Annotated in this window: 41 protein-coding genes, 1 rRNA gene, 2 pseudogenes and 1 other annotated feature; of the genes and pseudogenes, 6 read left to right on the top strand and 38 right to left on the bottom strand. The window is 43.5% G+C overall.

All coding sequences use genetic code 11. The features are described from left to right. Window positions 1–127 precede the first annotated feature (127 nt). The 10 genes from AB5Z12_RS13780 to AB5Z12_RS13735 all read right to left on the bottom strand — a co-directional run bounded on the left by AB5Z12_RS13780 (window position 128) and on the right by AB5Z12_RS13735 (window position 11,053). A complete protein-coding gene (locus tag AB5Z12_RS13780; RefSeq protein WP_226837877.1) occupies window positions 128–874 on the bottom strand; it encodes a copper homeostasis protein CutC in 747 nt (248 codons plus the stop codon). A gap of 138 nt (window positions 875–1,012) precedes the next feature. Then, window positions 1,013–1,774 carry a DeoR/GlpR family DNA-binding transcription regulator gene (locus AB5Z12_RS13775; protein ID WP_226837876.1) on the bottom strand — a complete coding sequence of 254 codons (762 nt, stop codon included), beginning with the start codon at window positions 1,772–1,774 and terminating at the stop codon, window positions 1,013–1,015. A gap of 159 nt (window positions 1,775–1,933) precedes the next feature. Further along, on the bottom strand, window positions 1,934–2,911 hold the full coding sequence (locus AB5Z12_RS13770) for an ABC transporter ATP-binding protein (RefSeq protein ID WP_148463621.1): 978 nt from the start codon (window positions 2,909–2,911) through the stop codon (window positions 1,934–1,936). Further along, entirely contained in the window at window positions 2,901–3,899 is a 999-nt protein-coding gene (locus AB5Z12_RS13765) for an ABC transporter ATP-binding protein (protein ID WP_148463622.1), read from the bottom strand. The genes AB5Z12_RS13770 and AB5Z12_RS13765 overlap by 11 nt, the downstream gene beginning before the upstream one ends. Before the next feature lie 8 nt (window positions 3,900–3,907). Continuing rightward, a complete protein-coding gene (locus AB5Z12_RS13760) occupies window positions 3,908–4,831 on the bottom strand; it encodes an ABC transporter permease (protein WP_226815283.1) in 924 nt (307 codons plus the stop codon). 2 nt (window positions 4,832–4,833) lie between these two features. After that, window positions 4,834–5,799 (bottom strand): ABC transporter permease, encoded by a 966-nt coding sequence (locus tag AB5Z12_RS13755; RefSeq protein ID WP_226820525.1) that lies wholly within the window; start codon window positions 5,797–5,799, stop codon window positions 4,834–4,836. 175 nt (window positions 5,800–5,974) lie between these two features. After that, on the bottom strand, window positions 5,975–7,567 hold the full coding sequence (locus AB5Z12_RS13750; protein WP_226837875.1) for a peptide ABC transporter substrate-binding protein: 1,593 nt from the start codon (window positions 7,565–7,567) through the stop codon (window positions 5,975–5,977). Window positions 7,568–8,608: 1,041 nt separating this feature from the next. After that, the gene (locus tag AB5Z12_RS13745; protein ID WP_173736101.1) at window positions 8,609–9,706 is read right to left on the bottom strand and encodes a DUF6783 domain-containing protein; all 1,098 of its coding nucleotides are present in this window, start codon (window positions 9,704–9,706) and stop codon (window positions 8,609–8,611) included. After that, the gene (locus tag AB5Z12_RS13740) at window positions 9,696–9,926 is read right to left on the bottom strand and encodes a helix-turn-helix transcriptional regulator (RefSeq protein ID WP_118583284.1); all 231 of its coding nucleotides are present in this window, start codon (window positions 9,924–9,926) and stop codon (window positions 9,696–9,698) included. The genes AB5Z12_RS13745 and AB5Z12_RS13740 overlap by 11 nt, the downstream gene beginning before the upstream one ends. Before the next feature lie 149 nt (window positions 9,927–10,075). Then, entirely contained in the window at window positions 10,076–11,053 is a 978-nt protein-coding gene (locus AB5Z12_RS13735) for a hypothetical protein (RefSeq protein ID WP_148463624.1), read from the bottom strand. 210 nt (window positions 11,054–11,263) lie between these two features. Between AB5Z12_RS13735 and AB5Z12_RS13730 the strand changes: the two are divergent. Further along, a pseudogene (locus AB5Z12_RS13730) lies at window positions 11,264–11,407 on the top strand (DUF6783 domain-containing protein); the annotation flags it as partial. Here the strand turns inward: AB5Z12_RS13730 and AB5Z12_RS13725 are convergent. From AB5Z12_RS13725 to AB5Z12_RS13685, 9 genes and pseudogenes are all read right to left on the bottom strand, one after another. After that, a pseudogene (locus tag AB5Z12_RS13725) lies at window positions 11,381–11,443 on the bottom strand (DUF6783 domain-containing protein); the annotation flags it as partial. The pseudogenes AB5Z12_RS13730 and AB5Z12_RS13725 overlap by 27 nt on opposite strands. Window positions 11,444–11,487: 44 nt before the next feature. Next, a complete protein-coding gene (locus AB5Z12_RS13720; protein ID WP_368368677.1) occupies window positions 11,488–11,922 on the bottom strand; it encodes an SseB family protein in 435 nt (144 codons plus the stop codon). Window positions 11,923–11,984: 62 nt separating this feature from the next. Next, window positions 11,985–12,530, bottom strand: a complete 546-nt coding sequence (locus tag AB5Z12_RS13715) for a hypothetical protein (protein WP_118583330.1) — start codon at window positions 12,528–12,530, stop codon at window positions 11,985–11,987. Between the two features lie 415 nt (window positions 12,531–12,945). Continuing rightward, on the bottom strand, window positions 12,946–13,956 hold the full coding sequence (locus tag AB5Z12_RS13710) for a helix-turn-helix domain-containing protein (RefSeq protein WP_015541488.1): 1,011 nt from the start codon (window positions 13,954–13,956) through the stop codon (window positions 12,946–12,948). A 149-nt stretch (window positions 13,957–14,105) separates the two neighbouring features. Continuing rightward, window positions 14,106–14,294 carry a hypothetical protein gene (locus AB5Z12_RS13705; RefSeq protein WP_118583292.1) on the bottom strand — a complete coding sequence of 63 codons (189 nt, stop codon included), beginning with the start codon at window positions 14,292–14,294 and terminating at the stop codon, window positions 14,106–14,108. Window positions 14,295–14,952: 658 nt separating this feature from the next. Next, window positions 14,953–16,065: a cell wall metabolism sensor histidine kinase WalK gene (locus tag AB5Z12_RS13700; protein ID WP_173716711.1), complete on the bottom strand. Its 1,113-nt coding sequence runs from the start codon at window positions 16,063–16,065 to the stop codon at window positions 14,953–14,955. 40 nt (window positions 16,066–16,105) lie between these two features. Continuing rightward, complete coding sequence (locus AB5Z12_RS13695) at window positions 16,106–16,795, bottom strand: response regulator transcription factor (protein ID WP_019163079.1); 690 nt, start codon at window positions 16,793–16,795, stop codon at window positions 16,106–16,108. Between the two features lie 69 nt (window positions 16,796–16,864). Then, complete coding sequence (locus AB5Z12_RS13690) at window positions 16,865–17,680, bottom strand: hypothetical protein (protein WP_173719246.1); 816 nt, start codon at window positions 17,678–17,680, stop codon at window positions 16,865–16,867. 361 nt (window positions 17,681–18,041) lie between these two features. Continuing rightward, window positions 18,042–18,236 carry a hypothetical protein gene (locus AB5Z12_RS13685; RefSeq protein ID WP_055053915.1) on the bottom strand — a complete coding sequence of 65 codons (195 nt, stop codon included), beginning with the start codon at window positions 18,234–18,236 and terminating at the stop codon, window positions 18,042–18,044. Window positions 18,237–18,395: 159 nt separating this feature from the next. Between AB5Z12_RS13685 and AB5Z12_RS13680 the strand changes: the two genes are divergently transcribed. Further along, the gene (locus AB5Z12_RS13680) at window positions 18,396–19,010 is read left to right on the top strand and encodes a helix-turn-helix domain-containing protein (protein WP_070100139.1); all 615 of its coding nucleotides are present in this window, start codon (window positions 18,396–18,398) and stop codon (window positions 19,008–19,010) included. A gap of 201 nt (window positions 19,011–19,211) precedes the next feature. Here the strand turns inward: AB5Z12_RS13680 and tuf are convergent, their stop codons facing one another. From tuf to rpsL, 4 genes are all read right to left on the bottom strand, one after another. Continuing rightward, complete coding sequence (tuf, locus tag AB5Z12_RS13675) at window positions 19,212–20,405, bottom strand: elongation factor Tu (RefSeq protein WP_195380199.1); 1,194 nt, start codon at window positions 20,403–20,405, stop codon at window positions 19,212–19,214. A gap of 155 nt (window positions 20,406–20,560) precedes the next feature. Further along, entirely contained in the window at window positions 20,561–22,684 is a 2,124-nt protein-coding gene (fusA, locus tag AB5Z12_RS13670; protein ID WP_226815287.1) for an elongation factor G, read from the bottom strand. A 17-nt stretch (window positions 22,685–22,701) separates the two neighbouring features. Next, window positions 22,702–23,172, bottom strand: coding sequence for a 30S ribosomal protein S7 (rpsG, locus tag AB5Z12_RS13665; RefSeq protein ID WP_207664929.1), 471 nt, complete (start codon window positions 23,170–23,172; stop codon window positions 22,702–22,704). 158 nt (window positions 23,173–23,330) lie between these two features. Beyond that, entirely contained in the window at window positions 23,331–23,750 is a 420-nt protein-coding gene (gene rpsL, locus AB5Z12_RS13660) for a 30S ribosomal protein S12 (RefSeq protein WP_117854826.1), read from the bottom strand. Between the two features lie 270 nt (window positions 23,751–24,020). Here rpsL and AB5Z12_RS13655 point away from each other — a divergent pair, with 270 nt between their 5' ends. The 3 genes from AB5Z12_RS13655 to AB5Z12_RS13645 all read left to right on the top strand — a co-directional run bounded on the left by AB5Z12_RS13655 (window position 24,021) and on the right by AB5Z12_RS13645 (window position 26,458). After that, complete coding sequence (locus AB5Z12_RS13655; RefSeq protein ID WP_308768448.1) at window positions 24,021–24,167, top strand: DUF6783 domain-containing protein; 147 nt, start codon at window positions 24,021–24,023, stop codon at window positions 24,165–24,167. Between the two features lie 135 nt (window positions 24,168–24,302). Then, window positions 24,303–25,088, top strand: a complete 786-nt coding sequence (locus AB5Z12_RS13650) for an N-acetylmuramoyl-L-alanine amidase (protein ID WP_243880126.1) — start codon at window positions 24,303–24,305, stop codon at window positions 25,086–25,088. A gap of 65 nt (window positions 25,089–25,153) precedes the next feature. Continuing rightward, window positions 25,154–26,458, top strand: coding sequence for a serine hydrolase (locus tag AB5Z12_RS13645; protein ID WP_243880128.1), 1,305 nt, complete (start codon window positions 25,154–25,156; stop codon window positions 26,456–26,458). A gap of 68 nt (window positions 26,459–26,526) precedes the next feature. On the opposite strand, the gene AB5Z12_RS13640 is transcribed toward AB5Z12_RS13645, so the two are convergent. From AB5Z12_RS13640 to AB5Z12_RS13595, 10 genes are all read right to left on the bottom strand, one after another. Next, on the bottom strand, window positions 26,527–27,759 hold the full coding sequence (locus tag AB5Z12_RS13640; protein WP_330602697.1) for a hypothetical protein: 1,233 nt from the start codon (window positions 27,757–27,759) through the stop codon (window positions 26,527–26,529). Between the two features lie 60 nt (window positions 27,760–27,819). Next, window positions 27,820–28,623: a PP2C family serine/threonine-protein phosphatase gene (locus AB5Z12_RS13635; protein ID WP_173770108.1), complete on the bottom strand. Its 804-nt coding sequence runs from the start codon at window positions 28,621–28,623 to the stop codon at window positions 27,820–27,822. A 68-nt stretch (window positions 28,624–28,691) separates the two neighbouring features. Beyond that, complete coding sequence (locus AB5Z12_RS13630; RefSeq protein ID WP_173770109.1) at window positions 28,692–30,431, bottom strand: serine/threonine-protein kinase; 1,740 nt, start codon at window positions 30,429–30,431, stop codon at window positions 28,692–28,694. A gap of 415 nt (window positions 30,432–30,846) precedes the next feature. Further along, window positions 30,847–34,578 (bottom strand): DNA-directed RNA polymerase subunit beta', encoded by a 3,732-nt coding sequence (rpoC, locus tag AB5Z12_RS13625; protein ID WP_368357291.1) that lies wholly within the window; start codon window positions 34,576–34,578, stop codon window positions 30,847–30,849. Between the two features lie 17 nt (window positions 34,579–34,595). Continuing rightward, the gene (locus tag AB5Z12_RS13620) at window positions 34,596–38,450 is read right to left on the bottom strand and encodes a DNA-directed RNA polymerase subunit beta (protein ID WP_118583310.1); all 3,855 of its coding nucleotides are present in this window, start codon (window positions 38,448–38,450) and stop codon (window positions 34,596–34,598) included. 185 nt (window positions 38,451–38,635) lie between these two features. Continuing rightward, window positions 38,636–40,891: a right-handed parallel beta-helix repeat-containing protein gene (locus AB5Z12_RS13615; RefSeq protein ID WP_256144556.1), complete on the bottom strand. Its 2,256-nt coding sequence runs from the start codon at window positions 40,889–40,891 to the stop codon at window positions 38,636–38,638. A 135-nt stretch (window positions 40,892–41,026) separates the two neighbouring features. Further along, entirely contained in the window at window positions 41,027–41,398 is a 372-nt protein-coding gene (rplL, locus tag AB5Z12_RS13610) for a 50S ribosomal protein L7/L12 (RefSeq protein WP_118583314.1), read from the bottom strand. Window positions 41,399–41,465: 67 nt separating this feature from the next. Then, window positions 41,466–41,978, bottom strand: coding sequence for a 50S ribosomal protein L10 (gene rplJ / locus AB5Z12_RS13605; protein ID WP_195392174.1), 513 nt, complete (start codon window positions 41,976–41,978; stop codon window positions 41,466–41,468). Between the two features lie 30 nt (window positions 41,979–42,008). Then, window positions 42,009–42,145, bottom strand: a sequence feature (ribosomal protein L10 leader region). A 42-nt stretch (window positions 42,146–42,187) separates the two neighbouring features. After that, window positions 42,188–42,376 carry a DUF6472 family protein gene (locus AB5Z12_RS13600; protein WP_118583318.1) on the bottom strand — a complete coding sequence of 63 codons (189 nt, stop codon included), beginning with the start codon at window positions 42,374–42,376 and terminating at the stop codon, window positions 42,188–42,190. A gap of 29 nt (window positions 42,377–42,405) precedes the next feature. Then, complete coding sequence (locus AB5Z12_RS13595; RefSeq protein ID WP_308768486.1) at window positions 42,406–42,501, bottom strand: DUF6783 domain-containing protein; 96 nt, start codon at window positions 42,499–42,501, stop codon at window positions 42,406–42,408. Here AB5Z12_RS13595 and AB5Z12_RS13590 point away from each other — a divergent pair. Next, entirely contained in the window at window positions 42,466–42,654 is a 189-nt protein-coding gene (locus AB5Z12_RS13590; RefSeq protein ID WP_308768485.1) for a DUF6783 domain-containing protein, read from the top strand. The two genes, AB5Z12_RS13595 and AB5Z12_RS13590, sit on opposite strands and share 36 nt — an antisense overlap. Here the strand turns inward: AB5Z12_RS13590 and AB5Z12_RS13585 are convergent. The 5 genes from AB5Z12_RS13585 to AB5Z12_RS13565 all read right to left on the bottom strand — a co-directional run. Then, entirely contained in the window at window positions 42,596–43,468 is an 873-nt protein-coding gene (locus AB5Z12_RS13585) for an aldose 1-epimerase family protein (protein WP_237925899.1), read from the bottom strand. The genes AB5Z12_RS13590 and AB5Z12_RS13585 overlap by 59 nt on opposite strands. 8 nt (window positions 43,469–43,476) lie before the next feature. After that, entirely contained in the window at window positions 43,477–43,731 is a 255-nt protein-coding gene (locus AB5Z12_RS13580; protein WP_195392172.1) for a kinase, read from the bottom strand. A gap of 41 nt (window positions 43,732–43,772) precedes the next feature. Then, a complete protein-coding gene (locus AB5Z12_RS13575) occupies window positions 43,773–45,341 on the bottom strand; it encodes a diguanylate cyclase (protein ID WP_368368676.1) in 1,569 nt (522 codons plus the stop codon). 78 nt (window positions 45,342–45,419) lie between these two features. Then, a complete protein-coding gene (locus tag AB5Z12_RS13570; RefSeq protein WP_226855250.1) occupies window positions 45,420–46,853 on the bottom strand; it encodes an MATE family efflux transporter in 1,434 nt (477 codons plus the stop codon). Between the two features lie 412 nt (window positions 46,854–47,265). Continuing rightward, window positions 47,266–47,388: ribosomal RNA gene (locus AB5Z12_RS13565) — 23S ribosomal RNA — on the bottom strand; the annotation flags it as partial.

Below are 47,388 nucleotides of genomic sequence, written 5' to 3'. Positions count from 1 at the left end.
CGTTGCGCCGGCGAGTGAGTAATACACATTGTCCAAATGCGTCCGCATTGAAGAACTTTTAATCAACTAAATAGCAAAACGCCCTTTCACGAAAACAATCCCATTTTGTGAAAGAGCGCCTAAGGCTCTAAAGCCTTGCTAAAACTTCCCGGGCCTTTTTCACCTCAGCCTCACTGGTGCGGAAAATCTCATACTCACTCAAAGAAGGCAGTCCCATACTCACGCCCTCTTTGCGGTACTTCATCTCACTGTCCAGCAAAACCTTGCCCGTCATATGATAATCTGTGATTCCGGTTTTCTCATAGATTGGAGCGATCACGTCTGCATTCACTCCTGCACCAGCCATAATGTGAATACGACCGGCACTCTTTTCCACCAGCTCTGCAAGCAGCGGCGATCCATCCACACAGTTATTCTTCTGTCCAGATGTGAGAATGGTATTAAAACCAAGAGAAATGACCTGCTCCAATGCCTCCATTGGATCCCTGCACACGTCAAAAGCCCTGTGCAAAGTTACAGACATCCCCTTCGCTTCCTCCATAAGCTGTGCCAGATGCTCCACATCCAGGGAGCCATCCGGTCTTAGCATACCGATTACAACTCCCTGGGCACCCAGCTCCCAGAATTTTCTCACTTCTGAACGAATAATATCAAATTCGTATTCAGTATAACAAAAATCACCAAATCTTGGACGGATCAGTGCATGGATCTTAATATCACTATACCTGCGGATCTCGCGGAAAAGACTCTCTGATGGAGTTGTTCCTCCAATCACCACATTTCCGCAAAGCTCGATCCTGTCTGCTCCGCCTTTCTCAGCGGCAAGTACAGATTCCACAGAATCTGCACAAACCTCCAAAGTAAATTTGCCCATATCCTCTTTTTCCTTTCACCCAGCCTGATACTATCACATTGCAGCTATTGCAATACTTTGCATTCTGATAATTTCACAAATTATTCCCATGCCCGCCGGTCTTGTCACTTTGTTGCTGTATTCCCGAGCTGCCGTTTCTTAATAGAGCGTTACACCAAGGGAATCCAGCATATCCTGCACCGACTGATCCGGGAATTCATCTGTGATGATCCCGTCCAGTTCATCAAGCTGTGTAAATTTATAAGATTCATTAAAATAAAATTTCTCCCGCTCCATCACGGCATATTTATGACGGCTGCTTTCAATTGCAGCCTTTTTGGTCAGTCCGTCCTCCACTCCAAGAGTCGTGACGGTGTGATCCATCATATCAATTCCGCAGCTTCCCATAAATGCCCGGTCAAAGCTATACTGCCGGATCACCTGGATTGCTGCGGAACCAAGGAATCCATTTACTGTAGGATACATGATTCCACCGGTTCCAATGGCTGTGATCTTGGGATTTTGCGCAAGCAGCTGTAAAATATCGATCATGTTGCTCACTACGGTAAGCTGCATTTTCGATTTCGCAAGAAGCTTGGCAAGCTCAATATTGGTTGTGGATATATCAAGAAAAATCGCTTCCCGCTCTTTGATCAGCGTCATAGCCTTGACCGCGATCACCATCTTCTTGTCCAGATGATAATTTCTTCTGTCGATAACATCTCTTTCCAGCGGGTAATCCTGGGAAAGAATCGCACCACCGTAAGTTCTTTTTAATTTGCCGGCATTCTCAAGAGTTTTCAGATCTTTACGGATGCAGTCCTCTGTGACCTGGAACATTTCGCTCAGCTCCCTGGTCCGGACTTTTCCCTGTTCCCGAAGGACTTTCTCGATGGCTATCTGCCGTTCCTCAATGAACATCCTTCTTCCTCCTGTTTTCTGCTGCCTTATTTATCAAAAGCCCATCTCCCGCTCTTTCAAGTGGTCAACATAACTTATATAGTACTATACATTTCATATAACAGACAGGCTTTTAGCTTTCCATTCTTTTGAATGGATACCAAATCTGCCTGTAAAATATTACTCTGCGCATTGACTGCAGGCAACAAAATGTCCCGGTTTTACCTCAACAAGCTTCGGCTGGCTCTTATGGCAGCTATCCTTGCAAACAGGACAACGGCTGCAGAACTTACACTCCTCGCCAAGATCAATGGGGTTCGGAAGTGTACCCTCCAGCATGATTCTCTGACGGTTCTTCTCAATATCCGGATCCGGGATCGGGATTGCAGAAAGAAGAGCCTTGGTATAAGGATGCATTGGGTTCTCGAAAAGCTCCTCACTGTCAGCAAGCTCAACAAGAGATCCCAGGTACATAACACCAATACGGTCACTGATATGCTTCACCATGGAAAGGTCGTGTGCAATAAACAGGTAAGTCAGCCCACGCTCTCTCTGAAGCTGCTCCAGAAGGTTGATAACCTGTGCCTGGATGGAAACGTCCAAAGCAGAAATGGGCTCATCGCATACGATAAAATCCGGATTTACTGCAAGTGCACGTGCAATACCAACACGCTGGCGCTGTCCACCGGAAAACTCATGAGGGAAACGATCTGCATGCTCTGCCTGAAGACCAACGGTTTCCAGAAGCTCAATTACCTTGGCATCACGTTCTTTTTTATTGGCAGCAAGACCGTGAGCATCAATTCCCTCTGCTACAATATCCAGAATTTTTCTTCGCGGGTTCAGGGATGCATATGGATCCTGGAAAATCATCTGCATTCTTCTGCAAAGTTCATGTCTCTGCTTTGTATCCAGATTCTTGTCAATTTTCGTTCCATCGAAGGTTACCGTACCATCTGTAGGATCATACAGATGGATAACAGTTCTTCCGAAGGTAGATTTACCACATCCAGACTCTCCAACCAGACCAAGAGTCTCTCCCTTATAAATCTGAAGGGAAATGTCATCAACTGCTTTCAGAATCTTTTTATTTCCAACATTAAAGTATTTCTTCAGGTTCTTAACATCAAGAAGTACCTGCTTTTCATCATTTTTCATCAGAGTTTACCTCCTGTGCCATCTCGTCAAGCATCCAGCATGCTGACTTATGATTCTTGCCGCAATCGGTATAATCCGGCATGTATTTCTGGCAGACGATCATTGTCTCCTTACATCTTGCCGCAAAAGGACATCCAACCGGAGGCTCCATAAGATCCGGAGGAGTTCCCGGGATTGCCTGAAGCTCACCGCCTTTTTCGTGTGCTTTTGGAATAGAACGAAGAAGGCCTTTTGTATATTCGTGACATGGATTGTGGAAAATATCTTCCACATCTCCTGTCTCAACTAATTTTCCACCGTACATAACAGCAACACGATCTGCAATATTTGCCACAACACCAAGGTTATGGGTAATGATGATAATGGATGTTTTGATCTTTTTCTGAAGATCGCGCATCAAATCCAGGATCTGTGCCTGGATCGTTACATCAAGGGCTGTGGTCGGCTCATCTGCGATCAGCACCTTGGGATCACATGCCAGTGCAATGGCGATGACAACTCGCTGTCTCATACCACCGGACAGCTGGTGTGGATACTGGTCGTAACGTGCCTCCGGATTGGAGATTCCAACCAGGGAAAGAAGCTCGATGGCTCTTGCCTTACGGTCGGCTTTACTCATCTCCTTGCGGTGCTCTTTCAGCATTTCCTCGATCTGTTTTCCAACCTTCATGGTCGGGTTTAGGGAAGTCATGGGATCCTGGAAGATCATGGCAATCTCGCTTCCGCGCACCTGCTGCATCTGACGCTCTGAATATTTGGTCAGATCATTTCCCTGAAACATTACGCTTCCTTCTACTACTTTTCCATTCTTTGGGAGGATTCCCATAACACCTTTCATGGTAATGGATTTTCCGGAACCGGACTCTCCTACTACCGCAAGTGTCTCCTGCTCATTCAGGTAAAAATCCACGCCGCGCACAGCCTGGACAACGCCCTTGTGCGTCTTGATGTGGACTGTAAGATTCTTAACTTCTAATATTTTTCCCATAGCTGTACCTACTTTCTCATCTGCGGATCAAGGGCATCACGAAGTCCGTCGCCCAGAATACTGAAGCATACCATAATCAGTACGATAACAATTGCCGGGAAAATCAGTACATGTGGATACATTCGCAGTACCTGATAACCACCGTTGATCAATACACCAAGGGAAGCCTGCGGCTCTGCCAGACCAATACCAATGAAGCTTAAGAATGCCTCGGTAAAGATAGCGCTTGGGATTGTGAACATCACGTTGATTACGATAACGCTGACTGTGTTCGGGATCAGATCCTTCATAATAATGTTGAATTTGCTGGTTCCAAGAACCTGAGAAGCAAGTACGAATTCCTGATTCTTCAGTTTCAGGATCTCGGCACGAACCAGTCTGGCCATGTTTACCCATCCGGTAATGGAAAGTGCAGCGATAATAGTTCCTACACCAGCCGGGAATGCCATCAGGAAAAGGATTACAATGATAAGGCTTGGGATTCCAACCAGTACCTCAATAATACGCTGCATAACAGCGTCTACCTTTCCCCCGAAAAGAGCGGAAACAGCACCGTAAAGAACACCTACAACCAGATCCAGGATTGCAGCTACCAGTGCGATCATAAGGGAAATTCGGGTTCCCATCCAGGTACGTACCCACAGGTCACGTCCAAACTGGTCAGCACCAAAAATGTGTGCTGCGCTTGGAAGTCCATATACATTGTTATAATCAGTGTCTCTAAATGAATATTTACTGAAGATCGGTGCAAAAATGGCAAGCAGGATAATTCCGATCAAAATAAATAATGCTACAACTGCTGCCTTGTTTTTTTTCAGACGGATCCATGCGTCAGCCAGCATAGTGGAAGCAGGAGCTGCGATGTGCTCTTTTTCAGAGGCTTCTACTTTCGCTTTCTGATACATGCTGCGGTCAATTTTTGATTTGTCCACGATCAGCTCTCCTTTCCTTTGGCAAGACGAATTCTCGGATCAATAAGAGAATAAGCCAGGTCAACAAGCAGTACAATCAGCATATAGAATGCGGCATAGAAAATAGTAATACCCATGATCACCGGATAGTCATTTGCCTTGATACAGTCTACGAAAAGGCTTCCGATACCAGGAATACTGAAGATGTTCTCTACAGCAAGAGATCCTGTCATAAGGTTTACTACGATTGGTCCTAAAATAGTTACAACCGGAAGGATGGAGTTGCGGACTGCATGACGCATAAGGACTTTCATCTGGCTCAGCCCCTTGGCTCTTGCAGTTACGATGTAATCCTGATCCAGTACATCCAGCATTTCGGTACGCATAAAACGGGCAACCATAGCTGTTGCACTGAACGAAAGCGCAATGGACGGCAATACGGAACAATTCCAGCCAGTCCAGAATCCAACCGGGAGAGCGCCCCATTTCAGACCTATGTAATACTGAAGAAGGGCTGCGGCGACAAAGTTCGGCACCGAGACTCCAAGCACTGCCAATATCATAGTAAAGTAATCAATTCCGCTATTGTGCTTCCAGGCAGCCAGGATTCCTAAAATTAATCCGATTGCAAGTCCGATCAGTACTGCCTGGATACCAATCAGCGCAGATGGTCCGAGACGACCTGTGATAACCTTGGAAACATCCTGGTTTACATAAGTAAAGGAAGTACCCAGGTCTCCTTTCAGCATGTTCTTAATATATTTCACATACTGCATTGGAAGAGAATCATTTAATCCATACATTTCCAGCACACGTTCCTGCTGCTGAGGTGTCATAATACTAAAACGCTCAGCATCAAAAGGTGTACCTGGAAGATTTTTCATCATGAAAAAGGTACAGGTTACAATTACCCACAAGGTAACCAGAATGTACCCCAATCGCTTTAATACATATTTCAGCATGACATCACCTTTTCTGTTACTGTGCACGTAGTGAACAGTACTCCTTTTCTTTCTGTGAAAAACAGACCGTATACCGGCTGTGTAAGCCACTGCTGTATACGGTCCGTTACTTGTTCCTTAAGGAATATTACTTGAATTTGAAGCAAACCTCTGAGATCTGTTTCGCTGCCAGTTTATATCCAACAATCACCTGAATAAGAGATTATTCGAAAGAAGCGTACTTGAACTCAAGCGGAACACCGATTGGATGGCTGATCAGGTTCTTGACATTGGATTTTGTCAGAACAGCGGAACCTCTGTGGTATACAGGAGCAACAACTGCGTCTTCCTCAACCAGCTTCTTCTCAGCTTTCAGCATGTCATCAAGACGAGCTGCATCGTCTGTCTGAGTCTTAGCATCAGAAATCAGTGCATTGTAATCTGCATCGTTGTAGTTTCCACGGTATGGAGTTCCGTTTGTCCACAGATCAAGGTATGTCATAGCGTCATCATAGTCAGCACCCCATGCTGTTACAGCAAACTGATAGTTGTTGGCATCCATCAGCTCTCCACGTCCCTGTACAGTCTTGGTATCGATTACTACGTTCAGACCAAGTGTTGTAACAAGCTCGCTCTGGATAAATGTTGCAACGGATTTGGATACAGAGTCATCAGCTACAAGAAGAGTAACCTCTGAAGGTGCGCTTCCAAGCTCCTCAACTGCTTTGTCATAGTACTCTTTTGCTTGCTCCGGATCATATGGGGAAACATCTCCGTTCAGCTCACGGAATGTCTTCTCTCCATCACCGCTCATGCCGTCTGCTACAAGACCAAATCCTGGTGCAGAACCATCAGCAAGAATGTTATCTGTAAGAGCGCTTCTGTTCATAGCAAGAGAAATAGCTTTTCTCATGTTTACATTGCTCATTACGTCATCTGTAAGGTTGAACTGTACATAGCTTGTACGGAAGTCGATCTCCTGGGAGAATTCCGGATCATCCTTGTATGCTACTACGTTTGCAGAATCAAGTTTAACCTGGGAAAGCTCGCCAGCCTGATATGCGCTTAATGCAGCTGCAGCATCTTTGATTACACGAACCTGTGCATCTTCGATTGCTACGTTGTCTTTATCCCAGTAATTGTCGTTCTTAGCGAAAGTAACGCCTACAGCCGGATCATAATCTGTGATCACGTACGGTCCGCAGTAGAGCATGCTGTCTGGGGAAAGAGCGAAGTTTGTGCCCTGCTCTTCACAGAATGCTTCGTTAACTGGGAAGAACATATCCATTGTAGTAAGGTTCAGGAAGTATGGTGTTGGACTCTTCAGCTGAACTTCCAGTGTCTGATCGTCAACAGCCTTAACGCCTACCTCAGAAGCCTCAACGCTTCCCTCATTATACTCCTGACCGTTTACGATGTAGTCTGTCATAATGAAGCTGTAGCCGTTTGTTGCATCTGCGCTCATCTGTTTCAGCCATGCGTATACGAAATCTGCTGCTGTTACAGGCTCACCATTGCTCCACTGGATTCCATCTCTTAAGTGGAAGGTGTATGTAAGCTTGTCATCGGATACCTCATAAGTATCGCAAAGAGCCGGCTGAGGCTGGTTGTTCTCGTCCATACGGAACAGTCCCTCTTCTGCCTGGTTCAGTACCAGGAATGCATTCTCCTCGGATGCAGCCCACGGTACCAGAGTCTTGATCTCGAAATCAGTAGCAACGCTGAGTGTCTCTCCCTCTGCGAATACTGCTGATGCACCTGTAACAGTCATGGTGAGTGCCATTCCAAGTGCTACTGCTGCTTTCATCATTTTCATAGTTTTTTCTCCTTTCTTATCCGTCCTTTATGCAGGTACGGTAGTAAGCCTTTGCCGTTCAGAGTTTAAATGGAGCTTTATAGTAAAAAAACATTTTCTATTTTGCAACTTAGTCACGATGTAGTTTCATGCGCCTTTGCATAAATAAAAAATGTTCTCTTTGCTCGCCTCTTTTTGGTAATTTTAGTATAGCAAAGTGTTGTAGTGTTGTCAATTGTTTTTTATTATTCTTTATTGCTTTTTATTGTTTAGAATTGGTTTTGTACGAATTATGTATTTATTTTGTACAAATTCTGCTTTTTCAAGGAAAAATGAGTAAAAAATATCGGATGCAGCTGGGTGCTTCAACTGTATCCGACTTCCTGTTTTCCTCTTTAATGTGTTGAATGTGTTGAAAAGTTCTTCAGGAGGGACGCATTTGGACAATATGTATTACTCACTCGCCGGCGCAACGCTCCAGCGAACTAATCGCTAACTGCGACTAATGCGTTCGGGAGAGCCCTCACGCATAAGTCTTCGTAAGCGCTGGATTTCGCTTACGCTAAGAGCGCGCCTGAAATGGCTCGCTGGAGTAATACACATTACCCAAATGCTGTGTACTGGCTGGGACTTGATGGTTAGTAAGAACTTTTAACGAGGGGGAGGGGAGTGATTGATTTCCCTATACTTTCTTGACAACAATAGATTAGAAAAAACAATATAGTTGCGGGATATCAACTACTTCACCCCACCCCCGTTGTTGTCGTTACTGTTTCTTTCTTCCCTTTCCAGTAACCAGCGATTTTGCAATGTATATTCGCAAGCCGCGCATTTCAGGAGCGGTTTTAGTGGAGGCGAGATCCATGACTTACGGAGACTTAGGCGCGAAGGCTTTCCTGAGCGTCTTAGTCGTAGTTAGTCATTAGCTTGCTGGAACGTTGCGACGCGCGGCGGTGAATATACATTGTAAAATCGCGTCCGGAATAACGACCAACACATTAAATAGCAATGAAATTTCCTATTGCGCCAAAAATGCCAGGTTAATTTTCCTGGCATTTTTATTCAATATTCAATCTCTACATCTTTTTTGCTGATCAGCCCATTATCCAGGGGATACCAAGTCTCCAGGTACTGCGTTTCCTCATCCTCTGACGAATTCAAATTCAAGATTGTCCTGGTTGTCACCATTTTGCCTGAAGTATCTTCCTTTCTGATTTCCGCCAGAATATAGGCAGTGTCTCCTTCTACCCTCAAGCTATCCGGCACCTCAGATGGTTTATAGGCAGTCTGTTTCAATACCTGATTCGCCTCATTCATCTGGTAAATGATGGTCCGCACTGGCTTGTACATAGTGGCAAACTGAACCGTCACTTTACATCCTTCTGTCTTAGTCTTTCCATTTTCCACTGTAGTAGTTTCACCGGAAAGCGTAGCTGCCATAGTGTTTCCTTCTGAGCCTCCCACACCGTTGGAATAGCCATTTCCAGCCATGGCATAAATTTCCCCGTTTTCTTTCTGGAAAACCGGATTTACATACTGTGTGTGTTCTGACTTGCCAGAGACCTGGTAAACAGTGGCGCTGATTTCCTGTGTTTCTCCATCATCGGTAACGTTGTAGTTCAAATACGGATCTCCTACTCCGTCGGAGCAAAGATTTCCTACAGATGTATTTCCATCCTCATCTTCGGTCACTGGCATTAAAATGTATTCTCCTTTTATGTCTCCAAAGGAAATTTTCCACTCAGAAGAAGACTGGGCACCTTCTTTATCCACAGTTGCCACAAGTTTCCCCTCATAACGGCTGTCATTTCCTATGGTGATACTGCTGTTGTTCATAAGGGAGGCGGCATGGTCGTTCAGATAGCCTTCCATATCATATAGGTCCAGATATTCGGAGGTGATAAAAGCGCCGATCAGGCGGTCACCGTTTCCATCTGTGCCGGCATCTGGGACTGCAAGAGTACAGCCGCTGGCTGTGAAGGTCATGAAAATAACCGATAATTTGAACAAACTTTTTAACAGATGATTGTTCTCCCGTCCCTTCAAAAATCTTTCTGCAAGATGTGCGTCACAATTTGTAGGAAATTTTCTCCAGATGAGAGCACCGCAATGGGCCACCTTAACCGATTTTTGGTGATATTTTGATTTCCTAATCTTCATTTTCGTCCTCCTCCAGATTTCCATCGAATTTTAAGATATCGCCAACATCGCATTGCAGGAAATAACAGATCCGGTTAATGGTGTGGAACCGCACGCCCTTGGCCTTTCCGCTTCTGAGGACGGACAGGTTGGCTTCTGTAATGTTCACCAGGCTGCACAATTCCTTGGACGTCATTCCCCGCTCTTTCAATACGTCTTCAAGGCATACTTTTATTGCCATAAATCATTTCCTTTCCTTATTGCAAATTGCTCCATATTAAATAGTCAATGATATTAAATTAAGAGTCGTTACCTAAATATCCTTGCTTCTTCCTATATAACGAATCAAGACACTTGCAGTCCGGCTATCATTTATATATCTCCATACGCTTATATGAACAGGTCATTATCCGCTTTCAATCTCTGCATTTCCCTTATATACTTTGCAAACAACAGCACTGCCAGCACAAAGGCCAGGGAAAATACCGGGACCGCCACCACATACTCAAGCTGATAAAGGCTGCTCTGGAAAAACAATTGTAGTAGGTTAAATACCGCCCCCAGCCCAATAGTGGATGCTAAGGTCCACACGCAAAAGTGGGAAAGTTTTTCCGCCAGTTTTACACTCTCTTCCTGATACAGGTTTTCCTTTATTGCAGCCAGAAGCCTTCTCGCCAGGAAAACAACTATAATATCCAGTACATAAGGCAGAATACGGACTGCAAAGTGGAGGAACAGGAAAACATAGGTGGGAGTAAGGTTAGAAAAAGTAAAAAATCCATCGCTTAGCTCTATGCCTGTATTTCCCTTCTGTACCGTTTCCAGATTCTGAAGCAGCCCTCTCAGCTCCTGTCCAAAGATGCCGTACACCAATACCACGCTTACAGTGCCAAGAAGGAACCAAAGTCCCTTTTGCAGTTTCTCCGTCCCTGCATTCTTATAATGAAGCAAAATGCGGATAAGCAGGTAACCCAGAAGGACGGAATAGAAGGTACTTCCCAGGGACCATTTCCCGGTGCCTGGTACTCCGGTGAACAAAAGTCCCGGATTGATCATGTAGTATAGGGTTACAAAAAGAAGAGCGCTGATAACCAGAAGCATGAAATCCAGGGGTTCTGATTTCTTGCGCCAGTGCAGGAATCCCCAAATTCCAGCAGGAATAAGTCCCAACAGCATGTATAAGAGGATCGCGACCACATTTCCTACAGCCCCAGACAGCGACAGAACCCGCAGGCCAGCTCCGATCTGCTCAAAAGGGAATGCGATCAAGGTGGAAAACAGACCGGATAAGCTGCGCTGTAAAATACAGAACAGGACGCAGGCGGCCGCTTCTACAGATAAGAGGGTAAATAAATGTCTTTCTTTCATGGGGAACCTCCTTTTTGCCGATATCGAGAAAATCCGCTAACGTGCGGGATTAAACCATCTAATCCTTTACTCTGGATTTCTTTAACTGTTTTGTAAAAATTATTGAAAAACGATAATTTATAATTTAATTATAACTTATAATTATCGTTTGTCAATAATTTTATCAATAAAAAAATTGCCAGGCAGAATTTTCACGCTCTGCTTTATCCAATGGACAGAAGAAACGTTTTTATTTTCTTACCTGGCATTTTTCACACAAACCTATTTTGTGCACACTCTAAAGCGTGTTTGAAAAAGGCTTTCTGCAAGATGTGCGTCACAATTTGTGGGAGATTTCGCCCGGATGAGGACGCCGTAGCGGGCTACGGTAACCGAATTCGGGTGAAATATACCGCAAAGTGGGGCGTGCAGTTCCTCTTCTCTTTTTCAGTAACTTACTGTGTCACATCTCCAAGCACGATCCGAATCAATGTCTTGTCCAGCATCAATGTCCTGTTCCAGGGATTGATGATCACGCCGCTGATTTCTTCCTCGGACAGCGCTGCCTCAAGTAATTTTCCAATGTCTGTCATAAAGGTTGACATAACACTTTTGCCGCCTTTCAATTCTTCGTCGAAGCTGGTAAAAACCGCCCACCAGTTCTTACCGTCGGAGGTTTTTACTGCCTGTAATTTCATCTGACCAGCTGCCCCGTTTGGCTCTACGGCGATGATTACCTGACCGTTTTCACGCATGCGTCTTCGTACCACGGTCAGTGCATGAGCCAGCAATTCTTGCGTTGGCTGCTGCTGAAGTGCTGCGATTACATCCTCGATTTTCTCATTTCCAAGTAAACCTTCATCTGTTTTATCCATATCATTACTCTCCATTGAGCTAATTTCTGTATTAGAGCGTGTTTGAAAAAGGCTTTCTGTAATCTGCCGCTCTTTGATTATACCCTTTTATAAATGATTGGTTCATCATATCCAAAAGTTCTCTTCCCGTTAACTTCCATACTTTCAGATACTTCCAGACAACGATCGGAAAACTTTTCCCAAAGTTTAAATATCATTACCGGCGAAAACTGGCTTATGCTGCCGCCTTCCCAGATTCCGTCCTTTTCATGGTAAAGTGCGGGAGTAAATTTTTCGGATTTTTTCAGTTCCGCGTAATCAACCTTCTTCATGGATGCGTATGAAAATACCTTCTTATCTTCTCCTTCTGGAATTTCATAAGAGGAAAGTAAAATTCCCTGTTCTGTTTCTGTAATAAGAAAAAGATGTGGTGATGCATGACGTTTTCCATTCGTTTCATAGTAGCTTTCTTCAACAACAAATCTGCCATTGAAATCCTCCGGAAGATTTTTTATTTTGTCATTGCAGATTGTATTTACATGCTCGGCATATGGATATGTTTTCCCTTCCGCCTGCATCTTATCAAACTGCTCCTTGTTATCAAAATGTCCTGTCATCATTTCTGTAAATTCATCAAGTTTCATCTTGGTATTTACCTCCATAATCAATTTTTTAATGTTAGGAGCAAAAATTCCCAACTATAATATCCACGGAGCATTCCAGGCAATACATTCCCGCACTCCATATCATATGGTAACCGCCTGAATTTCCTGAAATAGCATTACTGCTTCAGCTTAACCTGCTTTGGTCTTGGATATACCTTTGGCAAGGATAATAATAAGCCACAAAAATAGCCGCCCCGGTCTGGTAAACTAGGCGGCAATTTTTGTCACATCATATATCGGACTAACCGTCTATCGGTAGCACTCTTTTTCTATAATCATATTATCACGCAGCTGTGTAAATGTCAAAAAGTTCTTTTTCTATTAGAAATAACCACCAACGCGAACTGGAATTTCTGGATGAGTATAATATGCGGAAAATAAACTTAATTCCATTTTAAATATAGTGCTGAGTTTCACTGCCATTCTTTAACACCATTTTCACCACACCAAGCAATGCTGCAAATAAAACACCTGCAACCGGCCATACAATCCATGTAATATCCCAGCTCATCGTCCAGAAGCTCCATGCAAGGTAAATCGCTGTAGTCAAGCACCAATATACACCAGAAAACGTGTCAGTCTTTTTCTTAAACAGTTTTTCTTCTTTTGTATATTCGCCTTCCTGAAGAAGGGTATCGTAACTGCTTTTTACCATCCCAACACGAACCAACAGATTCACTCCTATTGCAAGTATGAATAGCAGTAATCCAACGGAAAGACCACAGTAATAGTCGGACGCTTCCATAGATTCGGCAATAATTGTCGGAATCACTGCCAGTATACAAAGCACTACCCCAACAGCTGTTCCTCTGATAAAAATTGGTTCATAGGAATCTTTTTTTTCTCGTACCATTCCAGATACACCATACTCTGTTTCAAAGCATTCTTTTTCAAAATGTTCCATATGTGATTCACTCATTCCATATGTAATAAACAAAAAGACGGCTGCCGCAACCATTCCAAGCAAAAAAACACATCCAAATACTGTTGCCAGAGATTCCGAAACATGAAATACGCTATCTTCTGCCATTGTCACAAGAACAATCAATAATATTGGACTTAAGATACACATACTTGTTGCATTTGCCACTACTTTGGATCCATTTCTTTTCATGTCAAGAAATTCATTTGCATTCTCCATAGTTACTTTTTTCAACGGTTCTGCATAGCTTTCAGTACTTTCGTGATAGGTGATATTTTCTGCTTTCATTTCATCTTTTAATAGGTAATCTGTACTGACACCAAAAAGCTCCGACATCTGTAAAATTCTTTGCAAATCTGGAACAGCTCCTGCACTTTCCCACTTAGATACTGCCTGTCTGGATACGCCCAACTGATTGGCTAGTTCTTCCTGTGACCATCCATTCTTTTTTCTTTCCTCTGTAATCTTATCAGCTAAAATCATTTTTTTCTCCTTTTGCAGATTTTATGAGCTAAATATAACAGTTTTGCTGTTTGCATTCTACCATTTCAGGCTGTAAATCTGTCAACCAGCAGTTGCAAATCACAAAAGGACTCGATGAATCCCGATTTTCCAGCAATACAAGCATGAAATTATTTATCATCTGTATTGTTTTCCTTTTTCTTATGCGTCGAACCTAGACAAAGAAATGAGGAACCAAGACATAACCATACTATAGCCATAGAATTTTCATTTCCACTCGTAAAGCCAATAGCTGACGCTATGAAAAACAGAACTGATGCAATATAAAATAAGATTGGTTTGTTTATTCCTTTTTTCATAAATAAGAAACTCCTCCAAATACCGATTGTTTTCTTGGCACCGTTTTGGCATCGGAAGCCTTAGTCGAAAAGATTTTTTTCCACGGCTAACAAATGCTGCTCTACCAACTTTATATTGCACCGGTAGTTTTTAATTGTTATAATCGAAACATGGGTGCTACCATAACGGTAGGCGGTTAGTCCTTCAACAGAGGGACTGTGACCCTCTGATTACATAGAAACCTGAAAGGGAATCCACTGGAAAGGAGGGCTAAGCCAATGAGTATTGTGGACTTCATAGCAGTAGTGAGCTTCGGCTTAACCTGCTTTAGTATCGGATATACATTAGGCAAAGATAATCATAAACCACAAAAATAACCGCCCTGTCTGCAAACTAAGCGGTTATCTTTGATAGATATTCTAAATAGTAAAACGGACTAACCGTCTATCGGTAGCACTCTTTTTCTATAATCATATTAGCACGCATGTGCAGAAATGTCAAAAAATTTTTATTCTACTTTTTGAAGTTTTGACATATCCAATCCATGCCGGATCATCATCAGAATATCCCATTTTTAATTCTATGTACATTAAATTGTTAATCATTCTTATTCTCTCTTGATTCCAAATTTTGCAACATCTCAACAAACTGGAAGCTGTAAACCTGATTGTTCCTAAATTAACTGTGGCATACCATTGATAAACATATGCCATGCCTGTCATTTTTCGCACTAAGTTTCCATCCGTGCATTTCAACGATTTCTTTTGAGAGGGCAAGCCCTATTCCGCTGTTTCCGTTTTGTCCCGTATGAAAACGTTCAAACATATGGGAAAAATCCTCTGTGCTAAGTTCTCCTCCATCGTTCCAGATGGAAAGGACTTGATTTTTCCACGATATTTCGATTTGACTACACGCATATTTTACGGAATTAGTTATCAGGTTAGCAACAGCGTGTTCCAGCTTCTCCGGGTCTCCGTTGACATATCCTTCGTCCAGTTCTAACGATACTGAAAGGTTTCGCCTGTTCACAATTCCTTCAAGCGGCATCAAAATATCTTGAACCAGTGATGCCATTTCTATTGGTTCACACTTTAATGGTTCCGTACCGCTTTCCATTTTTGATAAATACAGGATATCCTCAATAAGTTTACTCATACGCTCCGTCTGAGACACTATCATTCTGCCCGCTTGAGAATAATCGGTAATGACTCCCATTTCAATCTCCTCCGCATATCCGCAAATTGCCATAAGCGGGGTTTTTAATTCGTGAGATGTATTTTCAAAAAAGGTCTTCTGAGCTTTGTCATTTTGTTCAAGTTTTTTCCCGAGAAAATATCCAATGGCAGCACCGAGAGCGGCAATGACAAAAGCATCCAGCAAAACACCAAAACTGATTTCTTTTACGAGTTCTGGTTCGCCGGTAACATCCACATAAGCAAGTAATCTCTCATTGCCGTCTTCGTAATACTCTGTTCTGGCTTTCATATAATAAGTTGCTTCGTTAATTTTTGCCCTTTGCATTTCATCAGACGGGTGTGTTTCATACCAGTCAATAAGTTTCTTCTCTTTGGGTGTCAAAATCTGATATATGTCATCCCTGTTTTCTGAATCTGCCCCCATATATACAAGTGAGGCATAATATAAAGAGCCCGTATCATTTTCAGATTCGTAATTCAAATATTCGTCTGAATCCAAAGTAAAAACGTTTTTAATTGCATTCTCAGCTCTCAGCTCTATTTTTTTATTAAAAACTATGTTCAGAATCAGCAGGCTCAAAAGCATGGCTGCCATAACGGCGGAACCTGTAAGTGTGGCAATTTTATAACGTGTCTTATTCATTACAATCCTCCAGTTTATAGCCATAGCCCCAGACAGCACTAATGCGAACTTTGCTGCCTGCGGTCTTCATTTTCTGCCTGACTCTTCTTACTGTCTCATCGACAACTCTGGTTTCTATCTCCGTAGAATCTATTCCCCATACTTTGTCGAGAATTTCATTCCGGGGGATTGCCGTTCCACCATGTTCCATAAGACATCCCAGAAGCGAAAATTCTGTCATAGTCAGACCAATATCATGCTCTTTCACAATGGCATTATGCTTCTCCCATGAAAAACACACATCACCAAAGGAAATATCTGCCTTTACCGGTATATTCATTTCAACTCTTCGGAACAACGCATTTACCCGGACAACAAGAAGTGACGGCGAAAATGGCTTAATCAGATAGTCATCCCCTCCATACATAAATCCCTTCATATGGTCAGACTCTGAATCCTTTGCCGTCAAAATAATAATAGGAACTGATGATATTGTCCTTAGCTTTTTACATATGGAAAGACCGTCTGAACCCGGCATCATAATATCAAGAATAACAAGATCACAGGGCTTCTCCTGAAAAGCAGAAAAGAGTGTATCACCATTCTTGTATGCTGTTACCTCATATCCGGCATTGGATAAAAATTCTGTGAGTATTTCTCGTATATCCTGTTCATCATCTGCCAAATAGATTTTTTTTGCCATATCTTTAATCCCACATGAGGGGAGTCCCTCAGAAATTCTGTGAGATTCCCCATATTATATCTTTCAAAATCAGTATGTCTGTATTTTAGTTCCACCTGCTTTCGCTTCAAGAGCGATTGCCTGTGCCTCCAAAGCATCAATCTCATCTGAATACTTCGCATAGCGAGAAGCAAATTCCTCGTCAGAGAGGTTATCAGAGCCGTTATAAATATTGTCATAGATTGCATCAATTTTATTGTAAATACTGTTAAGCTGATTGACTTCATCTTCGCTCAAATTTCCATAGTATCCCTCATACCAACCCGCTTTCTTTTCAAGCGTTTCAATCTGTGCGTTCAGTGATGTAATCTCGTCATCATACTTTGCATAGCGGGCTTCGATCTCATCGTCTGAAAGATCATCGTCCGTCCACACTTCCGCATCAATTTCTTCGATTCTTTCATATGCTTTCTGAAGCTGTTCTGCTTCCTCTGCGGTGAGCTTGCCTGTATCATACAGAGCATTACACTCATCCTCGGAATATTCATATTCCTCGTTGTCGATCCACCCGGCTTTTTTATCAAGCTCCTCAAGGCGATCCATGAGGGTATCGGTTTCATCCTGATACTGATCGTATCTGGCATAGATATCTTCATCAGAAAGACCATCTGCATCTTTCATTACCTCTTTGTCGATAGCGTCAAGTCGGTCATAAATGGAGTTAAACTCTTCAATCTCCTTCTGAGTGAGAGAACCATAATCTACATTTGTTTGTGTTACCTCTGATGTAGTCACTGTCTCCTCCAGTGTCTCCTTCTGGGCAGCCATGGCAGGAATACCTGCGGATGTAGTCATTGCTGCTGCAAGTGCTATTACCGTTCCTCTTTTGAATAATCTGTTCATCATTTTAGTTCCTCCTGATTTTTTATTTACCGGTTGTTCGGTATGGCTAAAGTATAGCTCAGACAAATGTAAAAATATCCTTAGAACAGTCATGAAAATGTCAAGAAAGTGTAACAGCACAAGATTTCCTATAAACCATATTTACTCTCGCCTCTTAAGGGTTACAGTCTTTTTTCAAATACCAACAATTTTTCTAAATTTGCAATTCCGATTTACCTTCACCTTATTTTACCATAGTGCTTTCTAAAGTGCTATTCTAATATATACAAAAGTGTAAAAGAGCGATCTCTTCTCTCACACTCACACATATACCATACCAGGTTCCTCTTTCTTCATCTTTGTACGCTGCCATACTTTCTCCCCCCTACATTGCAATCTGGGAATATCCATAAAATTTCTTTTCCCAGAATGCCCTCGGTATCTTGCCCGCAACGGTTACATATCCCTGATCTGCAAGCTCTTTGTTCAGTTTGCGAAGCAGCTTGTAAGCATATCCAAGTGAAATCCCCATGCTCTCTGCAACTTCTTCCGCTGTAATCATATAGTTCTGTCTCTGCATATCATTTCCTCCTTGTCTATAATTATCATTTTCACTGATACTATATCATTTTAAATAATCATTGTCAATAATTTTTATCATCATGAATGATATTTTTCTATATTGTTGATTTTTATCATTTGTGATATACTAATCATAGCTTTTAAGGAGGTGGATAATATGCAGGAATCATCTATTTCAGAAAAAATAAAAGAGCTGCGAACTGATCTGAAGATGAATCAAAAAAACTTTTCCGCAGCTATTGGTATACGTCAGTCAACTTTATCCAGTTATGAAAATGGTGTGGTTACTCCCTCCAATGATGTGTTATTGACTATTGCTCAGAAATTTCATGTCTCACTGGACTGGTTATTTGGATTATCTGAAAATAAAGTACAGATTTCTACTCTCAGCGATATTCTTTGGGTTTTACTGCAGATGAATGAATCCAATGAACTCCGGTATGAACTGGATATAAATAATAAACTTCCCGGTGATATAGAAACAGAAACACAGAAATGGTATGCCGGACTTCGCTTTTATGGAAATGATCCTGAACATTCTTTAAACGCAGATATGTGTAATTTTCTTGCTGATCTGCAGGAGAACAGAGAAAGCCTGGAATCTTATTTCACAGGCAAAGATATGTTTGATATGTGGAAAAAGCAGACGTTGGAATACTACACTTCCAAACCTGTCACCCATAAAGAAATTGAAGAACTGGATTTTGAGACACGAATCCGTAAACGAGATGAACTTTTAACACAGAAATTTTCCAATAACGAACAGAAATAGTATCATAACAGTATCACAGGCAGATATGCGAAGATTTTCATTTTCTTCCCATACCTGCCTGTTTTCAATTTATTCGCTATTCTTTACAGCCTTATTTTAAACTTTTTACTCAACAGAAAAACCCCGGAAACCTTACGGTTCCGGGGTATCTTACGTTTGGACACATGTACCTTGCGGTACTCAATATATATTAGTCAGTGATTACTCGATGATTGTAGCAACACGTCCTGATCCTACAGTACGTCCACCTTCACGGATAGCGAAAGTAAGACCCTGGCTCATAGCGATTGGGTGGATCAGTTCGATTGTCATCTCGATGTTATCTCCAGGCATGCACATCTCTGTTCCTTCTGGAAGGCTGATAACACCTGTAACGTCTGTTGTTCTGAAGTAGAACTGTGGACGATAGTTGTTGAAGAATGGTGTATGACGGCCACCCTCGTCTTTAGTCAGAACGTAAACCTGAGCTGTGAATTTTGTATGGCATGTGATTGTTCCTGGTTTAGCAAGAACCTGTCCACGCTCGATCTCGTTTCTCTGAACACCACGAAGAAGTGCTCCGATGTTATCACCAGCCTGAGCCTCATCAAGAAGTTTACGGAACATCTCGATACCAGTTACAACTACTTTACGAGTCTCTTCTTTGATACCAACGATCTCAACCTCATCAGATACGTGAAGAACACCAGCCTCTACTCTACCAGTAGCAACTGTTCCACGTCCTGTGATAGAGAATACATCCTCTACAGGCATAACGAATGGTTTATCTGTGTCACGCTGTGGATCTGGGATATAGCTGTCAACAGCATCCATAAGATCCATGATTCTGTCGCCCCACTCACCAGCTGGATCCTCAAGAGCTTTAAGAGCAGAACCTTTGATTACCGGGATATCATCTCCTGGGAAGTCATACTCGGAAAGAAGCTCACGAATCTCCATCTCAACCAGCTCAAGAAGCTCTTCATCGTCAACCATATCACATTTGTTCATGAATACAACGATGTAAGGAACACCAACCTGACGAGCAAGAAGAACGTGCTCTTTAGTCTGAGCCATAACACCATCGGTAGCTGCTACAACAAGGATAGCACCATCCATCTGAGCTGCACCAGTGATCATGTTCTTAACGTAGTCAGCATGTCCTGGGCAGTCAACGTGTGCATAATGTCTCTTCTCTGTCTGATACTCAACGTGTGCTGTAGAAATTGTGATACCACGCTCTCTTTCCTCTGGAGCTTTATCGATATCTTCGAAGTTCTCTACTACGTTTCCTGGAACTCTTTCAGCAAGAACTTTTGTGATAGCTGCTGTTAAAGTTGTTTTACCATGGTCAACGTGTCCAATAGTACCAATGTTACAATGCGGTTTTGTTCTCTCAAACTTAGCCTTTGCCATTTTAAAATGTCCTCCTTGATTAGTTGGCTCATTCTCTATAAAAATAGAGCGCCATATCGATTTTAAACTTGCTATCCTTGATTATATTGCAAATCAAGGATATTTGCAAGCTTTTTATTGTTTCATGTGAAATCCTGATTCAGCCTGTAGTTAAATCAGTCTTTCTTTGCCAGAACTTTTTCCTGAACACTCTTTGGAACTGGCTCGTATTTCTCGAAGAACATGGAGTAGTTACCACGTCCCTGAGTTCTGGAACGAAGATCTGTTGCATATCCGAACATTTCGGAAAGCGGAACATATCCACGGATCATCTTACCTCCGCCGATATCATCCATACCTTCGATACGACCACGACGGGAGTTGATATCACCGATAACATCACCCATGTAATCCTCTGGTGTGGTTACTTCAACCTTCATGATAGGCTCAAGAAGGATTGGAGCTGCCTTCTGCATAGCATCCTTGAATGCAAGAGAACCTGCAATGTGGAATGCCATCTCAGAAGAATCGACTTCATGATAAGATCCATCGTATACATTTGCATGTACACCAACAACCGGATATCCACCAAGGATACCAGCCTTCATAGCCTCTTCGATACCTTCTCCTACAGCCGGGATATATTCCTTCGGAATAGCACCGCCGACAACAGTAGACTCGAACTTGTACAGTTCTTCGCCGTTGGCATCCATAGGCTCGAATTTAACTTTACAGTGACCATACTGTCCACGACCACCGGACTGTTTAGCATATTTACTGTCTACGTCAACAGCCTTGGTGATTGTCTCTTTGTAAGCAACCTGAGGAGCACCTACGTTAGCCTCTACGTGGAACTCACGAAGAAGACGGTCAACGATGATCTCAAGGTGAAGCTCACCCATACCAGCGATAATGGTCTGTCCTGTTTCCTGATCTGTATGTGCACGGAAGGTCGGATCCTCTTCTGCAAGTTTTGCAAGAGCCTCACCAAGTTTGCCCTGTCCTGCTTTTGTCTTAGGCTCGATAGCCAGCTCGATAACTGGTTCCGGGAACTCCATGGACTCAAGGATTACTGGATGCTGCTCATCACAGATTGTATCACCAGTTGTGGTGAATTTGAATCCGATAGCTGCAGCAATATCACCGGAGTAAACCTTATCAAGCTCCATACGCTTGTTAGCATGCATCTGAAGGATACGGCCAACACGCTCTTTTTTGCCCTTTGTAGAGTTATATACATAGGATCCGGAATTCATTGTTCCTGAATATACACGGAAATATGCAAGTTTTCCAACGAATGGGTCTGTCATGATCTTGAATGCCAGAGCGGAGAACGGCTCTTCATCAGAAGAATGTCTCACGGTCGGGTTTCCATCCATGTCAACACCATCAATTGGTGGAATATCTGTTGGAGCAGGCATGTACTCCAGGATAGCGTCCAGAAGTTTCTGAACACCTTTGTTTCTATATGCAGAACCGCAGCATACCGGAACAGCTGTACACTCGCATGTACCTTTTCTCAGAGCTGCTTTCAGTCTGTCTGTGCTTGGCTCTTCGCCCTCAAGATATTCCATCATGAGATCGTCATCCAGCTCACAGATCTTCTCGATCAGTTCTGTATGATAAAGCTCAGCATCTTCTTTCATGTCTTCCGGGATATCGGTGATAGTGATATCATCGCCCTTCTCATCATTGTAGATGTAAGCTTTCATTTCGAATAAGTCGATGATTCCCTTGAAGTCATCTTCTTTTCCGATTGGCAGCTGCAGGCAGATTGCATTTTTACCAAGACGAGTCTTGATCTGCTCTACTGCGCCGTAGAAGTTTGCACCAAGGATGTCCATCTTATTGATGAATGCCATACGTGGTACATTGTAGGTATCAGCCTGACGCCAAACGTTCTCAGACTGTGGCTCAACACCACCCTTTGCACAGAATACGCCGACAGCGCCATCCAGTACACGAAGGGAACGCTCAACCTCAACAGTAAAGTCTACGTGGCCTGGGGTATCAATGATGTTGATACGATGCTCCAAAGCGCCTGGCTTCGGTTTGCAGTTCTCTTCCAGTGTCCAGTGACATGTTGTTGCAGCGGATGTGATTGTGATACCACGCTCCTGCTCCTGCTCCATCCAGTCCATGGTAGCAGTACCTTCATGAGTATCACCAATCTTGTAGTTGACACCTGTATAGTACAGAATTCGTTCTGTAAGAGTTGTCTTACCTGCATCGATATGAGCCATAATACCAATGTTTCTGGTTCTCTCGAGCGGGTATTCTCTACCTTCTTTTCCAGCCAATGGATTTTCCTCCTTGATTAGAAGCGATAGTGAGCAAATGCTTTATTTGCTTCAGCCATCTTATGCATGTCTTCTTTCCTCTTTACAGATGCTCCGGTGTTATTGGCTGCATCCATAAGCTCGTTAGCCAGTTTCTCTTCCATGGTCTTCTCGCCTCTCTTGCGGGAGAACATGGTGATCCAGCGAAGAGCCAGAGCCTGACGTCTGTCAGCTCTTACCTCGATCGGAACCTGATAAGTAGCTCCACCGATACGTCTTGCTTTAACTTCAAGCTGAGGCATTACGTTGTTCATTGCCTCTTCAAATACTTCAATTGCTGGCTTGCCAGATTTTTCTTCCATTCTGGCGAATGCTCCGTAAACAATTTTCTGTGCAACACCTTTCTTACCATCTAACATGATGTTATTGATAAGCTTTGTAACAACTTTATTGTTGTACATCGGGTCTGCCAGAACGTCTCTTTTCTGAGTATGTCCTTTACGTGGCACGTTACTTCCCTCCTTAATCATCCTGATTATCTCATCGGTACTCACGCAGTAAACTATTGCATGTTCGCACTGGTAATGGTCCTATATTTAACCCGCAACCGACAGGGTATATGGAATACCGTACAAATCTCTATAGTCTCCGCAGCAATACGGATGGATTATTTTTTAACTTTCGGTCTCTTAGCGCCGTATTTGGAACGGGCCTGTTTTCTGTTAGCAACACCTGCGGTATCAAGAGTACCTCTGATGATGTGGTATCTTGTACCAGGTAAGTCCTTAACCCTTCCTCCACGGATCAGAACAACGCTATGCTCCTGAAGGTTGTGACCTTCTCCTGGGATGTAGCTTGTTACTTCGATTCCGTTGGAAAGACGAACTCTGGCGATTTTTCTAAGAGCTGAGTTAGGCTTCTTAGGAGTAGCTGTTTTAACAGCTGTGCAAACGCCACGTTTCTGTGGTGCAGACTGCTCAACTGCTTTCTTTCTTAAAGAGTTATAAGTTCTCTGCAGAGCCGGAGCTGTAGATTTCTTAACAGCTGTCTGGCGTCCTTTTCTTACTAACTGGTTGAATGTTGGCATTCCATTTCACCTCCCGATTTATTTCTCCATAGATTGTTCTATGGGGTTTCCTTGCGGTTGCTATTATCTTAGTAAGCGCGGAAAAAAATGCCTTATTTCGCACGCTTTTTGATTATATCCTGTCTGCATATCTCTGTCAAGGTGTTTTTCATCAATTTTTCCTTATTTTTCAAGGTTTTTACAATTTATCACGGTGAATTATAAATAGGTTTCTTCTTATTATAATGTATTTTTTACTGCTGTTCTGGAGCGTGTAAAAAAATCATTCCCGTGATCTGCATCACAATTTGTGGGAGATTTCGCTCGGATGAGGGCGCCTTAGCGGGCTACGGTAACCGAATTCGGGTAAAATATACCGCAAATTGTGACGCACATCTTGCAGAAAGCCTTTTTCAAACACGCTCTAGGAAAACTTAACTTTACATTGCATTCACAGCTTCACATTATTATAATAAGAAACAAGAACTTTTCAGCACCTCTACAGTACCTGCTTTTCGAAATACAATCTGCTGAATAGTCGAAAAAAAAATTAACATGAACAGGAGTATACATATGTGTTTCAAAAAAGCAGTGGCTAAATCCAGTAGATTCTCCCGGATTTTTGCATTTGGCCTCATGATTTTTTCCGGAGCAGGACTTATAAATCTGTGCACTGTCTGTGCTGAGACCACTGACGATCTTCAGGGACCGCCTGTAGCCCAGTCACATATAATCGGTATTGATCCCGGTCATCAGGGTCCAAATGTGGATATGAGTGACCTTGAACCTCTTGGTCCAGGTTCCACAGAAATGAAAGCCAAAGCCTCAACAGGAACCCAGGGAACTTTTTCAGGTCTGCCTGAATACCAGCTAAATCTGGATGTTTCTTTAAAGCTGCAGCAGATTCTGGAAGACCGTGGCTATCAGACAGTTCTCACCAGAACGGATAATGATACTGCCATCAGCAATAAAGAGCGAGCTGAATATGTAGCCGGTCAGGGGGCTGATATTTGCGTGCGCATCCACGCCAATGGTGCTGAGTCTTCCTCTGCTGCCGGTGCACTTACCATTTCCCCCTCCTCTTCCAATCCTTATGTATCCCAGCTCTATGATGATTCCAACATCCTTTCCCAGTTCATTCTGGATGCCTATTGTGACGCAACCGGATTTGAAAACCGCGGCGTAACATATGCCGACAATATGACTGGAATTAATTGGAGCACCATTCCGGTAACTATTGTGGAAATGGGATTTATGACCAATGAATCTGACGATCTGAAAATGAGCGATCCGGATTTTCAGGACACAATGGCATCCGGAATCGCAGATGGGATTGATGCATATTTTGCGGAAAAATAAATCTGGATTTATTGCCATAAAATAATGTCTCTTCCAGATATTTCATTGATTCGAAAGGAGAACTTATGAAAAATAATAGAAAGAAACAAACCTCTTCTTATCTGCTGATTTTTCTTGGCATTGTCGCTGCTTTACTGATTCTTATCATTCTTTACCTTACTTTCTTCAGAAAGGACAGCCAGAGCAGTATTAATCTGGCAAAAAATGATTCAGCAACAGATCAGACTGAAGATTTCACTGACAGTGAAACTTTCAGTTTTACCTCTGGTGATGAGACTTCTGATGACGCCGACCAGAGCGGCTTTGTTTCTGATGATGGAAGTTCCGACAGCGAAGCTTCTACTGATGCTTCTTCTGTCCAGGGACCTTCCCGGAAAGAAAGTGCAGGTCCTGTGCAGTCTTCTCCAGCTCCGGAGGAAGTAACTGTTCCTTATCAGACTCCTGCTGCCAATGCAGAACCAGTAGGTCCTTCCCAGTCATCCGGTTCCGACTCCGCGCAAACAACAGATGGCACTTCCCAGGAAAAAGAAGATTCTTCCATGACTGCTATTACCCCCGAACTTTCTGACGATGACGGCACCATCTCTCCCTCTCACGGAAGTTCTGCTTTTGACAACAAATCCGATGAAAAGATGGATACTCTGGTCACTCAGATCCAATCCCAGCTTCCTGGGGCAAACGGTTCCTGGAGTGTTTATATTTGTGACCTTGCAGGCGGCTCAGAGGCTACGATCAATGATTCTCCAATGCAGGCAGCCAGCCTGATCAAGCTTTTCATTATGGGTGCAGTATATGAGAATTATGATTCTTTGTCCCAGCAGTATGGTTCTGCCACCCTGGATTCCTATCTGACACCAATGATCACCGTCAGTGACAATGACGCGGCAAACAGTCTGGTTTCCTGCCTGGGAGGTGGCGACAGCACTGCAGGTATGCAGAAAGTAAACAGTTTCTGTCAGTCTCACGGCTACACAAATACTTCCATGGGACGACTGCTTCTTGCCAGCAACGAATTCGGAGATAATTACACTTCTGCCTATGACTGTGGAAAATTCCTAAAAGAAATTTACCAGATCTGCTCTGGTACTACTCAGACGCCAAGCCTTTTACATGCAGAAGAAATGTATTCCCTTCTGAAACAGCAGCAACGTACCAACAAGATTCCTGCTGCCCTGCCAGAGGGCGTCAGCGTTGCCAACAAAACCGGCGAGCTTTCCGATGTAGAAAATGATGCCGGAATCCTGTACAACGCACAGGGCGGAAATGATCTGGTCATCGTCTTCCTTTCCCAGAACCTCTCCAGCCCGGGAGAAGCCCAGAATACAATTGCACAGCTTAGCCGCAGTATTTATCTCTACTATAATGATTAACCTTAATTGCTATTAAAAATGCGCAGTGCCTCCAAACAACACTGCGCATTTCTATATTAAGAAACTGCTTACTCCTCGTCCCCATTCTCTTCATATGACATTTCCCATATCTCCGAAAAAACAGCCAGCGGACAATCCGTCAAAAGACACATCAGAAGGAAGCATTCATATGGGTTCACAATATAAATCTCGCTCATTCCACACTTTTTCAGAATTCTCTGCGCTTCCTCTATGAAATGGTGGTATCTGTCATAGGGATCATCATCCTCCATCTCCTGAGACACGATAAAGAACTCCAGCGTAAGAAGATCAAACCGCTCTACCGGGAATTTGTGATTCAGAATATTGGTAATTCTCTGTCTGCTGAATCTCTTCTGGCTGAAATGTTTCGCCAGGATAGAGGCCGACATTTTTTTTAGATTTCCCATCTTATTAATAGGAATACCATTGCAGATTACCTTCTCCAGATCAGAAGGAGTAATATTCTCCGGTTTCCAGATCTTATCCCGGCATTTCTCCTCCTCATCCTTCTGATACATGGCCGCAATGATCTGCTTCGCGTGTTCCAGAAGGCGCAGGAACTCCTGAAATGCCTGACTCTTCTCATTCATGGGATCATCCCAGCCAGCTTTCAGGCATGCCAGATATTTCAGCAATTTTTCCTCTGTATCTATGATAAAATCGCCGCCTATCACTTCTGCCACTTTCCCCTTATCTGTTGCAGGTTCCATGGATTTGTAATTCTCTTTATATTCCTCTGCCTTGCTGTAAGGAAGCTGCTTACTATAACAATACCAGTAAATCACTTCCTCTGGATTATGGAAATCAAAATCCTGCTCCTTCAGCACCCTTGTCAAAAAGTCAGAAACATCCTCCGCGCTCATGCGAAGCCCGAAGCCCAGCAGAAATACAGTCTCGCGCTTTACTGAGGCCTGTGTAAGCCAGTTGTTCACCAACGCAGGAAGCTTAGTTGAAGTAGGATTCATAGACTTGGGTGTATACGTTTCCCGGAAAGAATCAACTGCAATATCTCGGTATACCTCCTGAGGCACTTCCCCAAACGGTTCCTCAATCCCGGCTCTTTCATAGATATATCTCTTCAAATGATCTCCGAACGAAACCAGCTCCATCTCTTTATATAAATAATGAAAAATAACGTCCGCATCTTCATCCTCAAATCCGTCCAGACTGACTACCTGACGAAATCTCTGGGCGGCCCTTCTGGTAAATTCAAAATCCTTTACGGAATCAAATGCCACTGTCTGTTCAAAATCAAGATCCTGCATACGATTTTTCATCATAAATCACCTTCATTTTCCTATAATCAACTACTTAAATTGTGAAAAATTTTGCCCTCTGATTTATCCCTTCTTCTGCAAAAGCCAGGTTTTGAACGGCCGATTATCTGCTCTTACCTCGCAGAGAATGATCGTAGTATTATCTCTGGCCCCTTTATCCAGTACCCTTGTTAAAAGAGCATGGGCAATATCACGAATTGAGTCCTCCAGCTTCATAATTTCTTCAATCTCGCGATCAGATAACATATCTGTTACCCCGTCTGAGCAAAGCAGATAACGGTCCCTATCCTGATAAGGAACTGCCGCAATGGCAGGTTCCAGCTTCATCTCGGTCTCCTCCACTCCCAGAAACTGAGTCAGTGGTGCTTTCCCAAATCTGCAGCTTTTCAACACATGATCTCTGGAAATCTGTGAAAAATTCCCCTTGGAAAACCGATAAATCCTGCTGTCTCCCAGATTACAGATATACGCTTCTTTTTTTCCAAAAGCAATCATCGCCATAGTAGTTCCCATGGCACTGATCCGTTGTTCCCGACCATAATCACATACAGCCTGATTCATATTCTTACAGGCTTCTGTAAGAAAAAGTTCTGGTGCTTTACGAAGCATCCCCTTATTTTCCCTATAAAAATGCTCCAGGCTGTCAGAAGCAAGCCAGGCAGCCATTTCCCCCTGGCTCTCCCCTCCCATGCCGTCAAAAACAGACATTACCGGAAGGCTCTCCCGAAGTCTGAGACCAGTACGGATTTCTTCTGTTCCATGATTACTCACTGGAAGGTACTCTCCACAGCACCAGAAATTGTCCTCGTTATTTGGTCGCACTTTCCCTGCATGGCAGGTATATGCATAATCAATATGATATGTCATTCTATTCCTCTTCGCCTGTCTGTCGATGTTCCAAAGAATCACAGCCACTTCTTATATGACCGGTATCATCATTCATCTAACTGCTCCAGCGCATTTTTCCAGTATTTCTCGCCACGCTTGGTGTACTCAGTACTGTCATTCTCCTTATCGTGGACAGTTCCGTCTGTATCGATCCAGCGGATCAGTTTGCCACGCTTGTCATAGTAATATAATTCCTTCTTATTACCGGTCCATACATATGCAAAAAACAGACGTTCATCCCAATAATAATACTCCTCATAAACTCCATCTTCGGATGTCTCCGGATAAATCAGCGCTTTCACCAGTTTCCCGTTGCTGTCATAGTAGCGAAGCCGGTCGCCTTCCTTGCCAACTTCCTCGCAGTCCGGAAGTTCGCTTACAATTGTATTCGCCTGCTCCTTAATTGTCTGAATTGAAGTAGAAAATTCATCAATTTGAGCAGTACTGTTATCATTAGCTTCCAGAACTTCCATAACGTTCTCCGTATTTTGAGCCTTGCGATTCTCATCATGGATTAATTTCATATAAACACCAATAATAATGCATGCCGCAAGCGCCACTACAATAAGGGAAACTGTCCATGGTGAAATCTGTCTTTCCTGGTCCCACCCGCTTCTCTGCTGCTTCTTTCGCTTAGTGGAAGAGGCATTTACTGACTGTTTCTCATAATTTTTCACTGCATTTTTCGCAGGCTTTCTGAGCTGTGCCTCTTCTTCCCGGACAGCTTTCTCAATCTGAGGGTCTTCTGCCACATGGGTCCGCTCCATACGGTCTTCCGGCTCCTGAGGGGCATATCTTCTCTGATCCCGCTCAAGTTCTGCTGAATTTGTCAGCTCCCACTGGGACTTCTCCCACTCTTTCTCTGCATTCACCGGTGCCAGACGAAGCTTCTCCAAATCCCGCAGCATATCTTCTGGTTTCCTGTAACGTTTCCCCGGCTCATATGCACATGCTTTTAGTATAATGTGGGAAAAAGCAGCACTGGCATTAACTGGTGCCGGCATTTTCTCCCCTGCCATTCTCCGTGCAAGGGCAGTCTCTTTATCTCTGTATGTAATCAGCTGCTTATCCAGCGAAAGAAAAGGCAGCCTGTTCTGATTCATCAGTTTATATAATACAATTCCAAGGGAATAGATATCAATACTGCTGTCGTACTTCTCTCCCTTGTAAATCTCCGGTGCCATGTAGGAATAGGTACCTTTCTTGGACATATTGCTCATGGTATGTGCCTGTTCCCTGGCAATTCCAAAATCGCCCAGCTTAAAGTCACCGAATCTGGACACAAAAATATTCTCCGGTTTCACATCACGGTGAATAATATTCAATTTCCTGCAATAAATCAATGCCATAGCCAGGTCACAGCCAAGTTTGATCACTTCCTTCTCAGTAAGCTCCTTGCCTGTGCAGTAATCCATAAAGCTGGTAAGATATTCCATTCTTATGGAAATGTCCCAGCCGATCTCATCCAAATATTCCACCACTTTGAAATCTTCAAATGAAACCACATGGGAATTTCCGCAAAAATGCTCCATAGTATATATTTCCTGAATGCAGTCTTCTACCAGATTTCGAAAATATTCCCTGGTAGACTGCTCATTATTCATCTCTGAGCGTACGCTATCAAGTTCTCCCTTACTTGCCGGTATGGATATAATCTTGATTGCGGAGTAAAAAGAGCGGCCTCGTTCTGTCCGCTTTGCTTTATACACTTTCCCAAAGGATCCTTCGCCTATTTTCTCTATAAGTTCCCATTCTGGCCAGACGGAAACCGGAACATCTTTATCCATGTATGTTCTCCCTCCTCGAACGGGTAATGACTTTTTAAATGGACTGGCAAGTCTTCCCCGTCACGATGCACAGAAATCATGGTTTACGTGATTTCGCACCGCTATTCTCGGGTTTTCTGTGAACTACTTTTCCCCCAGAACACCTCGCGGAATACTGCCTTCTGAATAGTTACATAAAACATTATACAGGAATCTTACCACAAATGATAGACCAGGTTGTATTTTCCTCTATCCATATTTTTCCTTACCCTCGCCTACGGCGGATTGTCTCAAGCAGCATTTCCCTTGCTGCTGCAGTGTGTTCCTGCCGGGCTGCACTTTTTTGTGTAACTGTAAGTTCCATAGAATTCTCTGTTACACAAAAATCCCCCAAAGCAACATTTCTGTCACCCTGGGGGATTTCATATTTTATCGTTTATTCTTCACTGTCTTCAGAAGAATCCTCATCCTCAAATGTATCCTCATCCTCATCCACTGCAAGATCTGCCTCATCAGCAGTCTCCAGCTCTTCTGAGTCTTCCGCTACATCCAGCACATCCTGATCCTCGTCGTCCATTTCATCAAATTCGATTTCTTCTGGCTCTTCCGGCATTCCTGTATCAAGCTCTACATCGCTGTAGCACTTCATACCTGTACCAGCTGGAATCAGTTTACCGATGATTACATTCTCTTTCAGACCGATCAGATGGTCAACCTTACCCTTGATGGCAGCTTCGGTCAGAACCTTGGTAGTCTCCTGGAAAGAAGCAGCTGATAAGAAGGAATCAGTTGCCAGAGATGCCTTGGTAATACCAAGCATTCCCTGTTTTCCAATTGCAGGACGTAATCCCTCAGCTTCCAGTTTCTCATTTACTTCCTCATACTCGAGGAAGTCAACAAGTGTACCTGGCAGGAACTCAGAATCTCCGTTATCCTCGATACGGATTTTCTTCAGCATCTGATGAACGATAACCTCGATATGTTTATCGTTGATCTCAACACCCTGAAGACGGTATACACGCTGAACCTCACGGATCATGTAATCCTGAACTGCACGAACACCCTTGATTCGAAGGATATCATGCGGGTTTACACTACCTTCTGTAAGCTCATCACCAGCCTCCATAACCTGTCCGTCCATGATCTTGATACGGGAACCGTATGGAATCAGGTAAGTCTTGGAATCACCAGTCTCCGGATCTGTTACGATGATCTCTCTCTTCTTCTTGGTGTCATTGATTGTAGCAACACCCTTGATTTCAGTGATAACAGCAAGTCCTTTCGGCTTTCTTGCCTCAAAAAGCTCCTCGACACGAGGAAGACCCTGTGTGATATCTCCACCGGCAACACCACCTGTATGGAAAGTACGCATAGTCAGCTGTGTACCTGGCTCACCGATAGACTGTGCAGCGATGATACCGATGGACTCACCAACCTGTACCGGCTCACCGGTAGCCATGTTTGCGCCATAGCACTTCGCACACACACCAACCTTACACTTACAGCTCAGGATGGTACGGATCTTAACCTGCTCAACAGCACCTCCGGTAATGTTGTCTACCCCCTCTTTCATGATACGTGCAGCACGCTTCGGAGTAATCATGTGATTTGCTTTTACAAGGACTTCGCCCTCTTTATTCTTAATGGTCTCGCAGGAGAAACGACCTGTAATACGATCCTGAAGGCTCTCGATCTCCTCCTTGCCATCCATGAAACCTTTTACATACATACCGGAAATCTCTGCTCTGTTCTCACAGCAGTCCATCTCACGTACGATCAGATCCTGAGATACGTCAACAAGACGTCTTGTCAGGTAACCGGAATCGGCTGTACGAAGAGCGGTATCAGAAAGTCCTTTACGCGCTCCATGAGCGGACATGAAGTATTCCAGTACGTCAAGACCTTCACGGAAGTTTGACTTGATAGGAAGCTCGATTGTATGTCCGGTTGTATCGGCCATCAATCCACGCATACCTGCAAGCTGTTTGATCTGTTTATCAGATCCACGGGCACCAGAGTCAGCCATCATGAAGATGTTGTTGTACTTATCAAGTCCGGAAAGAAGCGCATGAGTAAGCTCATCGTCAGTCTTCTTCCAGGTATCCACAACCTCTTTATAACGCTCTTCCTCAGTAATAAGACCACGTTTATAGTTCTTTGTGATCTTATCTACAGTATCCTGTGCAGCCTTGATCATCTCAGGCTTCTGCGGCGGCACGGTCATATCAGAAATAGATACAGTCATGGCAGCTCTTGTAGAATACTTGTAACCCATAGCTTTGATAGAGTCCAGAACCTCAGCAGTCTTGGTTGCTCCGTGAGTATTAATAACTTTTTCAAGGATCTGTTTCAGCTGTTTCTTACCAACCAGGAAGTCAACCTCAAGAAGAAGCTCATTTCCCGGAATGCTTCTGTCAACAAATCCAAGATCCTGTGGCAGGATCTCATTGAACAGGAAACGTCCCAGTGTAGACTTCACGTTGCCTGTGAAAGTGCTTCCATCCGGCATTACCTTGCTACAGCGGACAAGAATCTTGGACTGCAGAGTAATTACCTGGTTCTCATATGCCAGAATTGCCTCGTTTACGCTCTTAAAGAACTTTCCTTCTCCCTTGTTTCCAGGTCTTTCCTGTGTCAGATAGTAAATACCAAGGACCATATCCTGTGAAGGAACGGCTACCGGTCCACCATCAGAAGGTTTCAGAAGGTTGTTCGGAGACAGAAGCAGGAAACGGCACTCTGCCTGTGCTTCCTGGGACAGTGGAAGATGGACAGCCATCTGGTCACCATCGAAGTCAGCGTTGAAAGCGGTACAAACAAGCGGATGAAGCTTAATAGCCTTACCTTCTACAAGGATCGGCTCAAACGCCTGGATCCCCAGACGATGCAGTGTAGGTGCACGGTTCAGCATAACCGGATGTTCTTTGATAACATCTTCCAGAACGTCCCATACAGCTGGCTCAAGCTTCTCTACCATCTTCTTGGCATTCTTAATATTGTGAGAGGTACCGTTTGCTACCAGTTCTTTCATAACAAAAGGCTTAAACAGCTCGATTGCCATCTCTTTTGGCAGACCGCACTGATAAATCTTCAGCTCTGGTCCAACAACAATAACGGAACGTCCGGAGTAGTCAACACGCTTACCAAGAAGGTTCTGACGGAAACGTCCGGATTTACCTTTCAGCATGTCAGAAAGGGATTTCAGGGCTCTGTTTCCAGGACCTGTAACCGGACGGCCACGACGACCATTGTCGATCAGGGCATCAACTGCTTCCTGAAGCATACGTTTCTCATTGCGGACAATGATATCCGGAGCACCAAGCTCCAGCAGTCTTTTCAGACGATTATTACGATTAATGATTCTTCTGTACAGATCATTCAGGTCAGATGTCGCAAAACGTCCACCATCCAGCTGTACCATAGGACGAAGATCTGGCGGGATTACAGGAACAACATCAAGAATCATCCACTCAGGACGGTTTCCTGACTCACGGAAAGATTCAACAACCTCAAGACGTTTGATGATCCTTGCACGCTTCTGGCCTGTTGCCTTAACCAGCTCTGCCTTTAATTCAGCGGAATCCTTCTCAAGGTCGATAGCCATAAGGAGCTCTTTGATAGCCTCAGCACCCATGCCTACGCGGAAGTTATTTCCGTAAGACTCACGGGCATCCTGATATTCTCTCTCAGTAAGGATCTGCTTGTACTGGAGTCCGGAATCTGCCGGATCCAGTACAATATAATTTGCAAAGTAAAGAACTTTCTCCAGTGTTCTTGGAGTCAGATCCAGGATAAGTCCCATGCGGGACGGAATACCCTTGAAATACCAGATATGGGAAACAGGAGCAGCAAGCTCAATGTGACCCATACGCTCTCTACGAACGGAAGCCTTGGTAACCTCAACGCCGCATCGGTCGCAGACAACACCTTTATAACGGATTTTCTTATATTTACCACAGTGGCACTCCCAGTCCTTGCTTGGTCCGAAAATTCTTTCACAGAAAAGTCCGTCTTTCTCCGGTTTCAAGGTACGGTAGTTGATGGTTTCCGGTTTTGTAACCTCACCTCTTGACCACTCTCTGATCTTTTCCGGGGACGCCAGTCCGATTTTAATGGCATCAAAAGTCATTGGCTGATATGTTTCATTGGTATTGGTTGATTCTGCCATGTATTCTTTTCCCCTTTCTACTCTTCGATATCATCGTAGGAATCGTCGATTTCGGATTCATAATCCTCTTCTTCGTCCTCGTCCACATCAACAAGTTCCTCTCCGTCAAACTCCTGCTTGGTATAGCCATGTTTGCTGAAGGATTCCTCTCCTCTGTGGCCGCGGGAATCTCCCTCGATAACTGCACGAAGATCGGTTTCGCCGTAATCTACATTCTCCATGATCTGAACTTCTGTCTGATCATCTTTGAGCACACGTACATCCAATGCCAGGGACTGGAGCTCTTTAAGAAGAACCTTAAAGGATTCCGGAATACCAGGCTCAGGGATGTTATCACCCTTGATGATTGCTTCATAAGTCTTCACACGACCGACTACATCATCGGATTTAACTGTCAGGATTTCCTGGAGTGTATAGGATGCACCGTATGCCTCCAGAGCCCAAACCTCCATCTCTCCGAAACGCTGTCCACCGAACTGAGCTTTACCACCCAGTGGCTGCTGTGTAACCAGAGAGTAAGGACCTGTGGAACGGGCATGGATCTTATCATCAACCAGATGATGCAGTTTCAGGTAATGCATGTGTCCGATTGTGGTCGGACCGTCGAAGAACTCTCCGGTACGTCCGTCACGAAGCTGTACTTTACCATCTCTGGAAATCGGAACACCTTTCCACAATGCTCTGTGGGCTTTGTTCTCATCCAGATACTGCATTACATCAGGTGCCAGAATGTCTTTGTATTTCTCACGGAACTCTTCAAAATCTTCTGTATTTACATAGTCATTTGCAAGTTCCAGTGTATCCTGGATATCATTCTCGTTTGCACCATCGAATACCGGTGTGGAAATATTAAAGCCAAGTGCTTTGGCAGCAAGACTTAAATGAATTTCCAGGACCTGTCCAATGTTCATACGGGAAGGTACACCCAGCGGGTTCAGCACGATATCCAGTGGACGTCCGTTCGGAAGGAATGGCATATCCTCAACCGGAAGTACACGGGAAACGACACCCTTGTTACCATGACGACCAGCCATCTTATCACCAACGGAGATTTTTCTCTTCTGTGCGATATAGATACGTACAGACTGATTAACTCCTGGAGACAGCTCATCACCATTTTCTCTTGTGAATACCTTGGCGTCTACAACGATACCATACTCACCGTGTGGTACCTTAAGGGAAGTATCACGAACCTCGCGTGCTTTCTCACCAAAGATTGCACGAAGAAGTCTCTCCTCTGCTGTAAGCTCAGTCTCTCCCTTAGGAGTAACCTTACCAACAAGGATATCACCAGCACGAACCTCTGCACCGATACGAATGATTCCGCGCTCATCAAGATCCTTGAGTGCATCATCACCTACGCCTGGAACATCACGGGTGATTTCTTCCGGTCCAAGCTTTGTATCACGGGATTCTGCTTCATATTCTTCAATGTGAACAGATGTATAAACATCGTTCTGTACAAGTTTCTCACTTAACAGTACGGCATCCTCGTAGTTATAACCTTCCCAGGTCATAAATCCGATCAGAGGGTTCTTGCCAAGAGCAAGCTCTCCCTGAGAAGTAGACGGACCATCGGCAATAACATCACCTGCTTCAACGTGCTCGCCCTGATTAACGATCGGACGCTGGTTGTAGCAGTTGCTCTGGTTACTGCGCATGAATTTGGTAAGATGATAATCATCTTTTGTTCCATCATCATTCTTGATGCTGATATCGGTAGATGTGGAGCGAAGTACAGTACCAGACTTTCTTGCAACCACACAAACACCGGAGTCAACAGCTGTCTTTGCTTCCATTCCTGTACCAACAACTGGTGCTTCTGTGGTAAGAAGCGGAACAGCCTGACGCTGCATGTTTGATCCCATCAGCGCACGGTTCGCATCGTCGTTCTGAAGGAATGGAATCAGGGCTGTAGCTACAGAGAATACCATCTTAGGAGATACGTCCATGTAATCAAACATCTGACGCTCATACTCCTGAGTCTCTTCACGATAACGACCGGAAACGTTCTTACGAACGAAATGTCCTTCTGCGTCAAGTGCCTCATTCGCCTGTGCTACATGGTAGTTATCCTCTTCATCTGCGGTCATGTAAACAACTTCGTCAGTTACACGCGGATTCATAGGATCAGTTTTATCAATCTTACGGTAAGGTGCCTCAACAAATCCGTACTGATTCAGCTTTGCATAAGATGCAAGGGAGTTGATCAGACCGATGTTCGGACCCTCAGGAGTCTCGATCGGGCACATTCTTCCGTAATGGGAATAGTGAACGTCTCGAACCTCGAATCCGGCTCTGTCTCGTGACAAACCGCCAGGTCCAAGTGCGGAAAGACGTCTCTTATGGGTCAGCTCACCAAGAGGGTTGTTCTGATCCATGAACTGTGACAGCTGGGAGGATCCAAAGAACTCTTTTACAGCAGCTGTTACAGGTTTGATATTGATCAGGGACTGCGGGGAAATGCTCTCCACATCCTGTGTTGTCATTCTCTCACGAACCACACGCTCAAGTCTGGAAAGACCGATACGGTACTGATTCTGAAGCAGTTCACCAACCGCACGGATACGACGGTTTCCTAAGTGGTCGATGTCGTCGTCATTTCCAATGCCATATTCCAGATGCATATTGTAATTAATAGAAGCAAAAATATCTTCTCTTGTAATATGCTTCGGGATCAGGTCATGGATATCTCTGCGGATAGCGGCAATTCTGTCCTCAAGTGTGTCATTTTCTTCCAGAATTTTTTCGAGTACAGGGTAATATACTAACTCTGTAACCCCAAGCTCTTCCAGGTTCTCAATTTCTGGCAGATAGTGATGCATGTCTACCATTAAGTTAGAAAGAACTTTAATTCTGCGGTCTTCTTCACCCTGGATCCATACAAATGGAACTGCAGCGTTCTGAATGGCATCAGCCAGTTCTCTGGTTACGATAGTACCAGCCTCTGCAAGAATTTCTCCTGTAGAGCCCTCAACCACATCGTCAGCCAGCTTATGACCAACAATTCGTTTATTGAAATGAAGTTTCTTATTAAATTTATAACGTCCGACCTTGGCAAGATCATATCTTCTCGGATCAAAGAACATCGCATTGATCAGGCTCTCTGCGCTCTCAACTGCAAGCGGCTCGCCTGGACGGATTTTCTTATACAGTTCAAGAAGACCTTCTTCATAATTCGTAGAAGTATCCTTTGTGAAACTTGCAAGGATCTTCGGCTCTTCGCCAAACAGATCAATGATCTCTGCATTGGAACCAACACCAAGTGCACGGATCAGTACAGTGATCGGAACCTTACGGGTTCTGTCCACACGCACATAGAATACATCGTTGGAGTCAGTCTCATATTCCAGCCATGCTCCTCTGTTAGGAATTACTGTACAGGAAAACAGTCTCTTACCGATTTTATCGTGTGCAATGGCATAATAGATTCCAGGGGAACGTACTAACTGGCTGACAATAACACGCTCAGCACCGTTAATGACGAAAGTTCCTGTCGCGGTCATAATCGGCAGGTCTCCCATGAAAATCTCGTGTTCGTTGATCTCATCTGTTTCCTTGTTAATCAGTCTCACTCGAACCTTCAAAGGTGCGGCATAAGTTACGTCACGTTCTTTACACTGCTCGATGGTGTATTTAGCCTCTTTTTCATCAAATGTGAAGCCGATGAATTCAAGACTGAGCTTTCCGCCGTAGTCTGCGATTGGAGAAATATCGTCGAATACTTCATTCAATCCTTCGTCGAGAAACCACTGGTAAGAATCCTTCTGGACCTCGATCAAGTTCGGCATTTCCAGGACTTCTTTTTGTCTCTGGTAGCTCATTCGCATGCTTTTTCCAGTTTTTACAGAACGAATTCTGTTTTTTTCCATTGACGTTTCACCCCTGTTTTATTTTATTTATTACAACATCAGCCCGCTCTGCTGCATAAGCATAGTAGGCATATCTTGCCATAATATAGCATTCTTCACTATAGCACAACAAAAAAAGCCTGTCAAGCACTTTTCTGTTGTTTTTTCATTTGTTTTTTTATTTGTAATTGCTGAATAGTTATAATTTATTTTACTTTTCTCTTACTATAAGAAAGGTTTCCATATTTATCCGATAATACAAAGAGAAGCTTCGTTCCTTTTTTCTGTTTTTTGATAGAAATATTATATTTCTTTCGGGAATTGATGCTTCCTCTGCCGATTTTTTTATTCTTGTTTCTGCTCACTGCATAAATTGTAAGCTTCTTTCCACCCGCCGCTTTGCCTGTGATCTTCACTGACTTTCTGGTAATCTTAGACGCAGTGGGCATTTTCACGGAAATGATTCCAGTGCTGTTTTCCGCATAAATTGCATAAGTACTGCCATTATTCTCCAGACGGTTCTTTTTGTTTCCGGAAATCTTTGACCTGCTTACATATAAACCGCATTTTCTGCTGCCAGTAACCGCATTTCCATAAAGTTTTCCGGTCTGACTTGCGATCACTTGGATTCCTCTGCCATTCACATTCGTAATCCTGTTAGATTTTATAACAGCATTTCCAATATTTTCCACATATATTCCGTCCAGCATACAGCCTTTCACCTGATTCGCTGTGATCTGACAGCCCTCGCTGCCCCAGAGAACAATTCCGTTCTTTTTTCCGGAGGATATACGGTTCCGGCTTACTTCACACCCGTCAGAGCCATTTTCCATAAGAATTCCATCGCCGCCGATACCTGAAATCACATTATCCAGGACTTGATTCTCTGTGGATGGAGTCCCCAGCTTTCCTCCGTCATAAGCGTAGATTCCTACATTTTTACAACCTGATACCTGATTATCTTTTATCACATTTTTAGAAGAAGCAGACAGATAAATTCCCATGTTGGAAAAGGATGCAGTTTTTTGCAGCTTCAACTGATTATCTTCCACTGTACAGCCATCAGCAAGATAAAGGCGAATTCCATTTCCAGTCCCTGTGATCATATTTCCCTTTACCGCAACACCGTTTTCCTTATAAATACCTACCGGAATTCCCTTAGCCTGTGCTTTTGAACTGTCACTTACACAGGCTCCCTGGACTTCAATTCCATATCCTCTCCATATGTTTCCATTGATCTGGCTCACTGAAGAAATAGAAATCTGATTATTTTTCACGGAAATGCCCGCATTCTGGTGGTTTCCTTCCATTCCTGCAACAGTTCCCGGTATAAGATGGGTATTCGGGAAATACATGCAGCTCACAAGCACTCCGCCGCCTGCATTCTCTATTATATTGTCCTCCACAGCAGAATCCACGTAATTCAGGCACCAGACAGCTCTCTTTTTCACATTTCGAAAGGTATTCCCCTGAATCACAATATTCCGGTATGGCCTGTCGTAGATCATGCTGTGGCTGCCCACTCCTGCAAACACATCCTCAAAAACGTTATCCGTAATCCTGATATTCTCACAGACAGCTCCGTCAAAGGGCTGATATCCTGGAAAAATATAATCCAAACATGCATCCAGCTGAATGCATTCCTGTCCGCCGCCTTCATATTCCTGCCAATATCCCCGGAATGTACAGCCAGTCACAGTTACATCTTCCGTACCTGCCAGCTCAAGAAAATGAGATTTCAAATTGTTTAGAAATGTTACGTTCTTCACAGTTACGTGTCTGGCATGTCCAATCCTGAAGCCTACAAAACCGCCTGTGCCTTCCTTATCTTCGACAACCGGATAATTCAGATCCCAGGTTCCGCCTTCAATGGTGATATTGTGATATCCATCATAACCTCCGGCAGAAAGTATGTCATCTCCCAGTCTGAGGACCACATGCTTATCTGTACAGGTTTTCGTCAGCACAGCCCCTTCTGCATAAAGAGTAAGATTGCTGTACATATGGATAGTTCCGGAAATCAGATAGCTTCCCTGCGGGATAATTACCGTACAAGGAGTTTCATCTGTAGCTCTCTGCCCCATAAAGTGAAGCACTGTATTCAAAGTTTCGGTAATATCACTTCCATCAGCCACATCTAAAGTCACCACTGCAGCGCCTTCTGGAATAGTCGCCAGAATCTGCTGTTCATTATCAGAAGGTACAGGTGTAAGCAGAGCTTCTTCTGGCTCCTCTTCAAAATCATTATCAGACTCATCTGCTGAAAAAAATCCCACCTCAGCTGTTCCGCCATAGAAGCCAGTCTCATCCTCTTCCATTTCTGGCTCAAGATCGCAATCTGAAAAGCTGTCTTCAAAATTCTCCGTCACATTTTCTGCTGATTCAGCATATATAACAGAACTGCCTCCCAGATATAAAGATACTCCCAGTAATGTTACAGTCAAAAACATTTTTATATTCATTCAGAATCTCCTTGCACAAAAAGAATCCTGATTGCAGGAAACTCCAACAGAATTTCCTGTTACACAAAAAAATCCCCGCAGTGGCCTGCACGACAGACTTCTGCGGGGAGCATGGTTCGCTTAAATACACCTAAATTATTTAAGAGTAACTTTAGCGCCTTCAGCCTCAAGTTTAGTTTTGATATCCTCAGCCTCTGCTTTGGAAGCGCCCTCTTTAACCATTTTCGGAGCACCATCAACAACTTCTTTAGCTTCTTTAAGACCTAAGCCTGTGATCTCACGAACAACTTTGATAACTTTAACTTTGTTAGGACCTACTTCTGTAAGCTCTACGTCAAACTCATCTTTCTCCTCAGCTGCTTCACCAGCACCTGCTGCTGCTACAACAACGCCTGCTGCTGCGGATACACCGAACTCTTCCTCGCAAGCTTTTACTAAATCATTTAACTCTAATACAGATAACTCTTTGATTGCTTCGATAAACTCAGCTGTTGTTAACTTTGCCATTATAATTTTCCTCCATTTTTAAATTTTTTGTGGAATCAATGATTCGATTCAGCGACAGAAACTTAAATTATTCTGCTGCTGGTGCCTCAGTCTCTCCACCCTTCTGCTCTGCGATCTGATTAAGCACACGAGCAAAGTTGGTAATAGGAGACTGGATACTTCCAAGCAGTTTGCCAAGAAGTTCTTCTCTGGACGGGATCTGGGACAATGCCTGGATTCCTGCCTGATCGTTGTAGTTACCCTCAACAATACCAGCAACTAACTCAAGTGCCGGATACTGTTTTGCAAATTTAGCAAGGATTCTTGCAGGAGCAGTAGCGTCTGTTGCAGAAATTGCAATAGCGTTTGTTCCATGTAAGTGCTTGTCAAGATCTGCACATGGAGTACCTTCAAATGCACGACGCATTAAAGTGTTTTTGTAAACCTTGTACTGTACGCCGGACTCTCTTAACTCTTTACGTAAAATAGTATCCTGCTCAACTGTAAGACCACTGTAGTCAACAAGAACAACAGCCTGTGCGTCTTTAATATTGTTAGCGATTTCTTCTACGATTGGTTGTTTCAGTTCTACTTTTGCCATGAAATGGTACACCTCCTTATAGAATTTGATATACCGCCAAAAAAAGCCTTACTGTAAGACAGCAAGGCTTAACGTAATTCTTACGAAAGAATACTTAGTCCTCGGTAGGCGTTTTAATCCTTATGCCTTACGGCACCTACTGTCTTCGGCAGCGTTCTGTAATAAAATACCACGTTCGATTTTATTTGTCAATAGTAATTTTAATTTTTTTACATCTGTTTTCTTACTACTCTGTACTCGTCCCCCATGCGGAAATAAGGGCAATCGTGATAGGTTCCTGTAATAAAACGATACATCTCATCTTCGTCAAGGTTCATATCACAAGTATAGCACTCGTAATCATCGTCGTAAGAATAGTTTACACAATATTCGCAGTTCGCCCCCTGCTTCTTTTTCATATTACATACCCTGCCTTCCTTGCGAGTATTTAAAAACATTCCCACAATCTGCACGTTTTAGAACGTGTTTGAAAAATCATTCCCACAATCTGCACGCCCCACTTTGCGGGAGATTTTGCCTGAATTCGGTTACCGTAGCCCGCTACGGCGCCCTCATCCAGTCAAAATCTCCCACAAATTGTGACGCACATCTTGCAGAAAGCCTTTTTCAGACACGCTCTAGAGAATTTCCATGGTCCAGGAAATCTGGCACTCCCTGCCAGCTTCCAGTGAAATAAGATTCTTCTGTTCCTCCAGATTTTCTGTAATTCCCTGTCTGGATGGAAGGGAACACCACGGCTCAATGCAAACATAAGGAGCATCCATGCAGGGCATATGCCAGAAACCGACATAAGGCATATCCACATAAGATACCTTCACTGCCTTTTTGCCCTTCGTACTGTGAAGCAGAACCTCTCCAGAGGTTTTCTCCAGCACAATAGCATCTTCATCAAAAAGATTATGACGAAGAGGAATCCGTCTGCCCTCCAAAAGTTCATAGGACTCCTTCCCCTCCACAAAACACTCCTGTGAAAAAAGAATGCGCTGCGGCTCACATGCCCTGGAAAATTCCAATTCATAATCCTCAAAGGAAAGTCCCTCTTCCATCGGAATATTAAATCCCGGGTGACCGCCGATTCCAAAATACATCGTTTTCTCATCCTTATTTTTTACCGAATAGAAAACTTTTAAAGTATTTTTCTCAAGCAGATATCGGATCTCAAAACGAAAATGAAATGGATACTGTTCCAAAGTTTCCCTGGTATCTTCCATTACAAACACCAGTTCATTCTCCCCTGCTTTCTCACAGGAGAAAACAGAATCCTTGGCAAAACCGTGAATGTCCATATGATAAGTCTTCCCCTGAAATATGTAGGATTTCTCCCATAATCTGGCAATATAGGGAAAAAGATTGGCACCATGCTCATTCCAGTATCTGTCATCTCCCTGCCAGATATACTCAAATCCGTCCTTATCTGTCACGGACCACAAAATAGCCCCTTCTGTGTCGGCCTTCACTTTAAGATATTCATTGCTGATCTCGTATTTCATCCCATTCCTCAACTTCCTGGCATCATATCGGGCCATGATAAAATCTCTTTGGCAATGACCTCTTCATAGTTGCCCTCAATATCCTGACTGCGTCCTGCTTCATAAATATTTGTCTCTGCTCCCCAGACACGGTCCTCATACTCCCACACATGGAATTTCAATCCTCGAAACAGAAAATCAAGACTTCCGCAGCCATCAATCTCTGTATATTCGTATTTGATATTCTTCTTTTTTAATGCATCCTGTACAATCTGTAACCGCATTTTTGTCACCTTCCTTTAGTCTCAAAGCGATACTTTTATGATCATTCTTTTTTCTGCTGACCATTATCTACATAAATTCTGTTCTTACCGGATTTCTTTGAAGCATACATTGCGTTATCCGCCGCCAGATACAGGCTTTCATAGTCGTTTCCAGCTGCAGGATAAGCCGCCGCTCCTATACTCACGGTAAAATGTGGTGTAGTCTCTGACTTTGCCAGAATATCAAGAATTTCCGCACCTTTTGCTTCAACAGCCGAAGCAAGCTCTGTATTTGTCATAAACACAATAAATTCATCACCGCCAAGACGACCGATAATATCCTCCCTGCGGAAATGTTCCTTCAAAAGTTTTACCAAAGTAATCAATGCAAGGTCACCTATTGCATGCCCCATTGTATCATTTACCGTTTTAAAATCATCAATATCGAGCATAAGCAGGTAACCTTTACACTCTTTATCCTGCATAAGCGTATTGATTTTCTGCTCTGCAGCCTTGCGGTTCAGAGCGCCTGTAAGACCATCAACAGAGGCTTTTTCACGAAGATCCTGTTCTCTGGTCATCTCATTCTGAACGTCAGAAATCTTGCCCAGAAATGCCTGTGGTGTACCAAGACGGCCTCGTATCAGACGGCCCATCCATCGCACCCAACGATAATTATCGTTCTTATCCTTAAAACGAATTACAAAATCATCAATCTCATCAGAATTATCACCAATTGTGGAAAGAAGTGCCTTTACCTTCGCCACATCATCTGGATGAACCATTGTGAAATCTGTGTCACTGTCAAAAGGCCTGATCGGACCGATTTCCTTCAGTCCAAATAAAGTCGTTATATTTGGCGTAAATACCAATGTTTTTTCCAGGCAGTCATATTCAAAAAGAACCGTGTCCGAAAACTCCGACAAAATGTCGTACCTTGCCTGACCTTTCATCACTTTCTTCTGCTGCTTCATATAGAATCGTACTGTAAAAAGCAGCATAATCAACGCGCATCCAAGAAGCGTAAAAATAATCATGCGGTTTCCATTGATGAGCACTGCTTTATAATTCTTCATTTTGGCGGAACGATATTCTGAAAACAGAATACAGTCTCTGCCTTCCAACTTGGATGCCACCAGATAGATATCCGTTTTCTCAAGCTCCGTGAAAATATGGGGTGCTCCATAGGTCAGCTTTTTAAGGGACTTTTCCACCTGGGAAATACTGTTATCCTTCACATGCTGCGAATGAAGCACTGTCGCCACCGTATATTCAATGTCAAAAATCCGCATATCTCCTGCCAGGATTTTCCCATCTGAATTGCACACATAGTGAAGCACATTCCCCTCGTCCTCGTTCAGAGCCTCCCAGGCTTCCTCCACCTTATCTGCTCCAGTTGAACCAGCCAGGAAATTCTCCATTTCTGTCAGTGCTTCCGAATGGGTGGATAAAAGTGATTCCTCCATAAGCTCTGTAAAAATCTTCTCTGTTCTTTGACGATATCTGCTCATAAGAAAAATCGTCAGAAACACCATCACAGCAAGACAGACCAGTCCGATGATCATTCCCTGCCGTTTCATTTTGTATTCAGGATTGTCTTTCACGCTTTTTTCCATATTAACGTCATCCATTCCAAGCCGTGACGGCTTTTATTCGTTATTTTTCAGTATAAAGCCTATATATTCTGCTGTCAAGCTTGTGATTTTTGGTCACTTTTTACAAGTCTTGTATTGGAAGGATACTTTTGTTTTATTCATAGGGTTCCATCTGCCGCTGAAATAATGTAAAGTGAATAAAACAAAAAGAAGCATATTGTGACCTATCATGCATCCCCAGGCAGACACAAGTCCCAGTCCAAGAAGATGGATGCAGATAAAAGTCCCCAGAATTCTTACACCCCACATTCCCGCTACATTGAAAATAAAGGGAGTTACTGTTTTCCCCACACCTTGCATCATGCCCTCGATCACAATAGGTACACCATAAAACGGTTCGGAAACAGCAACCATACGAAGTACCGTACTTCCCAGACGGATAACCTGCGCATCTGATGAAAACAGCCTAATCAATATCGGCGCAAAAATAAACAGCAGACTTCCGGAAATAACCATCAGTCCCACTTCCAACGGCACAATTGCCTTGGCAAGGCTGTTGAGTTTTTTATTGTCATTGGCCCCAAGAGCATTTCCTGCAAGAGTAGCCGCTGCTGTCTGCATTCCATATCCTGGAATATAAAAAGCAGATTCTACTGTATTGGCAATAGTATGGGCTGCCGTTGCAGTCTCGCCCAAAGAATTGATCATGGATGCAAATGCCACATATCCAAGGGACGTGGCAAATCGCTGAAACATATTTGGAACAGCCACCTTCAGACAAGGGCGCAGAACTGCAGAATCCGGCAGGAAGCTCTGACCCTTTGGAGATATATCAGTATGCTTCCATAATTTAACCGTAATTGCAATACCTCCAATGGTATAAGCTATAGCACTCGCAGCTGCTGCACCTTGAACGCCCCATCCCGCGCCTGGGATCACCAGTTCTTTTCCACCAATCAGCACAGTTCTGGTGGAATATATAAGAAAAAAGTTCAGTACAATGTTAATAACATTAAAGGCAACTCCTACCTGCATAGGGGTTTTGGTATCGCCCACTGCTCTCAGGACAGTTCCAAAAATAATGTTCGCAGTTCGAAAAAGCATCGGTGCATAGAGGATCAGGAAATAGCTGGATGCCAGTTTCTGAATAGAAGGATCTACCTGCATCCAAACAGGGACTTTACGGCTCAGTCCCATTGTCAGAATTGTAAAAAATATTCCTACGATCACAACTGTCAGCACAGCCTGTCCTGAAGCTTTTTTTGCCTGTTCTTTTTTTCCTGCTCCGATTGACTGGGATATGTATGCCAAAAATCCTATGCTGATCGCAGAAATCGTACTTCCAATCAGCCAGTTTACTGTACTGGTAGCTCCAACAGCGGCCGTTGCACTTGTTCCCAGGACGCCTACCATACCAGTGTCCATATATTGTACTGCAGTCTGCATCAGTTGTTCCAGCATAGTTGGCCACGCAAGAGAAAAAATAACTGGCAGCATTTCTTTTGTTCCCTGATCTGCCAGTCTGGATCTGTTTCTAGTTGATTTCATCTTATTTCTTCCTATTCTGTTACCTGTTATTTTATGATACCAGTGTCAAAAGGTCAAAAAGCCGTTCGTGCTTGCACGATAAGGTGTTTGAACTTGGGACATGCCAAATATGAGAAAGTAGCGATTTACGCAGTAAATCAGCAGATTTCGAATATTTGGAGGATTGCGGGAGCAGCGTAGCTGGATCGCAATCCGAGGTATCAAATGAGTGGCAAAAGACCTTTTGACACTCATATCATTTTATGAATTGATTTAAAAAATATTTTAACAGAATATAAAGAAAAAAAATAGGGTAAAAGTAAAGAAAAGGCAACAAAAAAACGATAACCAACCGGCTACCGTTTTCGTTCTGTACCTTCAAAACTACATACATGTTACATCCTAATGGAATCATTTTTCAACCTTGCGATTGTTGGTCAAGCCCTCACCCTATTAGTAACAGTCAGCTCCATGTGTTGCCACACTTCCACCCCTGCCCTATCTACCTCGTCGTCTTCAAGGGGGTTTACTTCTTTCGAATGGGACATCTCATCTT

The sequence above is a fragment of the Ruminococcus sp. RTP21358st1_G6_RTP21358_211008 genome, from assembly GCF_040908885.1.
Lineage (GTDB): Bacteria > Bacillota > Clostridia > Lachnospirales > Lachnospiraceae > Blautia_A > Blautia_A faecis.
This window is presented reverse-complemented; position numbering and strand designations above follow the sequence as displayed.

Coding starts and splice junctions, on each gene's coding strand:
- AB5Z12_RS13780 (WP_226837877.1), bottom strand. CDS start 874: ATGGGCAAATTTACTTTGGAGGTTTGTGCAGATTCTGTGGAATCTGTA.
- AB5Z12_RS13775 (WP_226837876.1), bottom strand. CDS start 1,774: ATGTTCATTGAGGAACGGCAGATAGCCATCGAGAAAGTCCTTCGGGAA.
- AB5Z12_RS13770 (WP_148463621.1), bottom strand. CDS start 2,911: ATGAAAAATGATGAAAAGCAGGTACTTCTTGATGTTAAGAACCTGAAG.
- AB5Z12_RS13765 (WP_148463622.1), bottom strand. CDS start 3,899: ATGGGAAAAATATTAGAAGTTAAGAATCTTACAGTCCACATCAAGACG.
- AB5Z12_RS13750 (WP_226837875.1), bottom strand. CDS start 7,567: ATGAAAATGATGAAAGCAGCAGTAGCACTTGGAATGGCACTCACCATG.
- AB5Z12_RS13745 (WP_173736101.1), bottom strand. CDS start 9,706: ATGAAGATTAGGAAATCAAAATATCACCAAAAATCGGTTAAGGTGGCC.
- AB5Z12_RS13740 (WP_118583284.1), bottom strand. CDS start 9,926: ATGGCAATAAAAGTATGCCTTGAAGACGTATTGAAAGAGCGGGGAATG.
- AB5Z12_RS13735 (WP_148463624.1), bottom strand. CDS start 11,053: ATGAAAGAAAGACATTTATTTACCCTCTTATCTGTAGAAGCGGCCGCC.
- AB5Z12_RS13720 (WP_368368677.1), bottom strand. CDS start 11,922: ATGGAGAGTAATGATATGGATAAAACAGATGAAGGTTTACTTGGAAAT.
- AB5Z12_RS13715 (WP_118583330.1), bottom strand. CDS start 12,530: ATGAAACTTGATGAATTTACAGAAATGATGACAGGACATTTTGATAAC.
- AB5Z12_RS13710 (WP_015541488.1), bottom strand. CDS start 13,956: ATGATTTTAGCTGATAAGATTACAGAGGAAAGAAAAAAGAATGGATGG.
- AB5Z12_RS13705 (WP_118583292.1), bottom strand. CDS start 14,294: ATGAAAAAAGGAATAAACAAACCAATCTTATTTTATATTGCATCAGTT.
- AB5Z12_RS13700 (WP_173716711.1), bottom strand. CDS start 16,065: ATGGCAGCCATGCTTTTGAGCCTGCTGATTCTGAACATAGTTTTTAAT.
- AB5Z12_RS13695 (WP_019163079.1), bottom strand. CDS start 16,795: ATGGCAAAAAAAATCTATTTGGCAGATGATGAACAGGATATACGAGAA.
- AB5Z12_RS13690 (WP_173719246.1), bottom strand. CDS start 17,680: ATGATGAACAGATTATTCAAAAGAGGAACGGTAATAGCACTTGCAGCA.
- AB5Z12_RS13685 (WP_055053915.1), bottom strand. CDS start 18,236: ATGCAGAGACAGAACTATATGATTACAGCGGAAGAAGTTGCAGAGAGC.
- AB5Z12_RS13680 (WP_070100139.1), top strand. CDS start 18,396: ATGCAGGAATCATCTATTTCAGAAAAAATAAAAGAGCTGCGAACTGAT.
- tuf (WP_195380199.1), bottom strand. CDS start 20,405: ATGGCAAAGGCTAAGTTTGAGAGAACAAAACCGCATTGTAACATTGGT.
- rpsL (WP_117854826.1), bottom strand. CDS start 23,750: ATGCCAACATTCAACCAGTTAGTAAGAAAAGGACGCCAGACAGCTGTT.
- AB5Z12_RS13650 (WP_243880126.1), top strand. CDS start 24,303: ATGTGTTTCAAAAAAGCAGTGGCTAAATCCAGTAGATTCTCCCGGATT.
- AB5Z12_RS13645 (WP_243880128.1), top strand. CDS start 25,154: ATGAAAAATAATAGAAAGAAACAAACCTCTTCTTATCTGCTGATTTTT.
- AB5Z12_RS13640 (WP_330602697.1), bottom strand. CDS start 27,759: ATGATGAAAAATCGTATGCAGGATCTTGATTTTGAACAGACAGTGGCA.
- AB5Z12_RS13635 (WP_173770108.1), bottom strand. CDS start 28,623: ATGACATATCATATTGATTATGCATATACCTGCCATGCAGGGAAAGTG.
- AB5Z12_RS13630 (WP_173770109.1), bottom strand. CDS start 30,431: ATGGATAAAGATGTTCCGGTTTCCGTCTGGCCAGAATGGGAACTTATA.
- rpoC (WP_368357291.1), bottom strand. CDS start 34,578: ATGGCAGAATCAACCAATACCAATGAAACATATCAGCCAATGACTTTT.
- AB5Z12_RS13620 (WP_118583310.1), bottom strand. CDS start 38,450: ATGGAAAAAAACAGAATTCGTTCTGTAAAAACTGGAAAAAGCATGCGA.
- AB5Z12_RS13615 (WP_256144556.1), bottom strand. CDS start 40,891: ATGAATATAAAAATGTTTTTGACTGTAACATTACTGGGAGTATCTTTA.
- rplL (WP_118583314.1), bottom strand. CDS start 41,398: ATGGCAAAGTTAACAACAGCTGAGTTTATCGAAGCAATCAAAGAGTTA.
- rplJ (WP_195392174.1), bottom strand. CDS start 41,978: ATGGCAAAAGTAGAACTGAAACAACCAATCGTAGAAGAAATCGCTAAC.
- AB5Z12_RS13600 (WP_118583318.1), bottom strand. CDS start 42,376: ATGAAAAAGAAGCAGGGGGCGAACTGCGAATATTGTGTAAACTATTCT.
- AB5Z12_RS13585 (WP_237925899.1), bottom strand. CDS start 43,468: ATGAAATACGAGATCAGCAATGAATATCTTAAAGTGAAGGCCGACACA.
- AB5Z12_RS13580 (WP_195392172.1), bottom strand. CDS start 43,731: ATGCGGTTACAGATTGTACAGGATGCATTAAAAAAGAAGAATATCAAA.
- AB5Z12_RS13575 (WP_368368676.1), bottom strand. CDS start 45,341: ATGGATGACGTTAATATGGAAAAAAGCGTGAAAGACAATCCTGAATAC.
- AB5Z12_RS13570 (WP_226855250.1), bottom strand. CDS start 46,853: ATGAAATCAACTAGAAACAGATCCAGACTGGCAGATCAGGGAACAAAA.